Source organism: Marinobacter alexandrii (assembly GCF_005871205.1).
GTDB lineage: Bacteria > Pseudomonadota > Gammaproteobacteria > Pseudomonadales > Oleiphilaceae > Marinobacter > Marinobacter alexandrii.
The window spans coordinates 1-57,671 of sequence record NZ_SWKM01000012.1 but is presented as its reverse complement, the minus strand read 5'-3'; the positions used below and the strand labels follow the sequence as shown (position 1 = coordinate 57,671).

Below are 57,671 nucleotides of genomic sequence, written 5' to 3'. Positions count from 1 at the left end.
TGCCGGCTTGAGATAATCGGCCCGGTCCGGGGCCATAGTGACCAGTAACGAAAAGGGCGCCTTGAGGCGCCCTTTTCGATTTTCTGTATTAACGTTGAATTGCACTATTTGCCTTTCCAGGGCACCAAGGTCTTTTCTGCATAGCGCATCAACATATCAAAGAGGTAGGCGATGATGCCGATCATGATAATACCCATGATAACCACATCGGTTACCAGAAACTCGGCAGCATTCAGTACCATGAATCCCAGGCCCGCCTGGGCGGCCACCATCTCTGCAGCGACCAGGGTTGTCCACCCGAAACCGATCCCTATGCGCATGCCGGTCAGAATCTCCGGAAGAGCGTTTTTGAGAATGATATAGCGGATGACCTGCCACCTGGAGGCGCCCATGGAGTAGGCCGCATGAATCTGCTCAATAGCAACAGAACGTACTCCGGCACGGGCGCTCAGGGCCATGGGTGCAAAAATAGCCATATAGATCAGCACGATTTTCGAGGTCTCGCCGATGCCCAGCCAGATGATCACGAGCGGCAGATAAGCCAGCGGTGGCAGTGGCCGATAGAACTCGATGATCGGGTCGAACAGTCCGCGACCGACCCGGTTGACACCCATCAGAATGCCGATGGGAATGGCTGTTAGCATCGCAAGGGCGAAGGCACCGAACACCCTCAGCATACTCCAACCGGTGTGTTCCAAGAGTGACGCACCTGCGAAGCCTTCAGTCAGTATTTCCCAGAAACGGGCGACGACGGCCAGTGGCGAAGGCAGGAACAGTGGACCGATCCAGCCCGCGGCTGTAACTATGTACCAGAGCAGTAACAGGCTTGTTGCTGTTACCACGCTGATAGCAAGGCTTTTTCCATGACCGGGCGCACCATAGGATTCTCCCGGCATGACGGGGCCTGCCGAAAACAGTTTGCGGATTCGCTGAATCACGTTAGGGGAGGCCTGTTTATTGACGGGCTCGGCTTTGCTGGTAACGGGTTTGTTTCGTTCCGGCTGGGCAACAGCAGTTTTTGGGCTAAGTGCTTTCGTAGCCATCATCAGTGCAACCCTCCAACCACTTCGTCGCCGTGGATTATGCCCAGGACTTCCTCACGCATGGCGATGAAGTCTGGCATTGACTTTACCTTGCGCGCGTCACGGCATTCGAGAAAGCGTTCATTGAAGTCGAGCTTGAATTCATGAGTTATTCGGCCCGGACGCGGAGACATGATGATTAACCGGGAAGCCATGAACAGCGCTTCCTCGACACTATGGGTGATAAAAAACATCATTTTCTGAGTTTCTTTCCATACATCCAGCAACAGCTCCTGCAGCACTTCCCGGGTGAGGGCGTCCAGAGCCCCGAGGGGTTCATCCAGAAGGAGCATTTTGGGATCGTTGGTCAGAGCGCGGGCGATGCCCACTCGTTGCTGCATACCACCGGATAGCTGGTACACCGGGTGATTGTGGAATTCTTCGAGACCGACGAGTTTGAGAAAGTGCGTCGCCCGCTCACGTCGCTCTTTCTTGCCAATGCCCTGGAGCTTGAGACCGAACTCGGTATTTTCGATGACGTTAAGCCAGGGTAGAAGGGCGTGTTTCTGAAACACCACACCCCGTTCCTTGCCCGGACCGTCGATTTTGTCGCGCAGGTCAATGCCACAAGCCACTCGTGGCAGTCCGCTGATCTGACTCTGCCCGAGGGTCAGGTAGCCCTCGGTCGGCGAAATGAAACCGGCCATCAGGCTGAGCAGAGTGGTTTTGCCGCATCCGGAAGCACCCAAGGCGACCACGAATTCGCCCGGTTCGATGGTGAAATTGATATCCGATAGCGCGCGAACCTGCTCACCGCCGTTCAGGCCCGGGTAGACCACTGAGACATCATGAATCTGCAGTTTGCTCATGGAGATAGCTCCTGTATTCGATCGGTGCCCCAGCGGGGCACCCGGACAAAGTGTGTTCAGATTTCCAGTGCTTTTTGGGCATAGGAGGGGTTCACGAAAACACTGTAATCATCCTTCAGTGCCGGAATCTTGCCCTGGTCTTCCAGAAACTCGGATGTGAAACGTAATGCACGCGCCGCGCCACCTTCTTCTCCGCATTCCAGCCACGCGCAAGTCAGTTGCTCTTCCAGGGGCACAAACTCATACAGGGCCAGCACATCGAGGACGTTTTCGGCGTTGCCTCCGGTCATCTTGGCGATGCTTGCAACCATGGGGGAATCCGCGCTCAGGCTGTCTTTGTTGCTGCGGTAGGCTTCGTCGGCATCGCTCATCAGCTTGATTACCTGGGTAACAACTTCTGGATTTTCTTCTGCAAACTCCTTGCTTGCGACTACACCGTCGAATGTTGCTTTACCCCAGCGGCTGAGATCACCGGAACTGAGCAGTACTTTTCCATCCTGTTTAAGCTTGCTGAGGACCGGGTCCCAGATAAACGCGGCATCGATATCGCCCCGCGTCCAGGCAGCGGAGATGGCATTGGGCTGCATGTTCAGGACCTTCAGATCGGACTCATCCAGTCCAAACTGTTCAAGAGCAAAAAGGGTGTGGAAGTGGGTGGTGGAAACGAAAGGTACACCAAGGGTTTTTCCTTTCAGATCTTGTGGTGCCAGGATGCCGGTCTCGTCGCGCACGACCAGGGCTTCGGCGTTGTTGATGTTTTCCAGAATCCACACCAGCTCGATATCAACGCCCCGACTGATGGCAGCCGCGATCGGGCTGGAGCCAGCTGAGGCGATATCGATGTCGCCGGAGGCCATGGCGGTAATTACCTTGGCACCAGAATCGAAACGTCGCCATTCAACTTCAAGGCCAGTGGCCTTCTCCAGGGCGTCACTATCGATAACGGATTTCCAGGGATTCATCATGCCCTGATACCCGATGGTGACGGTGTCCGCCGTCGCAGTGGCGCTCAGAATGAAGCTTGTACCCAAACCTGCCAGCAGGTATTTGAAGCCTTTTTTAACTGTCACGTTATTCATAGTTTTCTCCCGAGAGGGTCATGTGCCGAGGTTGATCTTGTGTTCTGTGTCTACAGTAGATTTGGCATCGGTCCAGCATGTAGATCCAGTTCCGCGGTAATATGGGGCCAGTACAGGCTGTGGCATATCAATTGCATCATTCTGAAGCATTGACGTCTTTTTTAGGTGCAAACGCCCCATGAATGAGCACTACCTGAATATTCCTTTCGAAGAGGGTCGTCCCCTTCAGCAGCAGATCCAGGAGCGTCTGGTGGATGCAATTTTGGGTGGGCATCTGCCGGTTGCTGAGCCTTTGCCTTCTTCGAGAAAGCTGGCGGAGCAGTTGAAGGTTTCACGCAATACCATTGTTTTGGTGTATGAGCGCATGGTGGATGCAGGTTATCTCCAGTCCAGCAAACGCCGTGGCTACTTCATTTCGCCGGCCTTTCACGACCCTGACCAGATCAATGTGCAGGACAAATCTTCACGGGATGGTGATTCCCAGAAATGGAGCGACCGGTTCAAGCTCCAACCGAGCAAGTATCAGACCATCGTCAAGCCGAACCAATGGCAGCAGTATGAGTACCCGTTTATCTATGGCCAGATCCAGCAGGAGTATTTTCCGATAGAGCACTGGCGCGAATGCGCCCGTCGCACCCTGAGCACTACTGGGCTGACAGACTGGTTGCATGATCGCGTTGATATTGATGATCCCATGCTGGTGGAGCAGCTGCGCACACGAATATTGCCCAAACGGGGCATCTATGCAGGGCCGGGAGAAATATTGGTCACCATGGGGACCCAGAATTCCTTGTACCTGCTGGCCAATTTGCTTTTCGATCGCCATACCCGTGTGGCGTTGGAAAATCCCGGTTACCGCGAAGCCCACAGCATTTTCCGGAGCTTCAACGCGGACCTGGTGCTGCAACCGTTGGATCAGGAAGGGATCATGGTCGATGAAAAACTCAGAACTTGTGATTACATCTACATCACACCTAGCCACCAGGTACCCACCGGAGTGGAAATGAGTCGTCGTCGTCGTGCCGAATTGGTGGAACTGGCCCGGAGCAGCAATACGATTCTTATTGAGGATGACTATGATGCCGAGATCAGTATGCAGGAAAACCCAATACCGGCCATGAAAGCCGATGACCGGGACAATCGCATTGTTTATCTGGGCAGTTTATCCAAGTCCATGTCGCCGGGTCTCCGTATTGGCTTTATGGTGGCTGACGAACAGTTAATTGCTGAAGCCCGGGTTTTGAGACGTTTGATGTATCGACACCCGGCCAGCAACAATCAGCGACAGACGGCTCTGTTTTTGTCACTGGGGTATTACGATGCCTACCTGCGAAAGCTACGGACTCTGTACGTCAACAAACTGGTGAGGATGGAACGTGCCTTAAACCAACATCTACCAGATCTGATGACCCACGATGTTCATAGCGGTGCCTCTTCATTCTGGTTGAGAGTAGCGGACGGAATTGATACCGAACACTTGGCCTGGGTTGCGTCTCGCGAGGGGGTCCTGATAGAGCCTGGTGCCGTTCACTTTCTCCACCCGTCGCCACCTTGCAATTACCTCCGCCTGGGGTTCTCCACCATACCTGCCCACAAGATCGAACCTGGGATTTCGCAACTGAGGACCGTCCTCGAGCGGTTTAATGACTCCTAAAACCCCTCTGGCTCTATAAAGTCCTTCAACTGGATCTATAGGGTTATCCGCAAGGCCTCCTAACGTGTCACCCCAGTGGTGTTGCTTCTGACACCTCCGGACGGGGAAAAGGACTTGGCGGATAACCTGACACAATATATCAATGCAGATCTTGGCTGGGCGGTATTGCTGATCCTTGGCGCGGCACTGGTTCGGGGTTACACCGGCTTTGGGTTTGCAGCTATTGCCATTACGGGCCTGAACCTCGTTTGGCCGCCCCAGATCAGTGTTCCTGTCATAATTCTGCTGGATCTGATCGGTTCTGTTGGCCTGCTCCGTCCGTCCTGGCCGGAGGCTGATCGTGCCCTGATCGGGCGCTTGGCCTCTGGAGCCCTTCTCGGCATCCCACTGGGGCTGACCTTATTGATAGAGCTGCCGGAAAGCTTTCTAAAGCTTGCCATTAATGCCGGTGTCCTGATTCTGACCCTGATACTTTTTTTCCGGCCGAGAAGGGCAGAACGCGAATACCCCTGGCTTACCCGAATCGCTGGGGGTATATCCGGTGCCTTCACGGCTGCAGCCTCTATCGGCGGTCTCCCCATCGTTTGTTATTTGATGAGCACGCCGCTGAATGCCAGGAGCCAACGAGCGTCAATGGTTATCTTTCTGTCGGCCAGTGATCTGGTGGTTCTGATTCTGCTTGCCGTCAGTGGATTGCTGGGGCTGCACCTTCTGCTACCGACCCTGCTTCTACTTTTGCCAACACTCTTAGGGGTCCACTTTGGCAAGCTCGCCTTTTACCGTTTCAGGCCCACCTCCTTTCACCCGGTAGCTTTGCCGATTCTGGCAGTTCTGTCAGTTGGCGGGCTCTGGGCGGGCCTGAAAACCTTTTTCCTCACCACGGCTACAGGAGTCTGAACCATGCAGAAAACTGCGTTTATCACCGGCGCTACCTCCGGTTTCGGGCGCGCATGCGCACTTCGACTTGCCCAGGCAGGCTGGAACTTGATCCTTACAGGACGTCGTCAGGAACGACTTGATGATTTGCAGCAAGAGCTGGGAAGTCAGTGCCAGGTAGTGACATGGAAACTGGATGTGCGTGATGCAGAAGCTGTCCAGGCGTGTATCAACAATCTTGCCCCGCCGTTTGACGAGATTGATCTGCTGCTCAATAACGCCGGCCTGGCCCTGGGTACCGAACCCGCTCAAACCTGTGATCCGCAGGACTGGAAGCAGATGATCGATACCAACATTCTGGGCCTGACCAACGTAACCCATGCCTTGTTGCCAAAGCTTATCCACAAGGGGCCCGGGGCCAGCATTATCAACCTCGGTTCCATTGCCGGACGCTGGCCTTACCCCGGAGGCAACGTCTATTGCGGTACCAAGGCGTTTGTTGAGCAGTTCTCTTACGCGTTGCGTTGTGATCTGTCCGGCACCGGCGTGCGTGTCAGCAACCTGGCCCCCGGACTTTCGGAGAGCGAGTTCACACTGGTTCGCACGGGCGGGGATAAAGCGGCTTATGACCAACTCTACCAGGGCAGCGATCCGATTCAGCCAGAAGACATCGCTGAAACGGTGTTCTGGCTCGCCAGCCTGCCACCGCGCCTGAATGTAAACCAGCTGGAACTGATGCCGGTCTCGCAGGCCTGGTCACCTTTCTCTATTCATCGTAACTAATTGAAAAAGGATTAATTCTTATGAATAGCCATGTAAGTTACAACCATATCGCCGCCATGCTGGACCGTGATCATGTCTGGCACCATTTGACGCCGGGTGCTGCCGCTGCCAAGGGTGTGCCCATGTTTGTTCGCGGTGAGGGGCTCTCGATCTGGGACTCTGCGGGCAAAGAGTATCTTGATGCTTCAGCAGGCGGAGTGTGGGTTGTCAACGCCGGATACGGTCGTACCGAAATTGCCGACGCAATCCGCGAGCAGTTGGTCCGGCTCAATTTCATTGCCAGCTCGATGGGTAATGAGCCTGCAGCACTGTTTGCCGGAAAATTACTCGAAAAGATGCCAGGCATGAGCCGGGTCTTTTATTCCAGCTCGGGCTCCGAGGCCAACGAAAAGGCCTACAAAATGGTGCGCCAGATTGCCCATAAGCATTTCGGCGGGAAAAAGCACAAAATCCTCTATCGGGAGCGGGATTACCACGGCACCACGATTTCAGCATTGAGTTCCACTGGTCAGGCAGAGCGGCGTGCCCACTTCGGTCCCTTTACGCCGGGGTTTGTAGAAGTCCCTCATTGCTGCGAGTACCGCAACCAGTATGGTGATGTGGATAACTATGGCCTGCGCGCCGCTGACGCCATTGAAGAGGTGATCCTTCGGGAAGGCCCGGACACCGTTGGCGGCATCATTCTGGAACCCATCACCGCCGGTGGCGGTGTCATTCTTCCGCCGCCGGGTTATCTGCAAAAAGTCCGTGAAATCTGCGACCGTTACGACATCCTGCTGATCATTGACGAAGTGGTTTGTGGTCTGGGCAGGACCGGTAAGTGGTTCGGCTACCAGCATTTTGATATCCAGCCAGATATCGTCACTATGGCAAAGGGTATTGCCTCCGGCTATGCGGCGATTTCGTGCACCGTTACCTCCGAGCGGGTTTATCAGTTGTTGCAGGAAGATGAAGGTGACATCTTGGGGTTCTTCCGGGATATCTCCACCTATGCCGGTAACCTGGCTGGTCCGGCTGCCGCGCTGGCCAACATGGATATTCTTGAGCGGGAAGGGCTGGTGGATAACAGCGCCAAGCTGGGAGAGCGACTTTTAGAGGGCTTCCGAGCCTTGCAAGACAAACACCCGATGCTCGGTGATGTCCGTGGCAAGGGCCTTTTTGCGGGACTGGAACTGGTTCAGGACCGGGAAACCAAGGAACCAGTACATGAGACCGTGGCAATTGCCGTGGCCGCCAAGTGCAAGGAGCTTGGCGTGCTCATCGGTCGCACCAACCGCAGCCTGACTGGCCACAACAACATTATCAATTTCAGCCCGGCGTTGATTGTCACCGCCGAGCAGATTGACCGGATTGTTGATGTGGTTGATCAGGCGTTGGCTGAGTTTGGAGGCTGCCGACAGGGCTAGCCATTAAAAGCCATGTGCTCGTCCTCGAGCTGCATCAGGTTGCGGGTCGGGCTGAGCATGCTGGTGGCGTGGCTTTGGGCCCGGGGCAATAGGCGCTGGTAATAGAACTCCGCCGTGGCCAGCTTGGCCTGGTAGAAGGCGTCGGAGTCCTCGCCGCCGTTTGCCAACTTATCCACAGCCACCGCCGACTGCCGCAGCCACATGTAAGCCATGGTGACGTAGCCGCTGTACATCAGGAAATCGTACGCGGCGCCGCTGACCACATCGCGATCCTTGCGTGCGGCCAGCATCACCCGCACTGTCAGCAAATTCCACTGCGCGGTCAGTTTCAGTAACTCCACCGCGAACGGCCTTAGCCGCTTGTCGGTCAGTTGCTTGCGGGTGAAGTTGGCGACGGTCAGGGTAAAGTCTCGAACCGCGCCCCCCTGAGTCATCACCAGCACCTTACGACCGAGCAGATCCAGCGCCTGGATACCGGTGGTGCCCTCGTACAGGGTGGCAATCCGGGTATCGCGTACGATCTGTTCCATGCCGTGCTCACGGATATAGCCGTGGCCGCCGAACACCTGCATGCCCAGGTTGGCTGCCTCGCAGCCCATTTCGGTAAGAAAACCCTTCAGGATCGGAGTCAGGAAACCCAGTTTGTCGTCGTACTTCGCGGCTTTGTCCAGATCACCCTCGGTATGGCCTTCCACCATGTGGTCTGCCAGCCGGGCGGCGTAATAAAGCATGGCCCGGCCGCCTTCGGCAATGGCCTTCTGGGTCAGCAGCATGCGCCGGACATCACCGTGGTGGATCAGGGCATCGGCGACCTGGTCCGGCTCCTTCTTGCCAGACAGCGCGCGCATGGAGCGGCGTTCCCGGGCATAGTCCAGTGCCCATTGATAGGACAGTTCGGCCGGTCCAACTCCCTGGATGGCGGTACCGATGCGGGCGGTGTTCATGAAGGTGAACATGCACTCCAGACCCTGGTTTTCCGGGCCGATCAGGAAGCCGGTGGCGTCGTCGAAGTTCATCACGCAGGTAGCCGACGCCTTGATCCCCATCTTCTTTTCCAGAGTGCCGCAGCTCACCCCATTGCGCGCTCCTACCCCGCTGCCGCCTTTGCTCTCGGCGGGCAGGAACTTGGGCACGATGAACAGGCTGATGCCGCGGGTGCCTTTGGGCGCATCCGGCAGTCGCGCCAGCACGATGTGGACAATGTTTTCGGTCAGATCGTGATCACCGGAGGAGATGAAGATCTTGGTGCCGGTGAGCTTGTAGCTGCCGTCAGCCTGGGGCTCGGCCTTGGTTTTCACCTGGCCCAGGTCGGTGCCGCACTGGGGCTCGGTCAGGCACATGGTGCCGGCCCAGCGGCCCTCGGTCAGGGGCGTCAGGTAGGTGTGTTTCTGGTCGTCGCTGCCATGCAGAAAGATGGTATTCATGGCGCCCAGGGACAGTCCCGGGTACATGGAAAAGGACCAGTTGGCGGTGCCCATCATTTCCTGCTTGAGCAGGCCCATGGAGGCGGGTAGGCCTTGACCGCCAAATTCCTCGGGCGCGGACAGGCCCTGCCAACCGCCCTCGGCGTACTGCTGGTAGGCGGGTTTGTAGCCTGCCGGTGTGGTCACTTCACCGCCGGTCAGGGTGCAGCCCTGCTCATCGCCACTCTGATACAGCGGGCTCAGTACTTCCTCACAGAACCGGCCGCATTCAGTGAGAATGGCATCCACGATGTCGGGACTGGCGTTGGCACCGCTGGCGAGGCGCTGGTAATGCCCGGGATAGTCAAACACTTCATTGAGCAGGAATTTCATGTCGCGCAATGGCGCTTTATAAACCGGCATAACGGTTCCTCGTAATCCTTGGCTGTGGATAAGTCATAGTTGGGCTCGGCCCATTAACCAGTGTTGTACGGTATTCCCCCGGTGCTGCCATTGACGAAAACCACTTCCAGTCCTGTCAGAAAAGACAATTGGCCGAAATGACGGAGTTTTCCACAGGCGCCTGATTGTTGATCGGGCATTACCAACAGCGCGTATCTTGTACACCGTTCTCTCATCCACCCTTTTTCCTGCGAGTGTAAAGATCATGCAAAGCCCCTCTGTAAGCGCCGTTGTTGCTGGCCCCATTCGTCTACTCTGGTTATTGTTTGCGGTGTGGTTACTGGCAGGGTGCGCCGGAGCTTCCCTGGACGACTACGCCGATCGGGAGCCTGTACTGATACCGGCCCAGTTTTTTACCGGTGAACTCTCGGCCAGGGGTGTGGTCAAGGACTACACCGGTACGGTCATTCGCACCTTCGACGCGGACATCAGCGCGTCCTGGGACAACGACGGTACTGGCACCCTGGATGAGGTTTTCCGCTTCGACGATGGTGAAGTACAGACCCGAACCTGGACCCTGACCCCGGTGGATGACGGCTATCGCGCCACCGCCGGCGACGTGGTTGAGCCGGGCCTGATGCAATGGCGTGGCAATGCCATCCACATGAATTACGTGCTGCGGCTGGCGTACGGGGACGGTACCCTGGATGTGCGCATGGACGACTGGATGTACCTGGTGACCCCGGACACCCTGATCAACGAGACCACCCTGAGCAAATGGGGCATTGATGTTGGTGAGATTGTGCTGGTGATCCAGAAACGATAACCGAACCCGACGACGTTCACTGATTCTGGAAACTGTGTATGTGGAAGCAATGGCTGGTGGCACTGGGCCTTGTGGTTGTATCCGGCGGGGCTGCGGTGGGCTATCTGAGTCTGGCCGACAGCGAGCAGGCGGGCAGTGGTCGTGAGCGACCGCCTTCAGCCGTCAACACCCGGCTGCCCGAGCGGGACACCGTGCGGGATGTGGTCAAGTCAGTAGGTAACCTGGAGGCCTTGAACTCAGTGGAACTGACCAGCGAGGTCAGTGGCCGGGTGGTGTCGCTGCAGTTGCAAAGTGGCACCCGGGTGGATCAGGGCGCGGTCCTGCTGCAACTGGATGATCGCCAGGCCCGGGCCGACCTCGAAGTAATTGAATCCCAGCTTGCCGATGCCCGTCGTCAGTTTCAGCGTGCCCAGCAACTGCGCTCCAACAGCAGTGTGTCCCAGGCCGAAGTGGATGCCCTGCGTACGGCAGTCAGCGTGGCCCAAGCCCAGCGTGAGGCGGCCCGGGTCCGGCTGGAGAACCACCGGATTGAAGCACCGTTCGCGGGGGTGATTGGGCTCAGTGATCTCGACGTCGGTGCCTATGTAAGCGCCGGTACCCCCGTTGCTACCCTGGATGCCACCGAGCGGATGGAACTGAATTTTGCCATTCCGGAACGCTTCCTGGGCGACATCAGCCTGGGCCAGACCGTGGTCGGCCTGTCCCCGGCCTATCCGGGTAACCGCTTTACCGGCGAACTGGTGGAACTCGGTACCCGCATTAACCCGCTCAGCCGGACCCTGCCGGTCCGGGCAATGATCAACAACCCGGACGGCAAGCTGCTGCCCGGCCAGTTCATGTCCGCTACCCTGACTCTTCGGGAGCGCGTCGCTGTGGTGATTCCCGAACAGGCGGTGATGATCCGCGGCGATGAGCAGTATGTCTTTGTGGCCGAGGACGGCGTAGCCCGCCGGACTCCGGTGACCCTGGGATCACGGATGCCGGGCCGGGTCGAAGTGTCCGAAGGCCTGACCCTGGAGGATGCGGTGATCGTCACCGGTCAGGATCGGATCAGCAACGGTGACCGAATCCGGGTCCAGGATGCTGAAAACGCGATTCCGGAGAATCGTTTCGTTCAGTCCATGGAGTCCTGACCATGATCCTGTCCGACGTCTCCATCAAACGGCCGGTGTTTGCCACCGTCATCAGTCTGCTGATCGTGGTCTTTGGCCTGGCGGCACTATTGGGCTTGCCGGTACGGGAGTATCCGGACATTGATCCGCCGGTGGTTTCGATCTCCACCGATTACACTGGCGCAGCCGCCGAGGTTGTGGATACCCAGATCACCCAGGTCATTGAGGGCGCGATCAGCGGCATTGAAGGCATCCGTTCCATCGAATCCTCGACCGAACAGGGCGAGTCCCGCACCAGCATCGAGTTTTCCACAGACCGGGATGTGGATATCGCCGCCAACGACGTCCGCGACGCGGTATCCCGGGTTGCTAACCAGCTGCCAGAGGAAGCCGATCCGTCGGTGGTGCGCAAGGCCGATTCCGACGCCCGGCCGATGATGTGGGTAACTCTGCGCAGTGACGTTTGGGACAGCGCCGAACTCAGCGATTTTGCCGACCGCACCCTGGCCGACCGGTTGTCGGTGCTTGAAGGCGTGGCCGATGTCTTCATCGGTGGTGAACGCCGTTACGCCATCCGGGTCTGGCTCGACCGGGAACGGCTGGCGGCCCGGGATATCACCGTAGCGGAAGTGGAGGCGGCGCTGCGGGCCAACAACGTGGAACTGCCGGCTGGTTCGGTGGATTCTTCCACCCGCAACTTTACGGTCCGGGCCGAAGGCCGGGTATCGACGGTGGAGGATTTCCAGCGCCTGGTGATCCGGCGCAATGGCAATGACCTGCTGCGGCTGGGCGAGGTTGCCAATGTGCAGATGGGCGTGGAATCCGACGTCGGTCGCTTGCGGGCTAATGGCCAGACCGCCATTGGCATGGGCATCATCCGTCAGTCCAAGGCCAACACCGTGGCGGTGTCCGATGCGGTTCAGGCCGAACTTGAGAATATCCGCGAAACCCTGCCCCCGGAAGTCACCATCGCCGAGAGCTACGACGAATCGATTTTTATCCGCGCCTCCATCAAGGAGGTGGTAATCACCCTGGCCATTGCCGTCTCCCTGGTGATCCTGGTGATTTTCCTGTTCCTGCGCTCCTGGCGCGCCACCCTGATTCCGGCGGTGACTATTCCGGTGGCGGTGATTGGCGCCTTTATCGGCCTCGGTTTCCTGGGCTTCTCGATCAACGTGTTGACCCTGCTGGCCGTGATCCTCGCCATCGGCCTGGTGGTGGACGACGCCATCGTCATGCTGGAGAACATCCAGCGCCGTATCGACAATGGCGAGCCGCCGCTGCTGGCATCCTATCGGGGCGCCAAACAGGTGGCCTTTGCCGTGATCGCGACTACCCTCACGTTAGTCGCGGTGTTTGTACCCATCTCGTTCATGGGCGGCAACATTGGCCGGCTGTTCGCCGAATTCGGTTTCACCCTGGCGGCTGCGGTGGTGGTGTCCAGTTTGGTGGCGCTCACCCTGGCACCAATGCTGTGTTCCAAGTGGCTGCGCCACAGCCCGGAAACTGCGGAAGGTCATCGCCTGTGGGCGGCCAGCGAGAAAGTACTGGATGGCCTGACCCACGGTTATCAGCGCCTGTTGCGGTTTTCCCTGAACCAGCCGGGGCTGTTGCTGGGATTGGGGCTGGCCGGGATGATCCTGGCGGCCGTGGTGTTCCCGCAATTGCCTCAGGAACTGGCGCCGACCGAAGACCGGGGCATTATCATCATGCCGGCCAGTGCACCCCGGGGATCGACGGTGGAATTCACCGATCACTATGTGCGCCAGGCCGAAGCGGAGCTGTTGCCGTACCTGGAATCCGGGGTAGCGAACCGGTTGCTGTCGATCGTCGGCTTCCGGGACGAGGAAGATAACGCCTTCATGATAATGGGTCTGGTGCCCTGGGAAGAACGGAGCACCAAGCAACAGCAAATCACCAGTGAATTGCGGGGCAAACTTAGCCAGATCTCGGGTATCCGGATCGTGGCGGTGAACCCACCGGGATTGGGACAACGGGGCTTCAACCAGGCGGTGCAGTTTGTGGTCGCCGGCCCGGATTATGAATCGGTGCAGGCCTGGAGTGACGAGCTGGTGGAGCGGGCCAAGGACAACCCCAATCTGCTGAACCTGGAAACGGATTTCGAACTGACCCGTCCGGAACTGCGGGTGTCGATTGATCGCGAGCGGGCCGCCGACCTGGATATTACCGTCGAGGATGTAGGCCTGACCCTGCAAACCATGCTGGCGTCACGCCAAGTAACAACCTACCTGGATCGCGGCCGGGAGTACGATGTTATTGTGCAGGCGGCCGATGCCGAGCGCGCGACACCGGCAGACCTGGGTCAGATATACCTGCGTCCCCGGGAGGGCGGCACCCTGATTCCGATGCAGGCCCTGGTATCGGTTAAAGAAACCGGCGCCAACCCGGATCTTCGTCGCATCGACCGGCTACCTGCGGTGGTGATCAGTGCTTCTCTGGCAGACGGTTACGATCTGGGTTCGGCCCTGACCTATCTGAATAACCTGGCTGTGGATAACTTGCCTCCGGAGGCGCGGGTCAGTTATCAGGGCCTGTCCCGGGAATTTCAGGAGTCGTCCGCCGCCATCTACCTGACCTTCGGGCTGGCCTTTGTGATCGTGTTCCTGGTGCTGGCAGCTCAGTTTGAAAGCTGGATCCACCCTCTGATTATCATGCTGTCGGTGCCGCTGGCGGTAACCGGTGCCCTGTTGGCGCTCTGGTGGTCGGGCATCAGCCTGAACATCTACAGCCAGATTGGCATCATCATGTTGCTGGGACTCATGGCCAAGAATGGCATTCTGATTGTCGAGTTTGCCAATCAGCTACGGGATCGGGGCTACGCGGTCAAAGACGCTATTCTGGAAGGGGCGAGCCTGCGTTTCCGGCCGGTGCTGATGACCACCATTTCCACCGTGTTTGGTGCCGTGCCCCTGGTGATTGCGACCGGTGCCGGCGCCGAGAGCCGCGCAGCGATTGGTGTGGTGATCCTGGGTGGGCTGGTGTTTGCGACCACGCTGACCCTATTCATCATCCCGGTGCTGTACAACCTGCTGGCGGGCTTTGCCAAGTCGGCGAATGCGGTTGAGAAGGAGTTGGAGCGTCAGGCCGGTGGCCCCGCTGGGGGAGCTGTCATCTCGGGCGCGCCGCAAAAGCGGGCTGACGATTTCTGACACTCACCGAGAGTTAAGCGCTTGCGTTAGAACCAGGGCTTAGAGGGTCGATGGGAATGACATCTGGCCTGACAGCACTTCGTCGGGGTGGATGTCTACGCAGAATACCTGGGCACCCGCCTCGGTATACAGGCTTGTGGATAATGTAATGGTGCGCTTGGCGTCGGGCAGCCCGACATAAGGCCGTGAGCTGCTGATTTTCTGGGGCCGCTCCAGGGCATTGCGGAAATACTCCCGGTGCTCCCAGCGGGCGCCGGCCGAATGGTACAGGGGGTTGAACCGCCCCCGGTTCAGGTCGTGGCCGGCGCGAGCAAGGTTTCCCTGCTGAACACCGTTGCTGTCCAGCAGGAAGCAACGTTTCACCCCGGCCTGCTCCAGCAGGCGCTGGCAGGCGTCTCGAAAATCATTGCCACGAGCCAGTTCATGGCAGGCGTCCATGATCTCGAACCGCAACAGGCGCAGGTAACTCTCTTGATTCTGGAGATCCTGCAACGACCATTCGTCTGAGTCGAGCAGGACGTCATGGAGCCTGGCTTCGGACTTATCCACAACGCCAGGGGTAATGCTCTCAGGCTTGCCGAGCAGAAAGCCCTGTAACAGATCGACTTCCGCTGCCAGGGCAATTCTGGCCTGTTCCTGGGTCTCGATACCTTCCAGCAGCACCAGGCTGCCGCTTTCCCGTATCATCCGAACCAGACTTTCCAACAACAGCCGGGCGCGGTTGTTCTTCTCGGCATTGACCAGCAGGCTGCGATCCAGTTTTACGATCAAGGGATTGATTTGCCACAGGCGCTCGAAGTTTGAGTCCCCCATCCCGAAGTCATCAATGGCGATCTGGAAACCGAGGGTCTTGGCGTTGTGGATAAATACCATTAATGCTTCGGGGTCTTCCGAAGCCGTCTCCACCAGCTCCAGTACCACTCTGTCTGGCTGGATACCGTTGCGATGGCAGTGGTCGGAAAGTCGCTCGAGTGACGCCTCGGGATGCACGCAAGTGTCAGGATTGATGTTCAGGAAAAGCCAGACCGGACTATCACCGGCGGCGAAATTCGCCAGGTGCATATGCAGCAGGTGCCGATCGAGTTCCGGGGTCTGGCCCAGAGCGGCGGCCTGCTCGAACAGGCTGATCGGCGCAACGGGCTGGTCGTGCTGACTGACCCGGACCAGTGCTTCATAGCCAACCAGTTTCTGGTGGGTCGGACTCAGGATCGGTTGATACGCCGATCTGAAATCATGGCTGTGGATAATGTCCTGCCCGGGTTGAGCACGGGCATGGCTTCGGCGGGAAAGTCGGACTACGCTGCTCATTCAGCAACCTCGAATCTTGCTGGTGTTAGAGCCGTCCTGGCCGTGAATTGGAAGCACTAAAAGACATCTAACTAGCGGATTTCGTGCCAGAATTAACCAGTACCGCCAAGCCTGCGGCGACTGGCAGAAAACTGGATTCAATACAAATTGACTCGGCGGGTTTGCACGACCTCGGTGCGTCTTGGGCGTTTATGACCGCGTTGTGCACTAAAACAGGATGATTCATGGAGCCACACAGCCAGTTTCGATTGCTGGGACAGCGGCGGTTTTTGCCGTTCTACCTGACCCAGTTCTCCGGCGCCTTTAACGATAATCTGTACAAGAACGCCCTGTTGCTGCTGATCACCTTCAGCGCCGGTGGCCTGATGGGGTTGTCGGTCAATGTGGTGGTCAATCTGGCGGCGTTTCTGTTCATCTTGCCGTTCTTCCTGTTCTCCGGCATTGCCGGCCAGCTGGCGGACAACTACGAAAAGGCCCGGATCATACGCACCGTCAAACTGGCGGAAATTGTCATCATGGCGCTGGCCTCGGTTGGTCTGTGGTTTGGCTGGTATGAGCTGCTGCTGGTGTTGCTGTTCCTGATGGGTACCCAGTCCACCTTCTTCGGGCCGGTGAAATACGCGATCCTGCCCCAGGTGCTGGCCGATGACGAACTGGTTGGTGGCAATGGCCTGGTCAGTATGGGCACCTTCGTCGCCATCCTGCTGGGCACCATCGTCGCCGGGCTGCTGATGGGGTACGACCTGGCCGCGAAAATGACTGCTGTGGGGGTGCTGGTGATGGCGATATTGGGTTATGTTGCCGCTCGCCAGGTACCGCCAACCGGCGATCGGAGTGTGGCGGCTGCGGTCCGTTTGCGACCGGTACAGGAAACCTGGCAGTTGATGGTCATTGCCGCCGAGAGGCGCCGGGTGCTGCTGGCGGTGCTGGCCATTTCCTGGTTCTGGTTTCTCGGCGCCGCCTACCTGACCCAGTTCCCGAACTTTGCCCGTTCCAGTCTGCTTGGGGATGAGACTGTGGTCACCCTGTTGCTGTCGACGTTCATCGTCGGGATTTCAGTGGGTGCCATGCTCTGTGAACGGCTGACCCGTCATCGCATTTCCCTGGTACCGGTGCCCTGGGGCGCCCTTGGCCTGACCCTGTTGGGCGTTGATCTGTTCTTTGCAGTGCCCGAGTCGCCGATGCAATCGACCTGGCTGACCCTGCTGACCGATCCCGTGTACCTGCGAGTGCTGTTGGATCTGGTGGGCATCGGTGTCTGCGGCGGCTTGTTCATCGTCCCGTTGTACGCGTTCATCCAGCACGAGACGCCGGATCACAAGCGCGCCCGGATCATTGCCGCCCTCAATGTTATCAATGCCCTGTTCATGGTGGTCAGTGCCGTGGTGGGTATTCTGGTGCTGGGGGTACTGGAAGTATCCATTCCGGGATTTTTCCTGCTGTTGTCGTTGCTTAATGCCGCGGTCTGGCTGGTGGTCTGGCGTCTGCGCCGGCTGGAGCCGGTGAAATCTGTGGATAATTAATTGAATAAACGTCGGAAAACCTCTGGATGAATTTTTTTAATATAAATTAAAACAGTTAGTTAAGTGTTTTTTTCGGGCGGTTAACCCATGCTTGAATGTGTGGATAACTGTCTTAAAAACTTTTCTGAGAAGAGCTGTACAAGCATTTGAAAAGCCGATGTATTTCGGTTATCCACTAACGTCATCCACAGGAAAAGGGCGGGATTTTCCGGTGCCTGGGGTGTTGTTGGCTTTCAACACCGCCTGACTCTGGTTAAAATTTGCACATTCCAACTGCAATTCGGTGGCCGAGGCGTTATACTCGCCGCCCTGTTTTTATCCCCCGATTTCCGAGGTGAACTGTGGATTTTCCAACCCGTTTCGATGTCATTGTCATTGGTGGTGGCCATGCCGGTACTGAAGCCGCGCTGGCCGCGGCGCGCATGGGCTCGCAGACCCTGCTGCTGACCCATAACATCGAGACCCTGGGCCAGATGTCCTGCAACCCCGCCATCGGTGGCATCGGCAAGAGCCACCTGGTGAAGGAAATCGACGCCCTTGGCGGTGTCATGGCCACGGCGACCGACCGGGCCGGTATCCAGTTCCGGGTTCTGAACAGCCGGAAGGGACCGGCCGTGCGCGCCACTCGCGCTCAGGCTGACCGGGTGTTGTACAAGGCGGCGATCCGGGAAGTGCTGGAAAGCCAGCCCAATCTGACCCTGTTCCAGCAGGCGGCTGATGATCTGATTGTGGAAAACGACCAGGTCACCGGGGTGGTTACCCAGACCGGGATCCGCTTCAATGCCAAGACCGTGGTACTGACTACCGGCACTTTCCTGGGCGGAGTTATCCACATCGGCATGCAGCACCATTCCGGCGGTCGCGCCGGTGATGCCCCGGCCAACGCGCTGGCCCAGCGTTTGCGGGAATTGCCGTTCAACGTCGGTCGACTGAAGACCGGTACGCCGCCGCGAATTGATGCCCGCAGCGTGGACTTCTCGGTGATGGAACAACAATGGGGCGATAACCCGGCTCCGGTGATGTCATTTACCGGCAGCCGCGACCAGCACCCCGAGCAGATCTGCTGTTATGTCACTCGCACCACCGAGCATACCCACGACATCATCCGCAGCGGTTTTGATCGTTCGCCGATGTTCGCTGGTAGCATTGAGGGTGTTGGACCGCGCTATTGCCCGTCCATTGAGGACAAGGTCAACCGCTTTGCCGATAAGGATTCGCACCAGATTTTTGTTGAGCCCGAGGGCCTGACCACCAACGAGCTCTACCCCAACGGGATCTCCACCAGTCTGCCGTTCGACATCCAGTTGCAGGCGGTACGGTCGATTCCGGGCTTCGAGAATGCCCACATTACCCGTCCGGGTTACGCCATCGAGTACGATTACCTGAATCCCCAGGATCTGCGCCACACCCTGGAAACCAAGTTTATCCAGGGCCTGTACTTTGCTGGCCAGATCAACGGCACTACCGGATACGAGGAAGCGGGCGCACAGGGACTGCTGGCGGGCATCAACGCCGCGTTGCGGGCCCAGGACAAAGACTCCTGGTATCCGCGCCGGGACGAAGCCTACCTGGGTGTGCTGGTGGACGACCTGATCACGATGGGTACCAGTGAGCCCTACCGCATGTTCACCAGCCGTGCTGAATACCGCTTGATCCTGCGCGAGGATAATGCCGATCTGCGCCTGACCGAAACCGGCCGCAAGCTGGGCCTGGTGGATGATCATCGCTGGCAGGTGTTCAACGACAAGCGCGAGGGCATCACTCAGGAGCGCCGTCGGCTGGAAACCACCCGGATTCACCCGAATACCGACGCCGGGGAGCGGGCCAACGGTTTCCTCAAGCAGCCGATGACCCGGGACCAGTCCCTGGCCGAGCTGCTGCGTCGGCCGGAGATCGCCTACGGCCACATTGCCGAAATCGGTGCCGACAGCGCGGAAGATCCGAACGTCGCCGATCAGGTGGAGATCGAGATCAAGTACGAGGGCTACATCTCCCGTCAGGCGGATGAGATTGAACGTCTGCGCCGTAATGAGAACACCGAATTGCCGGTGGATCTGGATTACGACGTCATTGGTGGTCTGTCCAATGAAATCAAGCAGAAGCTCAAGGAAGTGCGCCCGGAAACCGTGGCCCAGGCGTCCCGGGTCCAGGGTGTAACCCCGGCGGCGATCAGCCAGATTTTGGTGCACCTGAAAAAGCGCGACCTGCTGCGCAAGCAGAGTGCCTGATCTGATCCCATGACTAATTCACTCTGGCAGCGCCAGCTCCGGGACGGGCTGGTGGCGATGGATGTGTCCCTGAGCGAGGCCCAGCAACAGCAGTTGCTGGCCTTCCTGAATCTGCTCAACAAATGGAACCGGGCCTACAACCTGACCGCAGTGCGCGATGAGCGCGAGATGGTGTCCCGGCAATTGCTGGACAGCCTCAGCATTTTGTCCCGGGTTCATACCGAGCATCTGCTGGATGTGGGTGCCGGCGGCGGGCTGCCTGGTATCCCCCTGGCCATTGCCCTGCCGGAGCGCCGGTTTACCTTGCTCGACAGCAATGGCAAGAAAACCCGCTTCCTGAATCAGTGCGTGCTGGAACTCGGGCTTGGCAACGTTGACGTTATCCACGGCCGGGCCGAAGCCTGCACGCCAGAGCAGCCGTTCACCCAGATCAGTAGTCGGGCTTTCACGGCACTCGAGAACCTGGTCACCTGGTGCGGCGATTTGCTGGCAAATGGCGGCGAGTTCCTTGCCATGAAAGGTCAGTTTCCGGATGATGAAGTGGCTGCGCTTCCGGCCGGTTGGCAGGTAAAATCCAGCCATTCCCTGGAAGTCCCCGGAGCCGATGGCGACCGTCACCTGCTGGTGGTCACCCGGGCAGATCATTCCCAGTAACCCGCGAACAGGAGGCGAGACATGGCGCGCGTGATTGCAGTGACCAATCAAAAAGGCGGTGTGGGGAAAACCACCACCTGCGTCAACCTTGCTGCTTCACTGGCCGCCACCAAGCGCCGGGTTCTGCTGGTGGACATGGATCCCCAGGGTAATGCCACCATGGGCAGTGGTGTGGATAAAAACGCATTGGAGCTATCGGGCTATGACCTGCTGACCAAGCGCGCCACTGCAGCCGAAGTCATCTTCCTGGCGGAAGCGTCCGGCTTTGATATCCTGCCCGCCAACGGCGACCTCACCGCGGCGGAGGTCGAACTGATGAATGAGATCGGCCGCGAGCATCGGTTGCGCCTTGCCCTGAACACGGTTCGGGACAACTACGATTACATCCTGATCGACTGCCCGCCGTCGCTCAGCCTGCTGACCGTCAACGCGCTGTCGTCGGCCGATTCCGTACTGATTCCCATGCAGTGTGAATATTACGCGCTGGAAGGTCTGGCGGCGTTGATGAACACGGTTGAACAGATCCAGGAAACGGTCAATCCGAATCTGCAGTTGGAAGGCATACTGCGCACCATGTACGACCCGCGCAACAGCCTGACCCTGGACGTATCCGGTCAGCTCAGCGAGTATTTTGGCGATAAGGTTTACCGGGCGGTGGTTCCCCGCAACGTTCGCCTAGCCGAGGCGCCCAGTTACGGCATGCCGGCGCTGAAATACGACCGCGCTTCCAAGGGTGCCGTGGCCTACCTGGCCCTGGCCGGTGAAATGGTCAGGCGCCACGGCTCAACAAAGACATCCGCGCCGGTGGCGGTGTAACATACCGCCCTGTCACTCCATAACGCACAACGAATTTCAACGGGAAGAATGACTGACACCATGGCGGCGAAGAAACGAGGATTGGGCGAGCGCGGACTGGGTGCCCTGCTAGCAGGCTCCAAGGTCAATCTCGACCAGGAACTGAAGGACCACGATGGGGAGCTGCGCGAGGTCCCCATTGACCTCATCCAGCGTGGCCGCTTCCAGCCACGCCGGGACATGGATCCGGCGGCGCTGCAGGAACTGGCAGATTCCATTCGTCAGCAAGGGGTGATGCAGCCGGTGGTGGTGCGTCCCATTGCCGAAGGCCGTTACGAGCTGATTGCCGGCGAGCGCCGCTGGCGCGCCACCCAGATGGCGGAGCTCGACAGCATTCCCGCCATCATTCGGGATGTGCCCGACGACGCCGCCATTGCCATGGCGCTCATCGAAAACATCCAGCGTGAAAATCTCAACCCGATCGAAGAAGCCTTTGCCCTGCAGCGCCTGCAGGACGAGTTCGGCCTGACCCAGGCTCAGGTCGCCGAGGCTGTGGGTAAGTCCCGCACCACCATCACCAACCTGTTGCGCCTAATCGGTCTGACCGAAGACGTTCGTCTGATGCTGGAACACGGCGATCTGGAAATGGGCCATGGCCGTGCCATGTTGACCCTGCCCCCGGAGCAGCAGATGCAGGTTGCCAAGCAGGTGGTCGCCAAATCCCTGTCCGTGCGCCAGACCGAGGCGTTAGTGCGCCGGGTCCAGCAGGAAAAGCCAGACCAGAAATCTGGCCGCGAGACCGCGGTCGATCCCAACATCCGCGCCTTGCAGGATGACTTGGCCGAGCGCCTTGGAGCTAGGGTCTCCATTGCCCATGGTCAACGTGGCAAGGGCAAGCTGGTGATCGAATACAGTTCACTGGACGAGCTCGACGGAATTCTCGGCCATATCAAGTAATTTGGCCCGTTTTTCTTGGTCTTTCGTAGAACTGCGAAAGTTCATACCCGGTGAATCACACAACATGTAGTGGTTAAAAGATAGGCTGCCGTCTATTTGTATGCAGATGTCGAGAGCCACTGTGGTTATGCCTTTTGTGACCGGGGCTTGCGGAATCCAGTTTTGTTGATTCGTGCACATTGAACACCTATAATCTGCGGCGCTCGTATCGGTGTATTTGCTCACTTTTCATGCAACATCGACAAAAAGCACCGTACTCTCGGGAAAAAAATGACGAAGACAACGCCGAGCGGGATACGACGCCCGCCCATCACACGATGGTTTGTTATAGAAAGTGTGGTACTCGTCTTGGTCAGCCTGGCATTTCTCGCGTTCCGCGGTCAGGTTTCCGGTTATTCAGCGCTGCTGGGCGGTCTCATTTTTCTGCTGCCCCACGGTTATTTTGCGCTTAAGGCATTCCGCTTCTCCGGCGCGCGGTCTGCCAAACAGATCATGACTTCTTTTTACCAGGGTGAGGCCGGAAAGCTCATCCTGTGCGCCATCTTTTTCACGATGGTGTTCAAATGGATTCAGCCGCTTGATATAGCGGCACTTTTTTTAACATTTGCGATCATGCTGGTCACCAACTGGTTGACACCGCTTCTTGCGGGCAGCAATACGCAGCAAAGCTAACTGGACCTGGGAAACCGTTATGGCAGGAAGTGCATCCGAGTATATTCAGCATCACCTCCAGAACCTCACCTACGGTAAGCTGCCGGCAGGCTATGAGCGTGCCGACGGAACCGTAGTCGAACAAGCAGGCTGGACCCTGGCGCAGAGTGCCACTGAGGCATCTGACATGGGTTTTATGGCCCTGCACATTGACTCCCTCGGGTGGTCAGTCGCGCTTGGCGTTCTGTTCCTCTTTTTCTTCCGCATGGCGGCAAAACGTGCCACCTCCGGCCAACCCGGTGGTCTGCAGAATTTCGTTGAAGTGATGGTCGAGTTCGTCGACCAGAGCGTCAAGGAAACCTTCCACGGCAAGAACAAGGTCATCGCCCCGCTGGCACTGACCATCTTCTGCTGGGTGTTTCTGATGAACCTGATGGACCTGGTGCCGGTGGACTTCCTGCCGCAAATATTCCACCTGATGGGTCTTGAGTACATGAAGGTGGTACCGACCACTGACGTCAATATTACTCTGGGCATGTCCCTGTCGGTCTTCTTCCTGATCATCTACTACAGCCTGAAGGTGAAAGGCGTGGGTGGCTTCCTGGGCGAACTGACCCTGCACCCGTTCTCCTCAGACAACCTGATTCTGAAGATCCTGCTGGTTCCAGTGAACCTGTTGCTCGAGGGCGTCAGCCTGATCGCCAAGCCGATCTCACTGGCTCTGCGTCTGTTCGGTAACCTGTACGCTGGCGAGCTGATCTTCATCCTGATTGCGCTGCTGCCCCTGTGGGCGCAGTGGACGCTGTCTGTACCCTGGGCGATCTTCCACATTCTGGTTATCACCCTGCAGGCATTCATCTTTATGATGTTGACGATCGTGTACCTGAGCATGGCTCACGAAGACAGTCACTGATCGGACTTCATTTAGTCGTAGTTTTTAAACCCTTAACGTTAACCTGAAAACCTAAACTGAAAACTGGGAGTTATCATGGAAACTGTAGTTGGAATGACCGCGATTGCCGTTGCACTGCTGATTGGTCTGGGTGCCCTGGGTACCGCGATTGGCTTTGGTATCCTCGGTGGCAAATTCCTGGAAGGCGCTGCGCGTCAGCCGGAAATGACTCCGATGCTGCAGGTTAAGATGTTCATCGTCGCTGGTCTGCTGGACGCCGTGACCATGATCGGTGTTGGTATCGCACTGTTCTTCACTTTCGCCAACCCGTTTGTCGGCCAGATCGCCGGTTAATCGAGTCGCCAACCGGGGGTTCACCCCGGTCAGATGATTCTTAACAAAACAGGCGAGAGGTGAAGACGTGAACATTAATTTGACGATGATTGGTCAAGCCATCGCGTTCTTTATCTTTGTCGTGTTCTGCATGAAATATGTGTGGCCGCCGATTATGGCCGCACTGCAGGAACGTCAAAAGAAGATCGCTGACGGACTGGCTGCCTCAGACCGCGCGGCGCGCGATCTGGAACTGGCTCAGGAAAAGTCAGCTCAGGAACTGCGCGAAGCCAAGCAGCAAGCCGCTGGTCTTATTGAACAGGCCAACAAGCGCGCAGCCGCCATTGTGGAAGCATCGAAAGATGACGCCCGCAAGGAAGGCGAAAAGCTGATTGAGCAGGCCAAGGCCGAAATTGAACAGGAACGTAATCAGGCCCGTGACGCGCTGCGTGCAGAAATTGCCGCCATCGCCGTTGCCGGAGCTGAGAAGATCCTGGAAACCTCTGTCGATGCCTCCAAGCACAACGAGATGTTGGAAAAACTGGCGGCAGAACTTTAAACGACGAGGTTCATCATGGCAGAACTGAGAACGCTGGCCCGTCCATACGCAAAAGCAGCATTCAAGGCCGCCCAGGAGCATGAGCAACTGGAACAGTGGTCACAGGTGCTGACGATTGCCGGACAGGTCACCGCGAACAAAAGCATTCGACAGCTTCTCGCGAATCCGGGTCTGGAAGAGCAGAAGAAAGCCGAGCTGATTCTCGAAGTCGCCGAAGACGGCGTCACCGAGCAGATTCGCAATTTCTTCGCGGTACTGGCGGAAAACCGTCGGCTGACTCTTCTTCCTGAGATTTCAGCGCTCTTCAACACGTACCGGGCTGATCTGGAGCGCACTGTTGATATCGAAGTGACCGCGGCTTACGAGCTGACGGACGAACAGCAACAGAAGCTCGCCCAGGCACTCTCGAGCAAACTCGAGCGGAAAGTGTCACTCGCAGCGTCATCGGACAAGTCGTTGATCGGCGGCGCAATCATTCGCACCGGCGATCTGGTTATCGACGCTTCTGTACGCGGAAAGCTGACCAAGCTGGCCGACGCTCTGGGCTCCTGATTTCAGCACAAGGTTTGAGGATATTGGCATGCAGCAACTGAATCCATCCGAGATCAGTGACATCATCAAGAAGAGAATCGAGAAACTCGACATCTCTTCCGAAGCAAAGAACGAAGGTACGATCCTGTCCGTCTCTGACGGTATCGTGCTGGTCCACGGTCTTGCCGACGTTATGTACGGCGAGATGATTGAATTTGCCAACGGCACCTTCGGCATGGCTCTGAACCTGGAGCGTGATTCTGTTGGTGCGGTTGTCCTGGGTGACTACGAAGGTCTGGCCGAAGGCCAGAAAGTTCGTTGCACCGGTCGCATCCTGGAAGTTCCGGTTGGTCCGGAACTGATGGGCCGCGTGGTTGACGGTCTGGGTAACCCGATCGACGGCAAGGGCGAGCTGGGTACTGACCTGACCTCACCGGTTGAGAAGGTTGCACCGGGCGTTATCGCACGTCAGTCCGTTGATGAGCCGGTTCAGACTGGTCTGAAAGCCATCGATACCATGGTTCCGGTTGGCCGCGGCCAGCGTGAGCTGATTATCGGTGACCGTCAGATTGGTAAGACCGCTGTCGCCATCGACGCGATCATCAACCAGAAAGACACAGGCATCAAGTGTATCTACGTGGCCGTTGGCCAGAAGCAGTCTTCCATCGCCGCCGTTGTGCGTAAGCTGGAAGAGCACGGTGCCATGGATCACACCATTGTTGTTGCCGCTGGCGCAGCCGATCCTGCAGCGATGCAGTTCCTGGCGCCGTACTCCGGCACCTCCATGGGTGAATACTTCCGTGACCGCGGTGAAGATGCCCTGATTGTTTACGATGACCTGTCCAAGCAGGCCGTTGCTTACCGTCAGATCTCCCTGCTGCTGCGTCGTCCGCCGGGCCGCGAAGCTTACCCGGGTGACGTTTTCTACCTGCACTCACGTCTGCTGGAGCGCGCTTCCCGCGTAAACGCTGACTACGTAGAGCAGCTGACGAACGGTGAAGTGAAAGGCCAGACTGGTTCTTTGACCGCGCTGCCGATCATCGAGACCCAGGCCGGCGACGTATCCGCGTTCGTACCGACCAACGTAATCTCCATTACCGACGGTCAGATCTTCCTGGAAACCAACCTGTTCAACTCCGGTATCCGTCCGGCCATGAACGCCGGTATCTCCGTATCCCGGGTAGGTGGTTCAGCCCAGACCAAGATCATGAAGAAGCTTGGCGGTAACATCCGTCTGGCTCTGGCCCAGTATCGTGAATTGGCCGCTTTCGCACAGTTTGCTTCCGATCTCGACGAAGCAACTCGTCAGCAGCTTGAGCACGGTCAGCGTGTAACGGAACTCATGAAGCAGAACCAGTACAGCCCGATGTCTGTGGCTGAAATGGGTACGGTTCTGTTTGCAGCCAACGAAGGCTTCCTGGACGACGTTGATGTCGACAAGGTTGTGAAGTTTGAAGCGCAGATGCTTGACTGGATGCGCTCCGAGCAGAAGGACCTCCTCGACAAGATCAACGTGAAAGGCGATTACAACGACGAAATCGCTGCCGGCCTGAAAGCTGCACTTGAGAAATTCAAGACCACTCAAAGCTGGTAACAAAAAGGGCCTGCAATTCGTTGCGGGCCGCTTTTCGTAGCAACGAGTGTTTAACTTGAGAAGGCAGTGAGTTATGGCCGTCGGCAAAGAAATACGTAACCAGATTTCAAGCATCAAGAGCACGCAGAAAATCACCAGCGCCATGGAAATGGTTGCGGCGAGTAAGATGCGTAAGGCTCAGGAGCGCATGCAGGCAACTCGCCCGTATGCCGAAAAGATGCGTCAGGTGATCGGGCACATTGCCAAGGCGAATGCTCAGTACAAGCACCCCTTCATGGTCGAGCGCGAGGTCAAGCGCGTGGGCTACATTGTGGTGTCAACTGATCGTGGCCTCTGCGGTGGTCTGAACATTAACCTGTTCAAAGCGCTTGTCCGTGATATGAAAGCGTGGAAGGAAAAGGGAGTGGAATCCGATCTGTGCGCCATCGGACAGAAAGGTGCTTCCTTTTTCCGGAGCTACGGCGGCAACGTCGTTGCGGCACTGACCCATCTGGGAGACAGTCCGAGCTCTGAAAAACTCATCGGCAACGTCAAGGTGATGCTGGATGCGTTCTCGGAAGGCAAGATTGACCGACTCTATGTGGTCAGCAACGAGTTCGTAAACACCATGACCCAGAGCCCGAAGGTAGAGCAGCTGCTGCCGCTGCCTGAAGGCGAAGACGAAGAAGAGATCAAGAACCAGTGGGATTATCTCTACGAGCCCGATGCCAGGCAGATCCTCGATGGCCTTCTGCCACGTTTTATTGAATCCCAGGTATACCAGGGTGTGGTAGAGAATCTGGCATGTGAACAGGCAGCCCGGATGATCGCCATGAAGAGCGCAACTGATAACGCCGGTGACATCATCGACGAGCTTCAGTTGGCTTATAACAAGGCGCGTCAGGCAGCCATCACCCAAGAGATTTCGGAGATTGTGAGCGGCGCGGCTTCGGTCTGATCCAGCCCACAATCCAACTGGCTTTTTTGACTACTTAAGATAACGAGGAACCGAGCATGAGTAGCGGACAAATCGTTCAGATCATTGGCGCGGTTATCGACGTGGAATTTCCACGTGACTCCGTACCCAACATTTATGATGCACTGTTGCTTGATGGTGGCGAAACGACTCTCGAAGTCCAGCAGCAGCTGGGTGACGGTATTGTACGTACCATCGCGATGGGCAGCACCGAAGGCCTGAAGCGTGGCCTGAATGCAGAAAACACCGGCAAGCCGATTTCGGTACCGGTAGGAACCCAGACCCTGGGCCGTATCATGGACGTTCTGGGTCGTCCCATCGACGAAGCCGGCGAGATCGGCGAAGAAGAGCGTTGGGCGATTCACCGCAAGGCACCGGGTTATGCAGATCAGTCTGCTTCTTCCGACCTGCTGGAAACCGGCATCAAGGTTATCGACCTGATCTGTCCGTTCGCCAAGGGTGGTAAGGTAGGCCTGTTCGGTGGTGCCGGTGTTGGTAAGACCGTAAACATGATGGAGCTGATCAACAACATCGCGAAAGAGCACTCCGGTCTCTCCGTATTCGCAGGTGTTGGTGAGCGGACTCGTGAAGGTAACGACTTCTACTACGAAATGAAGGACTCCAACGTCCTTGATAAGGTAGCGATGGTCTACGGCCAGATGAACGAGCCTCCCGGAAACCGCCTGCGTGTGGCCCTGACCGGTCTCACCATGGCTGAGAAATTCCGTGACGAAGGCCGTGACGTACTGTTGTTCGTTGACAACATCTACCGTTACACCCTGGCGGGTACCGAAGTATCAGCCTTGCTGGGTCGTATGCCGTCTGCGGTAGGTTACCAGCCGACCCTGGCCCAGGAGATGGGTGAGCTGCAGGAGCGGATCACGTCGACCAAGACCGGTTCCATCACGTCCATCCAGGCGGTATACGTACCGGCGGATGACTTGACTGACCCGTCTCCGGCGACCACCTTCTCGCACCTCGACGCGACCGTGGTACTGAGCCGTGACATCGCCTCCAAGGGTATCTACCCGGCGATCGATCCGCTTGACTCCACTTCCCGTCAGCTGGATCCGCTGGTCATCGGCGACGAGCATTACGAAGTGGCTCGTGGCGTGCAGACCAACCTGCAGCGCTACAAGGAACTGAAAGACATCATCGCCATCCTGGGTATGGATGAACTGTCAGAAGAAGATAAGCTGACCGTAGCACGTGCCCGCAAGATCGAGCGTTTTCTGTCGCAGCCGTTCCACGTTGCTGAAGTATTCACCGGCTCCCCTGGTAAGTACGTGTCCCTGAAGGAGACCATCAGCAGCTTTAAGGGCATCCTCAACGGTGACTATGACGAAATGCCTGAGCAGGCTTTCTACATGGTTGGTACCATTGAGGAAGCGGTCGAGAAAGCGAAGGAAATGAAGAGCAAGGCGAAGAAGTAATTTGAGCCATTGCACTTGTTTCCGGATCGATCAAAGAGGCAACTGACATGGGTATTACCGTGCATTGTGATGTGGTAAGTGCCGAAACAAAGATCTATTCCGGATTGATTGAGATGCTGATTGCAGCGGGCTCTGAAGGTGACCTGGGCGTTGCCCCAGGTCACACTCCGCTGCTGACTCAGCTGAAGCCGGGACCGATTCGGATCATCAAGCAGGGCGGTGAAGAAGAAATTCTTTATGTGTCCGGCGGATATCTGGAGGTCCAGCCCAATCTGGTGACTTTGTTGGCTGATACCGCGGTTCGCGCCAAGGATGTGGACGAAGCCGCTGCTCTTGAGGCACAGAAAGAAGCCGAGAAAGCGCTTGCCAATAAGACCGGTGAATTCGAGTATTCCCGTGCCGCTGCAGAACTGGCCGAAGCTGTTGCTCAGCTTCGTACCATCCAGCAGCTGCGCAACAAAATGCGTTAAGCATTTCGTTTCGGGTTTGCCGAACACCGAAGCCGCATCCTGCGCGGCTGGAAATCCAACGCTCTGCGTTGGGCTCCGGCCTATCGGGTTGCGGCTTTTTTTGTTTACCGATACACCAAACTAGACACTCCGGGGGTCTGATTTGTCGATGAACCCGCTCCACGTTGTAATCCTGGCCGCGGGTCAGGGTTCAAGAATGAAATCCGCTCTGCCCAAGGTTTTGCATGGGGTGGCTGGTCGGCCGATGCTGCATCATGTCATCGGAACGGCCAAGCAGCTTGGCGCGGAAACGATTCATACGGTAATTGGTCATGGCGCAGATCAGGTAAAGGCCGTTACTCCGGAAACCTCGGTGAACTGGGTGGTACAGAGCGAACAGCTTGGCACCGGCCATGCCGTGGCCCAGGTGCTGCCAGATCTGCCGGACGACGCCCGGGTGCTGGTGCTTTATGGCGATGTGCCACTGACTCGGGTGGAAACCCTTGAGGCCATGGTGGCGGAACTGGATGAACGGACTCTGGCACTACTGACGGTGACGCTGGACGATCCCGGCGGCTATGGCCGTATTGTTCGCAACGGCGCCGATCAGGTTACCTCCATCGTGGAGCAGAAAGACGCGACCGAATCCCAACGCGCCATCAGGGAGGTCAACACCGGCATTCTGGCGGTATCGGCCAAACACCTGAAGAATTGGCTGCCAACGCTGTCCAACGCCAATGCCCAGGGCGAATACTACCTGACCGATATCATTGCCATGGCGGTGGATCATGGTCTGTCGATTTCCGTGGCCCAGCCTGGTGATGCGTACGAGGTTCAGGGCGTGAATAACCGGTTGCAGCTGGCCGAGCTTGAGCGTTGGTACCAGCGCCGGGAAGCCGACCGGCTGATGACCGAAGGCGCCACCCTGGCCGACCCGGCCCGAATCGATGTCCGGGGCGACCTGACCATCGGCAACGACATCCTGATTGACGTCAACGTGGTGTTCGAAGGCAAGGTATCGATTGGCAGCGGCGTTTCCATCGGCCCGGGCTGCGTCATCAAAGACGCGCGGATTGCCGACGGTGCCCAGATCAAGGCCCACAGTGTCATCGAGGGTGCCACTATCGGTGCCAATGCCCAGATCGGGCCTTTTGCGCGCCTGCGCCCAGGCACCGAGCTGGCCGCCGACACCAAAGTTGGCAACTTTGTGGAAACCAAGAAGACGGTGGTCGGCGAGGGCAGCAAGATCAACCACCTCAGTTACGTGGGCGACGCCTCACTGGGCCGTAATGTGAATGTGGGTGCAGGCACCATCACCTGCAATTATGATGGGGTGAACAAATTCAGGACCGAGATCGGCGACGGGGTCTTTGTTGGCTCCAATACGTCTCTGGTTGCGCCCGTCAGTATCTCTGCGGACGCCACCATCGGTGCCGGGTCGACCATTACCCGGGATGTCGCGGACAGTGAACTGGCCGTGGCTCGCGGGCGCCAACGCAACATCTCCGGCTGGGAACGGCCGAAGAAATCAGATTGATCGTTTTACAGGACAGGTGATAGCAGCATGTGTGGCATTGTAGGCGCGGTTTCGGAGCGGGACGTTCAGGGAATTCTTCTTGAGGGCCTGCGCCGTCTGGAATACCGGGGGTACGATTCGGCCGGTATGGCGGTGATCGATGGTGGCAGAGTGACGCAACGAGCTCGAGAGGTAGGCAAGGTGGCGTCGTTGGCCGAGGCCATCGAGACCAATCCTCTGTCGGGTCACCTGGGCATTGCCCACACCCGCTGGGCCACCCACGGCGAGCCGTCGCAGGTCAATGCTCATCCCCACATGTCCGGCGACCGTCTGGCCATTGTTCACAACGGCATCATCGAGAATTATCAGGACCTGCGGGACGAACTGAAAGCCGATGGCTTCGAGTTCACCTCCCAGACCGACACCGAAGTGGTCGCCCACCTGATCGAGCAGTATTACCGCAAGCACAGCAATCTGTACGATGCCGTGAAAGCGGCCATCGCCCGTCTGCGCGGCGCCTACGCACTGGCCGTGCTGCATGCGGACGAGCCGGATCATCTGCTGGTATGCCGGGAAGGCAGCCCACTGGTCATCGGTGTGGGCATCGGCGAGAACTTCATCGCCTCGGACCAGTTGGCGCTGCTGCCGGTAACCGACCGTTTCATGTTTCTGGAAGAAGGCGACATTGCCGACATCCGTCGGGACGCCGTCAGCATTCACGACCGCGAAGGCACGCCGGTCGAGCGCAAGATCATCCGCTTTGAACATGGTTCCGATTCAGCGGAGAAGGGCGAGTACCGCCACTTCATGCTCAAGGAGATCTACGAGCAGCCCGCCGTGATCAAGGCGACCATGGAAGGTCGGACTACCGACACCCGGGTATTGGAGCAGGCGCTGGGCACCGACGCCGCCAATCTGCTGCAGGACGTCAACCACGTCCAGATCATCGCCTGCGGCACCAGTTACCATGCCGGCATGGTTGCCCGTTACTGGATTGAGGAGTTGGCCGGTGTTCCGTGTTCGGTCGAGGTGGCTTCCGAATTCCGTTACCGCAAACATGTGATTCAGCGCGATACCCTGTTTTTGTGCATCTCTCAGTCCGGTGAAACCGCGGATACCCTGGCAGCGTTGCGCCAGGCCAAGCAGGCCGGTTTCCGGGCCGCTCTGGCGATCTGCAACGTACCCGGCAGTTCCCTGGTGCGCGAATCCGACCTGGTAATCATGACCCAGGCCGGCCCCGAGATTGGCGTAGCCTCCACCAAGGCCTTCACCACACAGCTGACGGCGCTGCTGATCTTCACCCTGGCACTGGCCCGTCACAATGGCCTCACTGAGGAGCGGGAAGCGGAGATCGTCAAAGCTATCCACCAGCTCCCCGGACAGGTCGACCAAGTGCTGGCACTGGATGCTGAGATCGCCGAGATGTCCAAGGCCTTCATGGATAAAAACCACAGCCTGTTCCTGGGCCGGGGTTCACAGTTTCCGGTGGCGCTGGAAGGCGCCCTCAAGCTCAAGGAAATTTCCTACATCCACGCCGAGGCCTACCCGGCTGGTGAGCTGAAGCATGGGCCGCTGGCATTGGTCGACAGTGAGATGCCAGTGGTAACCGTGGCGCCCAATAACGCCCTGGTGGAAAAGCTAAAATCCAACCTGGAGGAGGTTCGGGCCCGGGGCGGTGAGCTCTTTGTCTTCGCCGACAGCGCAGCCGATGTGAAAGCGGAAGAAGGCATCCATGTCATGCAGCTGCCGTCGGTGCATGAGATAACCGCACCCATCGTGTACACGGTGCCACTGCAATTGCTGTCTTATCATGTAGCCGTGCTCAAGGGCACGGACGTGGACCAGCCGCGCAACCTGGCCAAGAGCGTTACTGTCGAGTAATTGGGTTCCCCTATCTCCGTCCGCGTTTTTGGAAATGCGTTACGCCCAAGGGTTATAAAGCAGGAACAGAACCGCCAACATTCTGCATCATGGGAGATAACTATGTCTTACACAATCAATCGTCTAATTGAGAATGTGGAATTTGAAGAGGTGGACCTGAGAGTGCGAAAAGCGTTGGGTGACCACGGCTTTGGCGTACTGACGGAAATCGACGTTAAAGCAACCATGAAGACAAAGCTGGACAAGGATATGTTCCCATACCGGATTCTCGGAGCCTGTAATCCGGGCATGGCCTGGGAAGCTATCGGGCTGGAACCTCGCGTGGGCGCCATGCTGCCTTGCAATGTCATTCTTCGTGAGGTGTCTGGGGGCATTGAGGTAAGTGCGGTGGATCCAGTGGCTTCCATGGCCGCCATTGATAATGATGAGCTCAAACGGGTTGCTGGCAATGTTAGGGATATGCTTTCTAAGGTAGTGAAGGAAATCTGATTATTAAGCCTTCCGGATTTCCCGCCGGGAGGTGTTCTACTTTTAGCAAAACTCTCCTAACATCAGAAAGGTCGATAGCATCCGTGATACCGGGCGGCCATCCGACTGGTGATGACCATTACGCCTGAAACTAGACCCGTCAGTCGTCGCTTATTTGGACACGACCGTCAGAGATTTAATTGGCAAATTACCAACCGCTAAGGTACCAGGTTTATAGCGGTGCCTATGTGTCTGATATTGACCCGCATCAACTAGATGCATACTCAGAGATGGTTTTCAGTTCTGTTTCAGCTTGGCATGATCCATTCAGTTTATAGTCTTTCTTTCTCGCAAACGTGCAATCACAGCTTTTCTGCCGATAAAGAGTCATTCCGTTGTTTGAGGGTAAAGAAGGCGAGTATGGACGACTGGAACCGTTAGTGCTGATGGAGCTGCAATGGTTTTTCTGAATGATTCCGACCGCCAGCGAGCTGCGATTGTGCTTGCTCTGATGATCTGGGGTGTCAGTTTTTTCCTGCACTTTTTCTGGGAAATGATGCAGGTGCCTTTCTTCATTGGCATGACCGGGGCTCGTCATTGGGATGTGGTCTGGCTCTGCACCCGCGCCACCGTCGGGGATGCCAACATAACCATTGGGGCGTATACGACTGCCGCATGGATATCCAGAGACTGGTTTTGGGCCGGTAGCAGCTGGAGCCGGAGCAATCTGTTGGTTTACGTTGCCGTCGGACTGCTGGTAACGATCCTTTTCGAGTACTGGGCGACAGTTGAGGGTGACAGATGGAATTACAGTGAGCTGATGCCCGTGATCTCATGGACGGGCACCGGGGTACTACCTCTCGCTCAATGGATTTTCTTGCCAATATTAACAATGTTGGTAGGCAAATGGATGTTTCTTGGATGGCTCGCTCTGAGATCCAAATGAAAGAGTGAAGGTGGTTTTGAATTAAAGAAATTCATACATTGCTCTGTTATGCCTGATTGCTCTGGTCGCCGGGCTGCTTCGGATCATCGGGGCTGAGCAATATGGGCGGGCGATGAATGGTACTGTTTGCCCTCCCCGAAGCCACTGGAAATATTGGATTTACGAGCGCTGCAGTTGTCGCTGGAGCAGGGTATTTTCCTGGTCGCGGGTCAGGGTCTCCATTGGGGACCGTGGATTCATGTTTTCTGGGCGCAATTCTTGATAACATTCAGTTATTACCTAATAACCAGATGACTTCCCGGAGGTGATTGATGGGGCGAGTGGCTGCCGCAGGACTGATAGTAACTCTGGGGCTGTTGGCCCTAGCAGCCCATGGGCAGCAGGTGAGCAATGCTGGCGCCGTGACGACGGTGGTTGTCGAACGTGGCGAATTTCACGAAATCGTCCTTCTGGATGGCGTGATCGAAGCCGTTCAGCAAAGCACCGTCTCCGCCCAGACCAGCGGTACCGTCCAGAGCCTACCCTACGATGTCGATGACTCAGTTGCCGCCGGTGAGTTGATTGTTCAACTGGAGGACAGTGAACAGCGCTCCCGATTACGCCAGGCCGAGGCCGGGCTTGAAGAGGCTGAAGCGGCGCTGACAGATGCACGTCAACGATTTGAGCGAATTGAATCTGTTCATGAGCGAGGGCTGGTTTCCCGACAGGAATTCGACCAGGCCCGCAACAATCTCGCCGCTGCCCGCGCCCGGGTGGAGCGTGCCACTGCTGCAGTTTCCGAGGCACAGGAGCAGCTGTCATACACCCGGGTGCTAGCGCCCTATGGTGGCATCCTCACTGAGCGCCATGTGGAGATAGGGGAGTCGGTAAGTCCCGGCCAGCCTCTTCTTAGCGGACTATCTCTGGAGCAGCTTCGGGTTGTGGTTGACCTGCCACAAAGGTATGCCGAACTGGCGCGTTCAGAGCGCCAGGCAAAGGTCACCCTTGCCGATGGCCGGGTACTTGAAACCGGCGAGATGACGTTCTATCCCTACGCCAACCCGCAAACCCACACCTTCCGATTGCGAATGCGCCTGAGTGACCCCAACGGCACCTTGTTTCCCGGAATGCTCGTAAAAGTAAGTGTGCCGGTTGCACGTCGGGAGGCTCTTTGGATACCCACCAGCGGTTTGATTCAGCGCAGCGAAATGAGGGCCGTATTTGTACTGGACGAGCAGGACCGGCCCCGCCTGCGTCAGGTACGTACCGGGACCAGGGACAATGGCCGACTCGAGATCCTCGCCGGTCTCAGTGAAGGCGAACGGGTGGTTACCAATCCTTCGGAGCTGGTTGGCAGTGATCGCCTGAATCTGGTGAATAAATCGGGCGAGGAACCAAACCCGTGAGTAGGGAATTGCCGCCTGTAGGGCCATCCGGGGCCATTGCCCGGGTTTTTCAGAACAATCACCTCACGCCCTTGCTTGCCATTCTAGCCATCATTCTTGGCGTGCTGGCCGTGGTGGTGACTCCAAAAGAGGAAGAGCCCCAGATTGATGTCACCATGGCCGACATCATGGTGGCGTTTCCGGGTGCCAGCACTCGAGAGGTGGAAAGTGCCATCGCCACACCTGCTGAACAGGTGATGAGCGAAATCCAGGGTGTGGAGCACGTCTACTCGGTATCTCGTCAGGGCCAGGCCGTGATTACGGTGCAGTTCGAAGTAGGCGTGCCCCGTCAGGACGCATTGGTCCGGCTGTACAACCAGGTGTATTCGAATCAGGACTGGTTGCCTGCCAACCTTGGCGCGACCCAGCCAGTGATCAAGCCTAAGGGTATTGATGATGTTCCGGTGATGACCTTGACGCTCTACGATCCGGTAAATGGACAGACGGGCGAGGAACTGACTCGTCTGGCGCATATGCTGGAAGTGGCACTGAAGCGGGTTCCCGGCACCCGGGACGTTTATACCACGGGCGGTATTCCTGACCGGGTGGATATCCATTTTGATCCTGCATTACTAGCGGGTTTCAACCTGACCATCGACGATATAAAAAAGTCGCTGGCAGCCGCAAACTCCAGCAGTCAGGAGACCCGAATCACCCGCGACAATGTGTCAATTCCGGTCCAGGCGGGAACGCTTCTGGAATCGGTCGATGACGTCCGACGCCTGGTGGTCGGCATGCACAATGGCTCCGCAGTGTATCTGGAAGATGTGGCCGAGGTCCGTCGGGGTAGTACTGTGGCCGATCACAGTGTGATGACCGGCTTTGGTCCGGCACATACGGAAGGTATGGCTGGCCAGCCCGGTGACATCTACCCGGCCGTCACTCTGGCTATCGCCAAAAAGCCGAGTGAAAACGCCATCAATATCACCACCGCCATTCAAGAGCGTCTGGAACAGTTGCGAAATCGGGCGTTACCTGAGTCTGTTGAAGTTCTGGTCACTCGGGATTACGGCGTAACGGCTTCCCAGAAAGCTCGCAAACTGATTACCGATTTGATTTCCGCCACGCTTTGCGTGGTTCTCCTGGTGCTGGCGGCTATGGGCTGGCGCCAGGCACTGATCGTGGGTATTGCGGTATTAATCACGCTACTGCTGACCCTGGTATTTTCCTGGGCCTGGGGCTTTACCCTGAACCGGGTCTCCCTGTTCGCACTGATTTTTTCCATCGGCATATTGGTGGATGACGGCATCGTGATTACCGAAAACATCAATCGCCGGATCCAGAACTCCAGGCACGCGGTGAGGGACATTATCCCGGTCGCCGTGGACGAGGTGGGCACGCCCACCATTATGGCCAGCCTCACCATCATGGCCGCATTGATTCCGATGGCGTTTGTCAGTGGTCTGATGGGTCCCTATATGAGTCCTATTCCGATCAACGCTTCTGCAGGCATGGTACTGTCCCAGATCGTCGCCTTTGTCGTAGCGCCTTGGCTGGCGTTCCGATTGCTGAGACAGAAAAAAGGGGAAAAGGCGGTTGAAGCCGATGACGCTTCCAACTCTGCTGACGGTGTCAGCCCCCTGTCCCTGCGAATTTTCCGGATGGTGTTGGGGCCGTTTCTCGGGGATCATCCCTGGCGTCGTCGTCTGCTTACTCTCGGGGTGGTTGGCCTGACTGTCGCGGCAACCTCGTTGCCGGTGTTTCAGGCCGTGATTCTGAAAATGCTGCCTTTCGACAACAAATCCGAGTTGCAGGTGGTGGTGGATATGCCGGAAACCACCCCGATGGAACAGACCCAGCGGGTGTTGATGGAAATGGCTGGCTACCTGGAAACGGTGGACGAAGTGGCCAACTGGCAGACCTACGCCGGAACCTCCTCGCCAATCAACTTCAACGGACTGGTGCGGCAGTACTACCTGCGAGGTGATCCCTACCATGGTGATATTCAGGTCAACCTCACTCACGAAGAAAACAGGGATCGGCAGTCCCACGATATCGCCCAGTCTTTGCGGGCTCCCCTTACGGCAATTGCTGAAAAGTACGATGCCAGTGTGAAAATTGTGGAAGTACCCCCGGGCCCGCCGGTGCTGTCTCCCGTGGTGGCTGAGATATACGCCGTGGATGAAACCCGCCGTGCGGCAATGGCCCGGCAGATCGCGGACGGCATGACCGCAGTGGATGGACTGGTGGACATCGATACCACCCTGGAGGCGCCGACACGGGAGTGGGAAGTGGTGGTGGACCGGGATCGGGCGGCGCGACTTGGTGTGTCCCAGGCCCAGGTCGTCAGCGCCCTGCAGACGGCCCTTGGCGGAACCAGTGTGAGCTTCCTGCACGATGATCATGCCAAATACCCGGTTCCTCTTCGGGTAATTCTGGGTGAAGGCGACAAGGCCCAGCCATCGGTGCTGTTATCGCTTAATGTGCGAAGTCGTAGCGGTAACCTGGTTTCGTTGGCGAGCATTGCCGAAGTTCGGGAAGCGAACTGGATGGGGGCGATCTACCACAAGGATCTGTTGCCGGTGACCTACGTGACGGCGGATATGGCTGGTGACATCGATTCACCGCTGTACGGTATGTTTACTATGGTGGAACGCCTGAACCAGCAGGAAGGTGCGCCGGACCAGTATTTCATTGATCAGCCAGTCTTGCCGGAAAAAGGCACCCTGAAATGGGACGGCGAATGGCAGATTACCTACGAAACCTTCCGGGACATGGGGGCCGCCTACAGCGTCGGTGTGTTCATGATTTTCGTACTGCTGGTGGCCCAGTTCCGTTCCTACATCCTGCCTCTGGTGATCATGGCGCCAATCCCTCTGACACTGATTGGAATAATGCCGGGCCATGCTTTGCTGGGGCGGGAATTCACGGCCACCAGCATGATCGGCATGATTGCCCTGGCTGGCATTATCGTGCGCAATTCGATTTTGCTGGTGGTGTTTATCCGGCAACTGATTGAGGAAAGTGTGGACCTCGATGAAGCCGTTGTTCTGGCAGGCGCGGTGCGCATCAAGCCGATCGCTTTAACGGCTATCTCGGCGATGGTGGGCGCTTACTTCATCCTAAACGATCCGATCTTTAACGGGCTGGCGATATCGCTGATCTTTGGGCTGGCTATGTCGACATTGCTGACCGTACTGGTGGTGCCTCTGCTGTACTACACCCTCGCTCGCTGCAAGTGGGTGTGAGCCCGAGATTGTTGGACCTGTATTCCCATAAAGCCTTCAGAGCAATCGCTCCTCGCTCCGTTACATGCTGTGTGTGGTCTCCAGGCTTTTCCTTGAAGTTTTTACAAATGATAACTATTATCATTTCGAAACCGCCAAGGAGAACGGAATGGAATTTCTATGCCCCACTCATCGTCAGCAGTTTGCAAACCTATCGCTGGAAGAACGGAAGGATCTCTGGCTCTTTTGGATGGAAAATGCCCACGCCTGCATTGAGCGGGGCGATTGGCGGGACGTGATCTCCCTGTCGGGAAGCGCTATGGATCTCGCCTGCCTTGATGGCGCGACTGATGAGAGCTGCATGCACGTTGAATTGACGCTCGCTGCTATTCTGGTGTCTCAGGCTCTGTCTATCTGTGGTGATATCACCGGCAAGGAGCAGGTGCTTTCCAGGGCACTGAAAGTGCTGCGTACCGATGATTCCCTGGCAATTTCACCGGAATGCTGTGGTATGGATGAGTGTGTGTTGGTGTTGTCGGATCGCACTCGCCATGCCGAGTTTTTCTCGGATCACCTGAATTGGTCCGCACCGCACTTCCCGTTCCGGCAGCCGGTAGTAAGCAGGGTGCGAGTGCTGCACTGAAGGAGGCGGTAATTAAGGTTGGCTAACCAAATCATTCGCCTCCCAGTAAGGTAATGGTTTTGCAAAACCCAGATTTTTGCTATTTTGCAAACCGGATCGAGACAAATCGCCGATCTGACATGCTAGCGGGAGAGACCGCGCCGCACTCCCGTGTGGCCGGCGCCGAAGGAGCAACTGCCCCGGAAACTCTCAGGCAAACGGACCGCTAGCATGAATACTTTCCGAAGAGCTGCCGACGACTGCGTCCGTTGGCACACCGAAGGAGCAAGCCGCTGATTTCAAGGAATTGGCGAGTGAATCTCTCAGGTACCGTGACGGAAGGGGTGCTTTCTACCATGCTGTACACAGAATGATGTGTTAACAGGCTATGGGGAAAGGGAACCCTGGACGCCTCTTGGAGAGCTCTATGAAGCGAATTGCAGTTATCGGCGGTGGTATCACCGGCATTACCACGGCTTACACCCTGGCCAAGCGCGGCCTGGATGTCACCGTCTACGAAAAGCACCGCTATGCGGCGATGGAAACCTCCTTCGCCAACGGTGGTCAGTTGTCGGCTTCCAATGCCGAGGTCTGGAACAACTGGCAGACCATCATCAAGGGCATGAAGTGGATGATGCACAGCGATGCCCCGTTGCTGGTCAATCCCAAGCCGTCCTGGCACAAATTAAGCTGGTTTGCCGAGTTCATCGCGGCAATTCCCCAGTACGAAAAGAACACCACGGAAACCGCCCGCCTGGCCATTGCCGCCCGTGAACACCTGTTCCAGTGGGCGCAGGACGAAGGCATCGACTTTGACCTGAAGAAGCAGGGTATCCTGCACATTTACCGGGACAAGGCTGGTTTTGATCACGCCTCGAACGTCTCCAAGCTGCTGGCAGCGGGCGGCCTTGAGCGTCGGCCGGTCACTCCCGAGGAAATGAAGTCCATTGAGCCCACGCTTGCGGGCACTTACTACGGTGGTTTTTACACCGAGAGCGATTCCACCGGAGATATCCACAAGTTCACCAACGGCCTGGCCGATGCGATCCAGCGCCGTGGCGTTAAGACCAACTACGGCCACACCGTAACCGAATTGAGCGCGGATGCCTCCAGCGCCTGGGTTACCTCCTTCGACGGCAAAGAACAGACCCGTGAAACCTACGACGGCGTGGTGATCTGTGCCGGTGTTGGCAGTCGCGCCCTGGCGGCCAAGCTGGGTGACCGGGTTAATATCTATCCGGTTAAAGGCTATTCCATCACCGTGGAGCTGGACGACGAAGCTTCTCAGCAAGCCGCGCCGACCGTCAGCCTGCTGGATGATGCCACCAAGCTGGTCACCAGTCGTCTGGGTGATGACCGTTTCCGGGTTGCCGGTACCGCCGAGTTCAACGGCTACAACCGCAACATCCGTGACGACCGCATCAAGCCGCTGACACGCTGGGTTGAGGAATGCTTTCCCGGAGTCAGCACCCGTCGCGTGGTGCCTTGGGCTGGCCTGCGTCCCATGTTGCCGAACATGATGCCGCGAGTTGGTCCTGGCCGCCTGCCTACGGTGTTCTACAACACCGGTCACGGCCACCTGGGCTGGACGCTTTCGGCCATCACCGCCGAGCTGCTGGCGGATGCGGTTGATACGGCGTCCTCAGGCGCAACCGTGAGTACGGCCCGCTAAGTTCACTCAGTCCCTCACTGCGCCAGTGACTCGACAAGGAAGTCGAGCAGCATCCGAACCTTGGGCGACAGGTGGCGGTTATGGGGATAAACCGCCCAGATACCGTCATCGTCCTCCCGGTAATGGGTCAGTAGCGGCAGCAACTGGCCCGTATCCAGTGCCGTTTGAACGTAATAATCCGGTAACTGGACGATACCAATCCCCTTCAATGCTGCATCCAGCAAAGCCCTGCCACTGTCGCACCGGATGTTTCCGCTGATTCGGACATTGCGAGGTTGGCCCTGTTCCTGGAAGCGCCAGTAATCCAGGTTGCCCTGCAGACAGTTGTGCTGCGCCAGTTCCGATAGCTCATAAGGTGTGCCGTGGGCCGAGAGGTACTGGGGCGATGCGCACACATACAGGGTCCGGGATGACAGGCGCCGGGCCATCATGCTGGAGTCCTCCAGTTTGCCGAGCCGCACAGCCAGATCATAACCCTCACCCACCAGATCCAGTTTCTGGTTGGTCAGGTTCATTTCAATGTCCAGTTCCGGATACCGCACCACAAACTCGTTCACCAGAGGCGCGATCCTCTTCTCACCGTAAGTAATGGGTGCTGTCAGCCTGAGCTTGCCTCTTGGGGATAACTGCAGATTGGTGATGGAGCGCTCGGCATCGTCCAGGGCATCCAGGACCTGTCGGCAATGTTGGTAGTAAATCCGGCCTGCTTCCGTGACCGATACCCGCCGGGTTGTCCGGTAGAAGAGCCGGGTGGCCAGCCGGGTTTCCAGTGCACTGACCTGTCGGCTCACCTGAGCGGTCGAGACCTCGAGTCTCCGGGCAGCCTGGGTAAAGCTTTCGGTTTCGGCGACGGCAACAAACTCGTTTACGCCTTCCCAGCGATACATGTCCGTTCTCTCCAAGTATGCCAAGTGTGCCAGTTCTGATGATTGTTACAGCACAGTAAAAGTCATTTGATGAACTGGGTCATTATCAATTGATTGTGGATAAATACAATGATTGCACAAATCAGATGGCGCTAATCGCCGTCCACAAGCTACCAGCGGAGAGCGTTATGGCTGAAATCATCAAATCAAAAGCAGCAATTGCCTGGGGACCGGGCCAACCTCTGTCCGTGGAAGAGGTGGATGTCATGCCCCCAAAGGCCGGAGAAGTCAGAGTGCGTGTTGTCGCCACCGGGGTTTGCCATACCGATGCGTTTACCCTTTCTGGTGATGACCCGGAGGGCAACTTTCCGGCCATTCTCGGCCACGAAGGCGGCGGCATCGTTGAGTCGATAGGCGAGGGTGTCACCAGTGTGCAGGTGGGTGACCATGTTATTCCGCTCTACACCCCGGAATGTGGCGAGTGTAAGTTCTGCCTGTCGGGCAAGACTAATCTATGCCAGAAAATCCGCGACACCCAGGGCAAGGGGCTGATGCCCGATGGCACCTCGCGCTTTTATAAGGATGGCGAGCCCATCTTCCATTACATGGGCTGCTCGACCTTTTCCGAGTACACCGTGTTGCCGGAAATTGCCCTGGCCAAGGTCAGCAAGGACGCGCCGCTGGAGGAAGTCTGTCTGTTGGGCTGCGGCGTGACCACTGGCATGGGCGCGGTGATGAACACCGCCAAGGTAGAAGAGGGCGCCACCGTCGCCATTTTTGGTCTGGGTGGCATTGGTCTGTCTGCCATCATTGGTGCTGTCATGGCGAAAGCCAGCCGCATCATTGCTATCGACATCAACGAGAGCAAGTTCGACCTTGCCCGCCAGTTGGGCGCAACCGACTGCGTCAACCCAAAGGATCATGACAAGCTGATCCAGGAAGTTATTGTCGAGCTGACCGACGGCGGCGTGGACTATTCCTTCGAATGCATCGGCAACGTCGACGTTATGCGGTCGGCCCTGGAATGCTGTCATAAAGGCTGGGGCGAGTCGGTGGTCATCGGTGTGGCCGGGGCTGGCCAGGAAATCTCAACCCGTCCGTTCCAGCTGGTTACCGGCCGGGTCTGGAAAGGCTCAGCGTTTGGGGGGGTCAAAGGCCGCTCTGAGCTACCGGGGATGGTGGAGCGCTACCTGCAGGGTGAATTCAAGCTGAACGATTTCATTACCCACACCATGGGGCTGGATGGCATCAACGACGCCTTTGAGCTGATGCATGAAGGTAAAAGCATTCGGACTGTTATCCACTTCGATCAGTGAATAGAGTGGCCGCCTGTCCTGATGGTCAGGCGGCCTATTCGTTCTCTGAGGTCAGCGAGACCTGAACAAGTTCGTGCTGCAGTTTCTTGAGAAGGTGCAGCAGGCTGACCCCGTCATCAAAACTCAGACCCTGCAGCGCCTGCTGGTAGAACTCGGTGATGGTGTCCTGCAGCTGATTCCAGAACTTCTGCCCACTGTCAGTCAGTTTCACCAGCCGGGCGCGACGGTCCTGCGGGTCCGTTATCCGAACCACATGGCCATCCCGCTCCATTCGTTTCAGAACCCCATCAAGATTCTGTCGGCTCACGTACAGGTATTCTTTCAGCTGGTTGAACGAGGTGCCATCCTCAAAACCTTCCCGTGACAACGCACCCAGCACTGCCCACTGCACCGCACTGATCCCCATTTCGTTCTGAACCTGCCGCTGCAGGATGTTGCCAGTCTGGAACAGGCGGAAAAACAGCCGGTTCGGAATGCCGCCGGATTCGTTGACGATCATCTGAGCTCCTGTGTGTCCCCGGGGCTGGGATGCCTTACGTGGGTAGGTATTCGCGGGCAATAATATTTTTCATGATCTGCGCGGTGCCGTCACCTATTTGCAGACCCAGCACGTCCCGCAGACGCTGGGCAAAGGGCAGATCCTCGCCCCAACCGGTATGACCATGGGCCAGCAGACACTGTTTCACCACGTCGAACGCCAGCTTTGGCCCCCACCACTTATTCATGGCGGCCTCGGCGTTGTGGGGCAGATGGCTGTCCTTCAACCAGAGCGCATGGTAGCACTGCAGGCGCGCGGCATGAACGTAAGTCTGGTATTCGGCCAGTGGGTGGGTCAGGCCCTGAAACGCCGACAGGTTCTGGCCGAAGGCGGTGCGTTCGGTCAGCCACTGCCAGGTTTCGTCCAGAGATTGCTGGGCTACCGCCAGGCACTGCAGGCCGATCAGTGCACGGCTGTAGTCGAAGCCCTGCATCACCTGTTTGAAGCCCTTTCCCTCGTCACCCATCCTGTGGCTGGCAGGTACCTCCACGTTGTCGAAAAAGATGGAGCCGCGGCCTATGGCGCGTTGGCCGTTGTCCTCGAATCGCGTGGTGGTGATGCCCGGTGTGTCCATGGGCACCAGAAATGCGCTGATCCCGGAGGCTTTTTGTTCCACGGTGCCGGTGCGGGCAAACACTACGGCCACATCGGCTTGATCCGCCATGGAGATGGAGGTTTTTTCGCCGTTGAGCACATAGACGTCGCCCTTCTTCTCCGCTTTCAGGCGCAGGTTGGCGGCGTCGGAACCGCCGTGGGGTTCTGTCAGGGCAATGCAGGCGACGTTTTGGCCAGAAGTGATGCCGTGCAGCCACTTCTTCGCCAGGTCGGGTTCGGCGTGACTGGCGATAATCTGGCCATTGAGGGAAGCCAGTAGCGGAATGTAGCCGACGTTGAAATCCCCTTTGGCGATCTCTTCTATGATCAGGCCACTGGTGACACAGTCCATCCCGCTGCCCCCGAACTCCTCCGGCAGCTCGCCACCCAGCAGACCCATCTCGCCGAGCTGGCGGATGACATCCTTTTCGATCACCCCTTCCTTGTCCCGCTTGCGGTAGCCCGGAGCCAGCACCTCGGCGCTGAAGCGGGCCACAACCTCGCGGATTGCGTTCTGTTCTTCGTTAAATCCGAAATTCATGGTGTTCTCCGGGCGGTCGGGTGGTTATTTGTAGTACTTGCGGAATTCCGGTTTGCGCTTTTCCTTGAAGGCCTGCACGCCTTCTTTGGATTCGTCGGTGTTGTAGTACAGGCTCAGGGCCTGCATGCCGAGCGCGCCAATGCCGGCAATGTTGTCGCTGTCCGCGTTAAAGGAGCGTTTGGCGATTGAGAGGGCGGTCGGGCTCTTTTCCAGGATCTCGTCGCACCATTTGCCCACCTCTTCGTCCAGCTGATCTGCGGGTACCACCGCGTTCACCAGACCCCACTCCAGGGCCTGCTCAGCCGAATACTTGCGGCACAGGTACCAGATTTCACGAGCCCGCTTTTCACCGACCACCCGGGCCAGATAGGCGGTGCCGAAGCCCGGGTCGACGGAGCCGACTTTCGGGCCAACCTGGCCGAATATGGCGGTTTCCGAGGCAATGCTCAGATCGCAGATCACATGGAGGACATGGCCACCGCCGATGGCAAAGCCGTTAACCCGGGCGATGACTGGCTTGGGTACCTCCCGGATCAGGCGCTGCAATTCCTCCACGGGGAGACCGATCAGGCCACGGCCGTCGTACTGGCCTTCGTGGGCGCCCTGGTCGCCGCCGGTACAAAAGGCCTTTTCACCGGCACCGGTAAAGACAATCACCCCGATGTCCTTGTTCCAGCCGGCCCGGTTGAACGCATCGATCAATTCCATGCAGGTCTGGCCGCGGAAGGCGTTGTAGCGTTCCGGTCGGTTGATGGTGATGGTGGCAACGCCGTCGGTTTCGTCGTACAGGATGTCTTCGTAAGTCATGATGGGGTCTCCGTGTTTTGGGAAGGCTGGGTTTTAGCCGGCCATGGTCAGGCCGCCGGACACGCTGATGACCTGGCCGGTAATGAAATTGGCGTCATCGCTGGCGAGCAGGGCGATCACCCCGGGGTAATCCTCGGGCTGGGCCAGGCGCTTCATGGGCACGGCGTTGCGGAAGGCTTCCAGCAGTTTCTCGGGGTTGGGGGCACTGTCGGCCACGCCTTTGAGCAGAGCAGTGTCGGTGGGGCCCGGACAAACCACATTCAGGCACACATTCTTGGTGGCCAATTCCCGGGCAACGGTCTTGCTGAAGCCCACCAGGCCAGCCTTGCACGCGGCATAGACGGATTCCCCGGACGAGCCGACTCGGGCAGCATCGGAAGCGACGTTGATGACCTTGCCGCCGCCGGCGGCCACCATTTTCGGCAATACCACATGGTGCATGTTGAGGGCGCCGGTGAGGTTCACCGCAATCAGTTGTTCCCAGAGTTTTGGCTCGGTTTTCAGGAACGGCATGAAGCGGTCAAAACCGGCGTTGTTCACCAGCACGGTCGGTACGCCCAGATCGTTTTCGATGGCGGCTACGGTGTCAGTAATTGCGGCGTAATCGGTGATGTCGGCGGCGTAGGCGCGGGCCTTGCCACCCGTCTCGGTGATCATATCTACCGTGGCCTGGGCCGCGTTCTCATCACGGTCGAGCACGGCCACCAGGCTGCCTTCCTGGGCAAAGCGCTGGCATACGGCGCGGCCGATGCCACCACCGCCACCGGTGACGATGACTGTTTTTCCGTTCAGGCCTCTCATGATGGTTTTCTCCTGTTGTTTTCGATGAACGAATCAGCTGCGTTTGGCTGGGTCCAGGCGTACTTCCTTCGCCTGTTCACGTAATTTGAATTTCTGGATTTTGCCGGAGGCGGTGCGGGGCATGGCCTCAATCACCTCGAGATACTCCGGTAGGTAGCTTTTGGAGAGTTTTTCTTCGATGAGGTAATTCTTGACGTCGTCCAGAGAAAGATCGGTGGTCTTCTCGTCAATGGTGACGTAGGCGCAGACCCGCTCGCCCAATCGCTCATCCGGGCAGCCCACCAGGGCAACATCGACGATCCCCGGGTATTTGTAGAGCAGGTTCTCCACCTCAACGACGGGAATGTTTTCACCGCCACGGATCACCACGTCCTTGGTGCGACCGGTGATGCGGATGTAGCCATCTTTGTCCATGCGGGCCAGGTCGCCGGTGCTGAACCAACCCTCCTGATCCACACCGTAGAGTTCCGGGCGCTTGAGGTAGCCAACAAACAGGCTCGCGCCGCGAACCAGAAGGTTGCCCTCTTCACCGACCGGCACTGCGTTGCCCTTGAAGTCGGTGACTTTGATTTCCATCCAGGGCAGCACTTTGCCGTCAGACTGGCTGGCGCGTTCGGCCGGGTCTTCCGGGCAGGTCATGGTCACTGCGCCGTTTTCAGTCATGCCCCAGGCAGAGAGGATTTTGGCTTGCAGGGTGTTGCTGGCCTGTTCGACCACGGCGGTTGGAATGGGGGCGCCGGCTGAGACAAAAATACGCAATGAGTCGAGCTCGCCCTCATGCTTGGGCGCGGTTTTCACCAGGTCTGCGAGGAAGGGCGTGGATGCCATGGTGAAGGCCGGCTTTTCAGCGGCAATCACCTTGCAGACATAGTCGGCATCCCAGATATCCTGAAGGATGGCTGTGGTGCCCAGGTAAACCGGCATCATCACGCCATAAAGAAAGCCGGTCTGGTGGGCCAGGGGTGAGGCCATCAGGATCTTGTCGTCGGATGTCAGGTGCAGCCGTTCGGCATAGGGACGCACGTTGGAGAACAGGGTGTTGGAGGTGTGCATAACGCCCTTGGGTTCGCCGGTGGTGCCGGAGGTATAGAGAATCTGGACCACCTCATCGGCGCCGGGTTTACGCACGGCAAACAGCGCCGCAGTGTCCGTTTTTTCTTCCCATGGCGTGTCCAGCAGACGCTGTTCAAAGCTGCGGTCACCCTCGCCGCCAATCACCAGCAGGGTTTCCAGTTTTGGCAGGTCGGAGCGGATGCCATCAACCATGGCTTCGTAATCAAAGTTGCGGAAGATCTTGGGAATGACCAACAGTCTCGCTTCGCCGTGGCCGAGCATGAAACGCAGTTCCCGCTCCCGGAAGATTGGCATCAGTGGGTTGAGAATGGCGCCGATGCGCATGCAGGCCAGGTGCAGCGCGGTGGTCTGCCACCAGTTCGGGAGCTGGCATGCCACGACATCGCCCTTATCGATGCCCATTGCGACCAGGCCCGCGGCCATCCGGGCGACGGCATCGTTGAGTTCCTGGTAGGTAAGCGCGGTGCGGGTATCACCGGTGACCTGGTAGCCGACGATGGCTTTGCGGTCCGGGGTGCGGGCCACTGCTTCGTCCAGGTAATCGGTAATGAGCTTGTCGTTCCATGCGCCATTTTGAATCATGGCGGAGCGACGTTCCGATTGTGGGGTGATGCCAGTTTCCATGTGATTCACCTTTAGCGTCGGGATTTGTTGTTGTTGGCAATTCCGGCAGCGCCAATCGCTGATGTTGTTTAAAAATACGCCTACTCAAAATAATATGTCAACATGTTGCCCTATATTTTGTTGGGGCATGCGTTTCGAGGTATCTTTCTAAGCGGTTTAAAGGACCCATACCCTGAAAAATCTTTGGAGGCGGTTATGACTTACAACAATATCTTGCTAGAGCGCCATGACCCGGTCGCATTGATCCGGCTCAATCGTCCACGCGTTCTCAATGCCCTGAACAGCGCCTTGATGTCGGAGCTTTCGGACCTGTTGAAGGATCTGGAACAGGACGACGAGGTCAGGGCAATCGTCATCACCGGTAACGACAAGGCGTTTGCCGCCGGCGCAGACATCTCTGAAATGCAGGCGATGGATTTTTCCCGGGCCTACCGGGAGCAATTCATTTCCTCGAACTGGGAGCAGGTCACGCGGTGCCGGAAACCGGTCATCGCCGCGGTCGCCGGTGTTGCGCTGGGTGGCGGATGTGAGCTGGCGATGATGTGCGATGTGATCATTGCCGCCGACTCGGCACGCTTTGGTCAGCCGGAAGTGAAATTGGGCATCCTGCCCGGGGCCGGAGGAACCCAGCGCCTGACCCGGGCCATCGGCAAGGCCAAGGCGATGGATCTGTGCCTGACTGGGCGCATGATGGATGCTGAGGAGGCCGAGCGTAGCGGCTTGGTCTGTCGCATTGTTCCGGCGGCGACATTGGTGGATGACGCCATGGCCATGGCCGGAGAGATCGCCCAAAACTCCCTGATGGCCACCATGCTTAACAAGGAAGCCGTCAACCAGGCATTTGAGACCTCGCTGGGGACGGGCGTGGATTACGAGCGCCGTCTGTTTTGGGCGAGTTTGGACACCGAAGATCGTCGGGAAGGGATGGCGGCCTTCCTGGAGAAGCGAAGCCCCGACTGGACGCATAAATAAGATGATTTTGTAATATTTTTTCACGAAAAGGCCGCATTGCCCGAGAAATCGGGTAAAATACCGGCGCTTTATCTCTACAATTTTAGTAATAATACGAAAAAATTGTAGTCTGGCTGACGCAACGACCAGTATCGATTGCGATCAGCCTGAATAACTACGAAAAATTTCAATAACCCGTGCTTTCAGAAGACTTTCGCCATGCCCACTACCGTTATTTCCGGCTTTACCCACAACTTTCTTGGTAAGGCTCCGGTCTGGTACAAGCAGGTTATCCTGCTGTTCCTGTTTGTTAATCCCATTGTCATGTACCTGTTGGGGCCCGGAACGGCGGGCTGGCTGTTGATTGCCGAATTCATCTTTACCCTGGCCATGGCCCTGAAGTGCTACCCGCTGCTGCCCGGCGGGCTGCTGGCGGTGGAAGCCCTGTTGATTGGCCTGACCACGCCGGATGCGGTGTACCTGGAGGTGCTGACCAACTTCCCGGTGATCCTGCTGCTGATGTTCATGGTGGCCGGGATCTACTTCATGAAGGAGCTGTTGCTGGTTACCTTCACCCAGATCTTAGTAGGCGTGCGTTCCAAGTCCGCACTGTCCCTGCTGTTTTGTGGCGCCGCCGCCGTGTTGTCAGCGTTTCTGGATGCCCTGACGGTAACGGCGGTAATTATCAGTGTCGCGGTCGGTTTCTACTCGGTGTATCACAAGGTTGCTTCGGGCAAGGGCTACCATCACAGCGATCACAACGCGGGCAGTGATGACGAGGTGGTGGAGCTGCACCGGGAAGATCTGGAGAATTTCCGCGCCTTCCTGCGCAGCCTGCTGATGCACGGTGCCATCGGTACTGCTCTTGGTGGGGTTGCCACCATGGTGGGTGAGCCGCAAAACCTGTTGATTGCCAAGGTAGTGGGTTGGGATTTCGCCGAGTTCTTCCTGACCATGGCGCCGGTCAGCATACCGGTACTGTTTGCCGGCCTGTTTACCTGCTGGGCACTGGAGAAGTTGCGTTGGTTCGGTTACGGCGGGCGCCTGCCCAAGCCGGTCCGCCGGGTGCTGGAAGAATTTGCCGATAACGAACGTTCCAAACGCACCAAGGCCGACCAGGCTGCGCTCTGGATCCAGGCCATGGCCGCCGCCATTCTGGTGATTGGCCTGGCGTTCCATTTGGCGGAAGTGGGCTTGATCGGTCTGCTGGTGATTATCCTGATCACCTCATTCACCGGTATCACCGATGAGCACCAGATTGGCAAGGCGTTCCAGGAATCGCTGCCATTCACCTCATTGCTGGTGGTGTTTTTCGCGGTGGTAGCGGTGATACACGAACAGCATCTGTTCAAGCCCATTATCGATTACGTGTTGTCGCTGCCGGAAGGCCAGCAGCCAGGCATGTTCTTTATTGCCAACGGCGTGCTGTCGATGATCAGTGACAACGTATTCGTGGCGACGGTGTACATCAGTGAGGTCAAGCAGGCGCTGGACGCCGGTAGCATCAGTTACCCCCACTTCCAGGCCCTTGCTGTCGCCATTAACACCGGTACCAACCTGCCCAGCGTGGCCACTCCCAACGGCCAGGCCGCGTTCCTGTTCCTGCTCACCTCGGCCATAGCGCCGTTGGTTCGGCTGTCCTACGGGCGCATGGTGATTATGGCCTTCCCCTATACTCTGGTTATGGGTGGGGTTGGCCTGTATATGGTAATTAACCACATTTGACGAACGGTTCGAGAAATTTCCAAACCAGTCAGTGCAGTTTGCTGCGGGTCTGTTAAGCTCTAGCAAAAACTGGTCATAAAAAACTCGATGAACCATCGCAGGAACCCGCAACCCCGCACTGACTGGTCTCGCACCGTGGTCCAAGGTGTCTGGCTATTGTTTTTTGCCTTGCTGGCGCCAGCCTTTGCCCTGAGCGAAGAAACTGCCGCCAAGACATTGCGTATTGCCTATGTGGAGTTCCCGCCGATTACCTTTCACAACGAGGCCGGCGAGGCCGACGGCGAGTTGATCAACATTACCCGTAAGGTGGTTCGAGAGGCAGGTTACGTCCCCGATTTCATTCATCTCCCGATCAGTCGGGTTTATCTGTACCTGAAAAGTGGCCGGATTGATGTCTGGCCCGGACTGACCAATATCCCGAGTCTGCACGGTGATGTGCTGGAAAGCTGGGTCAGCCCCATGCCGATTCAACTGAGTGTCTGGTATTGCAAGGACAAGGGCCGTCCACTTGAGCATTTCGACCAGCTCAGTGGTAAAACCGTTATCGTGATTGCCGGTTACACCTATGGTGGCCTGATTAACTGGCTGAACCGCGCCGAGGACATCCGCATTACCGAGGCCCCCAATCACCGTGCGGCCATCAATATGCTCAAGCGAAATCGCGGCGATTATCTGCTCGACTACCGTCAGCCGGTCGAGCAGACCCTTATCAAACCGTCAGACGACCATATACTCCAATCGGAAGTACGCACCCGCAACGCCGCCTGGCTGTTCTCCCTGACTCATCCACGGGCGGCAATTCTGAGAGAAGAATTTGACGATGCCTACCTTCGGCTAGTCGAGGCCGGCGAGGTGCCGCCGCTGCGCGACCAGTCTCACGGCTTTCTCATCCCCGGGTTCCCCGAGCCTTACCGCTAACGCTTGATCGGTTCAGCGCGACAGGCTGATATCGCCGTACCAGGCGGTGGCGGATTCGCCGGTGTTGTCGGAATCCGACATGATGGCAATTCCCACCAGCGGCGGGGGCGCCTCACCAAAGGCCTGGCGGTAATCCGCGACAATATCCCGCTCCACCGTGACCCATTCGCCCGCCTGCGCGTTGCCGGAATTAACCGCCACCATCATGGTGCTGTCGGTATAGGGGTTGGGCACAATGTCACCCTCGGGCACCTGGTTGGCCCAGATGTAATTCAAGGCATTGCCGGGCAGAGTCTCACCAAACACCACTTCAACCGCCTTGCGCTTGGCCCGCTCGAAGAACCCGGCCTTATCGGGCTGGAACTTGAACGCCACGTAGATCCGTGCCGGGTAGTCGTCCCCGGACTTCTCCCGGGCATTACCCTTCTCAAACACGTTCGACACCTTCCAGCGCCAGCGCAGTATCAGTGACTCGGTTGGTTTCAATTCCAATCGGGCAATCAGGCCCGAAGCACCGCCATTGGTCTGGGCCTTCACCACCTGGGTGCCGTTGTCGGTCACCAATTCATACTGGGAATGCTGATCAATTTTCGGGAATTCCAGGGGTTCCCAACCCTCGGTCAGCGCTGATATCTGGGAGAACGGCTGCAGTAGCGGTTCGGCGGCATAAAGCTTGCCTGATGTCAGGGCCAGGGCCAGAGCCATCAATATCAATGGCAGGGTAATTCGGGGAACGTGCTGCATGAGGTACCTCGCAAAGTTTGGGAAGTAGTACTGACCGGAAAAATCCACGGAAGTGCCTTGTTCCTCTGAAATTCTCTGTATATAGTGTTCGAATCCTTGGTCAAATACCATATGTTGATTTTTTGAGCATCGTGGTATCGGGAATCCGGTGAAAATCCGGAACTGACGCGCAGCGGTAATGGAGAACGAGCGTGGCATTAAGACACTGGCAAGGAGCCCCTGGTTACCTCCTGAATCACCTCTGCGTGCGCTGAAAGCTGCAGATGCAAGGCGCGGCTCGCCGCCAATGGCCTAAGCCCTTGGCAAGAGTCGCAACACAGCAGATGCAGCTTTCAGAGCACGCCCTTCGGGGTTTTCAGAGCGCTTCATAATCGGCGTTGCGACTTTTTGAAAGGCCCCGGCCTTCCTGCAAAGTCGCGCCTTGATTGTGAAGCGCTCTGAAAGCCAGAGGCGATTCAGGAGGTAACCAGGGGCTCCAAACCGGGAAGTCGCCACGCGAGGCCGAATCGAACGATTCCTGCTCCTGAGTCCGAAGACCTGCCAGGGAGGTGCTGTTATCCATCACATCGGATAACAGCGCGACTGCACCTTCGCGACTCAGGCGCCTGCATTCGGCCAGATTAAGGTGAGCAGCAAACGGATAGGGAAATTCCGCCAGGTTCTGGCGCCCCCGCTCCGTCCTGCGTACGCGAAGGTTATGGAATTCAACGCGTATTCAGGAGAACACAGCATGTCCGCCTCTGCTCTAGCCGACCCCCAGTCCTCGGCCCCGGCCAACACCGAATCCCTTCAGGTTATTAAACGCAACGGCACCCTCGTTGGATTCAATCCGTCCAAGATCAGTGTCGCAGTGACCAAGGCCTTCCTCGCCGTGGAAGGCGACCAAGCCGCTGGCTCTGCGCGTATTAACGACGCCGTGCACCGGGTCACCGAACAGGTCATTCACGCCATTGGTCGGCGCCTGAAAGCCGGTGGCAAGGTGCACATCGAAGATATCCAGGACCAGGTGGAACTTGCGCTGATGCGCGCCGAAGAGCAGCGGGTGGCCCGGGCCTATGTCCTGTACCGGGAAGAACACGCCCGCGAACGCGCCCTTCATGCGCCGGTGGAAGCCCATCCCCACCTGACCGTGAAGAAAATCAGTGGCGAGACTGCACCGCTGGACCTGGGCCTGATGAAACTGCAGGTGGAGCAGGCCGCCGCCGGCCTGGAAGGCATCGATGGCGACACCCTGGTGGAAGATGCCCTGACCAACCTGTACGACGGCATCGCCCAGGAAGACGTGCTCTCGGCCCTGGTGATGACCGCCCGTAGCCGCATTGAACGGGAGCCGGACTACAGCGCCGTCACCGCTCGCCTGCTGCTCGAACAACTGCGCCTGGAAACCGTTTCGGCGCTGGATTTATCCACAGAAGTGCCGCTGGCGGAGATTTATCCACAGGCTCTGAGTGCCTTCATCCACGCCGGTATTCGTTACGAACTGCTGGACGAAGCCCTGGCCGCGTTTGATCTGGAACGCCTGGGCGCGGCCCTGAAGCCGGAGCGCGACCGCCAGTTCGGCTTCCTCGGCCTGCAGACCCTGTACGACCGCTACTTCCTGCACTGGAACAAAGCCCGCCTGGAACTGCCCCAGGTATTCTTCATGCGCGTGGCCATGGGCCTGGCCCTGCGCGAGGACGACCCCAACGCCCGCGCCATCGAATTCTATGAGCTGCTGTCCAGCTTCGACTACATGGCCTCCACGCCAACCCTGTTCAACAGCGGTACCCGCCATTCCCAGCTGTCGTCCTGCTACCTGACCACCGTCGGCGATGATCTGGAAGACATTTACGGTGCCATCCGCGACAACGCCATGCTCTCGAAATGGGCCGGCGGCCTGGGTAACGACTGGACCCCGGTCCGTTCGCTGGGAGCGCACATCAAAGGCACCAACGGCCAGAGTCAAGGCGTGGTGCCGTTCCTAAAAGTGGTGAACGACACCGCGGTGGCGGTAAACCAGGGCGGCAAGCGCAAGGGCGCGGTGTGTGCCTATCTGGAAAGCTGGCACCTGGACATCGAAGAGTTCCTGGAACTGCGCAAGAACACCGGCGACGAGCGCCGCCGCACCCACGACATGAACACCGCCAACTGGGTGCCGGATCTGCTGATCGAGCGTATGCGCGAAGACCGGGACTGGACCCTGTTCTCGCCCAGCGATGCGCCGGACCTGCACGATCTGTACGGCAACGAATTCCGCACCCGCTACGAGCACTACGAGGCGCTGGCGGAGCAGGGCAAGATTGCCTTGTTCAAGAAGATTCCCGCCAAGCAGCTGTGGCGCAAGATGCTGACCGTGCTGTTCGAGACCGGCCACCCCTGGATCACCTTCAAGGACCCGTGCAACCTGCGCTCGCCCCAGCAACATCGCGGCGTAGTGCACAGCTCGAACCTGTGCACGGAAATCACCCTGAACACCAACGCCGACGAGATTGCCGTGTGCAACCTGGGCTCGGTGAACCTGGCCGCCCACATTGCCGATGGTGAGCTGGACGTGCAGCGCCTGGAACGCACCGTTAACACCGCCGTGCGCATGCTCGACAACGTTATCGACATCAACTTCTATGCCGTGCCCCAGGCCCGTAACTCCAACCTGCAGCATCGCCCAGTCGGCTTGGGCCTGATGGGCTTCCAGGATGCCCTGTACCAACTCGGCTTGCCCTACGCCAGCGCCGAGGCGGTGGAGTTCGCGGACCTGGCCATGGAACAGCTCAGTTACTTCGCCATTCGCGCTTCCGCCACCCTGGCTGGTGAACGCGGTGCCTACGACAGCTACGACGGCTCCCTGTGGCAGCAAGGCATCCTGCCCATCGATTCCATTAACTTGTTGGAACAGGCGCGCCGGGAAGGGGACTTCTCCGTGAACACCGAAGTCCGCCTGGACTGGTCCCCAATCCGCGAGTTGATTGCCCAGCACGGCATGCGCAACAGCAACGTGATGGCGATCGCGCCCACGGCCACCATCTCCAACATCGTGGGCGTGTCCCAGTCCATCGAGCCGGCGTACCAGAACCTGTTCGTGAAATCGAACCTGTCCGGCGAGTTCACGGTGGTGAATCCCTCACTGGTGCGGGACCTGAAGGCCGAGGGCCTGTGGGACAACGTGATGGTCAACGACCTGAAATACTTCGACGGCTCGGTGCAGCAGATCGACCGCATTCCCACCGAACTCAAGGCCCGCTACGCCACCGCCTTCGAGATTGACGCCCGCTGGCTGGTGGAAGCCGCCGCGCGCCGGCAGAAGTGGCTGGACCAGGCCCAGAGCCTGAACCTGTACATGGCCGAGCCCAGCGGCAAGAAGCTGGATGCTCTGTATCAGCTGGCCTGGGAACGGGGCCTGAAGACCACCTATTACCTGCGCTCACTCGGCGCTACCGGGGCGGAAAAGACCGCATCGGCCGCCGCGCCGGCGCCAGAGATGGCGCCGCAGCCTCAGGTATGCAGCATCGACGACCCAGACTGCGAAGCCTGTCAGTAACCACTTACTTATTCTTCAGGAGGCATCACCATGCTCGACTGGGACGACGAACCCAAAACCCAGACCAACGCCAGTGCCGGTGACAACACCACCGGCCCGACTCCGGTTAACGTGGACGACAAGCGCGTAGTCAACGGCGACACCGACATCAACCAACTGGCGCCGTTCAAGTATCCCTGGGCCTGGGAGTACTTCATGAACGCCAACAAGAACCATTGGACCCCGCTGGACGTGAACATGGCCCAGGACGTTCACGACTATCACCACCGGCTGACGACCCCGGAAAAGCACGTGTACGAAAACGTGCTGGCCTACCTCACCACCTCCGACATCCTGGCCATGCGCAATATCGGCCTGGCGGTGATGGAGAAGATGAGTGCGCCGGAGCTGCAGATCTACCAGGCCCGGCAGGTGTACGAGGAAGCCATGCACACCTGGGCCTACCAGCACTGCATCGAAACCCTGAACCTGGACCAGAGCGAGATCTACAACCGCTACCGGGTAGTGCCGGCGATCAACGGCAAGATCCAGATCGCCAACCGCCGGCTGGACGCCGCCATGCGCCCGGGCATGAACCTGCGCAACCGCGACGACCTGCAGGAATTCATCATGTCCTACCTGTTCTTCGCGGCGGTGTTCGAGGGCACCTGGTTCTATAACGGCTTCAGCCCCATCTTCGCCCTGCAGCGCCGCGGCCTGATGCGCGGCACCGGCGAACAGCTGCAGTACATACTGCGGGACGAAGCCATGCACTTCTCGTTCGGCCTGAAGGTGGTGAACCAGATCGTGGAGGAGGAAAACATAACCTTCGACCCGAAAGCCGTGCGCGACATGTGGGACGAATCGGAAGCGGCGGAAAGTGCCTACGCCAAGTACATCCTGCGCGACCCCATCCTCGGCTACTCCGCGGAGTACCACAGCGAGCAGTTCCGCTTCGTGGCCAACCGCCGCGCCCGCACCGTAGGCCTGGACGAACCCTTCCCGGGCGCCAAGAACGTGTCGCCCTGGCTGGATGAGCAGGCCACCATGCGCAAGGAGAAGAACTTCTTCGAGACCCGGGTGATTGAGTATCAGACTGGGGCGCAGTTGGAGTGGTAACACCCTTGAGCCCGGAGTTCAGCGACAAATGACGCAAAACTCCGGGCCTAATTTCATAGCTTATTGAAATATAAGCAGTAAGTGATCGGTTCCTGCGAAATATACGTCAACTCCATCTTGGAGATAGGCGACAAATGACGCTTATTTCCCCTTCCCTGTTCTGTGGGCTATGCTGCAATTCAATGATTTTTCGATAATTAAACAGGGAATTGACGAGTTCCTGCTCGGAAATAGGCGCGGTAGGGATATACGTCATTTGTCGTTGAATTAGCTGTTATGGCCTATATGAAAGCTAATCACGTTGTCATGTTGCTAGGATTCCTTGCGCCGAGTTTGGCATCGGCTCGGCCTTGGACCGGAGATTTCGATTTTCCGGTTGGAGCCTTTTTGTTTTTTGCAG

Annotated in this window: 47 protein-coding genes and 1 riboswitch; of the genes, 35 read left to right on the top strand and 12 right to left on the bottom strand. The window is 57.8% G+C overall.

Annotated features, from left to right (window positions below; all coding sequences use genetic code 11):
• Positions 1–104: 104 nt before the first annotated feature.
• From FCS96_RS07305 to tauA, 3 genes are read right to left on the bottom strand one after another with little or no spacing between them, the layout of a single operon-like run.
• On the bottom strand, positions 105–1,046 hold the full coding sequence (locus FCS96_RS07305; RefSeq protein ID WP_212747056.1) for an ABC transporter permease subunit: 942 nt from the start codon (positions 1,044–1,046) through the stop codon (positions 105–107).
• Positions 1,046–1,891 (bottom strand): taurine ABC transporter ATP-binding protein, encoded by an 846-nt coding sequence (locus FCS96_RS07300; protein WP_138439711.1) that lies wholly within the window; start codon positions 1,889–1,891, stop codon positions 1,046–1,048. The genes FCS96_RS07305 and FCS96_RS07300 overlap by 1 nt, the downstream gene beginning before the upstream one ends.
• Positions 1,892–1,947: 56 nt before the next feature.
• Positions 1,948–2,970 (bottom strand): taurine ABC transporter substrate-binding protein, encoded by a 1,023-nt coding sequence (tauA, locus tag FCS96_RS07295; protein ID WP_138439710.1) that lies wholly within the window; start codon positions 2,968–2,970, stop codon positions 1,948–1,950.
• Between the two features lie 178 nt (positions 2,971–3,148).
• On the opposite strand from tauA, the gene pdxR reads away from it, so the two are divergent.
• From pdxR to FCS96_RS07275, 4 genes are all read left to right on the top strand, one after another.
• On the top strand, positions 3,149–4,624 hold the full coding sequence (gene pdxR, locus FCS96_RS07290; RefSeq protein WP_138439709.1) for a MocR-like pyridoxine biosynthesis transcription factor PdxR: 1,476 nt from the start codon (positions 3,149–3,151) through the stop codon (positions 4,622–4,624).
• Positions 4,625–4,738: 114 nt separating this feature from the next.
• On the top strand, positions 4,739–5,521 hold the full coding sequence (locus FCS96_RS07285) for a sulfite exporter TauE/SafE family protein (RefSeq protein ID WP_138439708.1): 783 nt from the start codon (positions 4,739–4,741) through the stop codon (positions 5,519–5,521).
• A 3-nt stretch (positions 5,522–5,524) separates the two neighbouring features.
• Positions 5,525–6,283 carry an SDR family NAD(P)-dependent oxidoreductase gene (locus FCS96_RS07280; RefSeq protein ID WP_138439707.1) on the top strand — a complete coding sequence of 253 codons (759 nt, stop codon included), beginning with the start codon at positions 5,525–5,527 and terminating at the stop codon, positions 6,281–6,283.
• 20 nt (positions 6,284–6,303) lie between these two features.
• Positions 6,304–7,689: an aminotransferase family protein gene (locus tag FCS96_RS07275; protein WP_138439706.1), complete on the top strand. Its 1,386-nt coding sequence runs from the start codon at positions 6,304–6,306 to the stop codon at positions 7,687–7,689.
• Here the strand turns inward: FCS96_RS07275 and FCS96_RS07270 are convergent.
• Positions 7,686–9,515 carry an acyl-CoA dehydrogenase C-terminal domain-containing protein gene (locus FCS96_RS07270; protein ID WP_138439705.1) on the bottom strand — a complete coding sequence of 610 codons (1,830 nt, stop codon included), beginning with the start codon at positions 9,513–9,515 and terminating at the stop codon, positions 7,686–7,688. The genes FCS96_RS07275 and FCS96_RS07270 overlap by 4 nt on opposite strands.
• A gap of 244 nt (positions 9,516–9,759) precedes the next feature.
• Here FCS96_RS07270 and FCS96_RS07265 point away from each other — a divergent pair, with 244 nt between their 5' ends.
• From FCS96_RS07265 to FCS96_RS07255, 3 genes are read left to right on the top strand one after another with little or no spacing between them, the layout of a single operon-like run.
• The gene (locus FCS96_RS07265) at positions 9,760–10,320 is read left to right on the top strand and encodes a DUF3833 domain-containing protein (protein WP_138439704.1); all 561 of its coding nucleotides are present in this window, start codon (positions 9,760–9,762) and stop codon (positions 10,318–10,320) included.
• A gap of 38 nt (positions 10,321–10,358) precedes the next feature.
• On the top strand, positions 10,359–11,453 hold the full coding sequence (locus FCS96_RS07260; RefSeq protein ID WP_138439703.1) for an efflux RND transporter periplasmic adaptor subunit: 1,095 nt from the start codon (positions 10,359–10,361) through the stop codon (positions 11,451–11,453).
• 2 nt (positions 11,454–11,455) lie between these two features.
• Positions 11,456–14,602 (top strand): efflux RND transporter permease subunit, encoded by a 3,147-nt coding sequence (locus FCS96_RS07255; RefSeq protein ID WP_138439702.1) that lies wholly within the window; start codon positions 11,456–11,458, stop codon positions 14,600–14,602.
• Between the two features lie 39 nt (positions 14,603–14,641).
• On the opposite strand, the gene FCS96_RS07250 is transcribed toward FCS96_RS07255, so the two are convergent.
• Complete coding sequence (locus FCS96_RS07250; protein ID WP_138439701.1) at positions 14,642–15,910, bottom strand: sensor domain-containing phosphodiesterase; 1,269 nt, start codon at positions 15,908–15,910, stop codon at positions 14,642–14,644.
• 224 nt (positions 15,911–16,134) lie between these two features.
• Here FCS96_RS07250 and FCS96_RS07245 point away from each other — a divergent pair, with 224 nt between their 5' ends.
• The 22 genes from FCS96_RS07245 (at position 16,135) to FCS96_RS07140 (ending at position 41,160) form a co-directional block, all read left to right on the top strand.
• Positions 16,135–17,433 carry an MFS transporter gene (locus FCS96_RS07245; protein ID WP_138439700.1) on the top strand — a complete coding sequence of 433 codons (1,299 nt, stop codon included), beginning with the start codon at positions 16,135–16,137 and terminating at the stop codon, positions 17,431–17,433.
• A gap of 341 nt (positions 17,434–17,774) precedes the next feature.
• A complete protein-coding gene (gene mnmG, locus FCS96_RS07240; protein ID WP_138439699.1) occupies positions 17,775–19,661 on the top strand; it encodes a tRNA uridine-5-carboxymethylaminomethyl(34) synthesis enzyme MnmG in 1,887 nt (628 codons plus the stop codon).
• A 9-nt stretch (positions 19,662–19,670) separates the two neighbouring features.
• Complete coding sequence (gene rsmG, locus FCS96_RS07235) at positions 19,671–20,315, top strand: 16S rRNA (guanine(527)-N(7))-methyltransferase RsmG (protein WP_138439698.1); 645 nt, start codon at positions 19,671–19,673, stop codon at positions 20,313–20,315.
• A 21-nt stretch (positions 20,316–20,336) separates the two neighbouring features.
• Complete coding sequence (locus FCS96_RS07230; protein ID WP_138439697.1) at positions 20,337–21,131, top strand: ParA family protein; 795 nt, start codon at positions 20,337–20,339, stop codon at positions 21,129–21,131.
• A gap of 60 nt (positions 21,132–21,191) precedes the next feature.
• The gene (locus FCS96_RS07225) at positions 21,192–22,067 is read left to right on the top strand and encodes a ParB/RepB/Spo0J family partition protein (protein WP_138440381.1); all 876 of its coding nucleotides are present in this window, start codon (positions 21,192–21,194) and stop codon (positions 22,065–22,067) included.
• 270 nt (positions 22,068–22,337) lie between these two features.
• Positions 22,338–22,739 carry a F0F1 ATP synthase subunit I gene (locus FCS96_RS07220; protein WP_138439696.1) on the top strand — a complete coding sequence of 134 codons (402 nt, stop codon included), beginning with the start codon at positions 22,338–22,340 and terminating at the stop codon, positions 22,737–22,739.
• A 19-nt stretch (positions 22,740–22,758) separates the two neighbouring features.
• A complete protein-coding gene (gene atpB, locus FCS96_RS07215; protein ID WP_138439695.1) occupies positions 22,759–23,631 on the top strand; it encodes a F0F1 ATP synthase subunit A in 873 nt (290 codons plus the stop codon).
• Positions 23,632–23,706: 75 nt separating this feature from the next.
• Complete coding sequence (atpE, locus tag FCS96_RS07210; protein ID WP_012138088.1) at positions 23,707–23,964, top strand: F0F1 ATP synthase subunit C; 258 nt, start codon at positions 23,707–23,709, stop codon at positions 23,962–23,964.
• Positions 23,965–24,031: 67 nt separating this feature from the next.
• A complete protein-coding gene (locus tag FCS96_RS07205) occupies positions 24,032–24,502 on the top strand; it encodes a F0F1 ATP synthase subunit B (RefSeq protein ID WP_171040697.1) in 471 nt (156 codons plus the stop codon).
• Positions 24,503–24,517: 15 nt separating this feature from the next.
• Positions 24,518–25,054 (top strand): F0F1 ATP synthase subunit delta, encoded by a 537-nt coding sequence (locus FCS96_RS07200; RefSeq protein ID WP_138439694.1) that lies wholly within the window; start codon positions 24,518–24,520, stop codon positions 25,052–25,054.
• Between the two features lie 28 nt (positions 25,055–25,082).
• A complete protein-coding gene (gene atpA, locus FCS96_RS07195) occupies positions 25,083–26,627 on the top strand; it encodes a F0F1 ATP synthase subunit alpha (protein WP_138439693.1) in 1,545 nt (514 codons plus the stop codon).
• A 73-nt stretch (positions 26,628–26,700) separates the two neighbouring features.
• Complete coding sequence (gene atpG, locus FCS96_RS07190; protein WP_138439692.1) at positions 26,701–27,564, top strand: F0F1 ATP synthase subunit gamma; 864 nt, start codon at positions 26,701–26,703, stop codon at positions 27,562–27,564.
• Between the two features lie 56 nt (positions 27,565–27,620).
• On the top strand, positions 27,621–29,015 hold the full coding sequence (atpD, locus tag FCS96_RS07185) for a F0F1 ATP synthase subunit beta (protein WP_138439691.1): 1,395 nt from the start codon (positions 27,621–27,623) through the stop codon (positions 29,013–29,015).
• A gap of 47 nt (positions 29,016–29,062) precedes the next feature.
• Positions 29,063–29,485, top strand: a complete 423-nt coding sequence (locus tag FCS96_RS07180; RefSeq protein ID WP_138439690.1) for a F0F1 ATP synthase subunit epsilon — start codon at positions 29,063–29,065, stop codon at positions 29,483–29,485.
• A gap of 148 nt (positions 29,486–29,633) precedes the next feature.
• Positions 29,634–31,001: a bifunctional UDP-N-acetylglucosamine diphosphorylase/glucosamine-1-phosphate N-acetyltransferase GlmU gene (gene glmU / locus FCS96_RS07175; protein WP_138439689.1), complete on the top strand. Its 1,368-nt coding sequence runs from the start codon at positions 29,634–29,636 to the stop codon at positions 30,999–31,001.
• A 27-nt stretch (positions 31,002–31,028) separates the two neighbouring features.
• On the top strand, positions 31,029–32,861 hold the full coding sequence (glmS, locus tag FCS96_RS07170) for a glutamine--fructose-6-phosphate transaminase (isomerizing) (protein ID WP_138439688.1): 1,833 nt from the start codon (positions 31,029–31,031) through the stop codon (positions 32,859–32,861).
• A gap of 102 nt (positions 32,862–32,963) precedes the next feature.
• Complete coding sequence (locus tag FCS96_RS07165; protein ID WP_138439687.1) at positions 32,964–33,350, top strand: DUF302 domain-containing protein; 387 nt, start codon at positions 32,964–32,966, stop codon at positions 33,348–33,350.
• 436 nt (positions 33,351–33,786) lie between these two features.
• Complete coding sequence (locus FCS96_RS07160; protein ID WP_138439686.1) at positions 33,787–34,275, top strand: hypothetical protein; 489 nt, start codon at positions 33,787–33,789, stop codon at positions 34,273–34,275.
• A gap of 311 nt (positions 34,276–34,586) precedes the next feature.
• Positions 34,587–35,660, top strand: coding sequence for an efflux RND transporter periplasmic adaptor subunit (locus FCS96_RS07155; RefSeq protein ID WP_138439685.1), 1,074 nt, complete (start codon positions 34,587–34,589; stop codon positions 35,658–35,660).
• A complete protein-coding gene (locus FCS96_RS07150; RefSeq protein WP_138439684.1) occupies positions 35,657–38,887 on the top strand; it encodes an efflux RND transporter permease subunit in 3,231 nt (1,076 codons plus the stop codon). Before FCS96_RS07155 ends, FCS96_RS07150 begins: the two co-directional genes overlap by 4 nt.
• 148 nt (positions 38,888–39,035) lie before the next feature.
• Complete coding sequence (locus FCS96_RS07145) at positions 39,036–39,509, top strand: hypothetical protein (protein WP_138439683.1); 474 nt, start codon at positions 39,036–39,038, stop codon at positions 39,507–39,509.
• Positions 39,510–39,625: 116 nt separating this feature from the next.
• Positions 39,626–39,724, top strand: a riboswitch (glycine riboswitch).
• 191 nt (positions 39,725–39,915) lie between these two features.
• Positions 39,916–41,160 (top strand): D-amino acid dehydrogenase, encoded by a 1,245-nt coding sequence (locus FCS96_RS07140; RefSeq protein ID WP_138439682.1) that lies wholly within the window; start codon positions 39,916–39,918, stop codon positions 41,158–41,160.
• 14 nt (positions 41,161–41,174) lie between these two features.
• Here FCS96_RS07140 and FCS96_RS07135 read toward each other — a convergent pair whose 3' ends face one another.
• A complete protein-coding gene (locus FCS96_RS07135; protein WP_138439681.1) occupies positions 41,175–42,047 on the bottom strand; it encodes a LysR substrate-binding domain-containing protein in 873 nt (290 codons plus the stop codon).
• Between the two features lie 176 nt (positions 42,048–42,223).
• On the opposite strand from FCS96_RS07135, the gene FCS96_RS07130 reads away from it, so the two are divergent.
• Positions 42,224–43,342, top strand: a complete 1,119-nt coding sequence (locus FCS96_RS07130) for an S-(hydroxymethyl)glutathione dehydrogenase/class III alcohol dehydrogenase (RefSeq protein WP_228264074.1) — start codon at positions 42,224–42,226, stop codon at positions 43,340–43,342.
• A 34-nt stretch (positions 43,343–43,376) separates the two neighbouring features.
• On the opposite strand, the gene FCS96_RS07125 is transcribed toward FCS96_RS07130, so the two are convergent.
• From FCS96_RS07125 to FCS96_RS07105, 5 genes are read right to left on the bottom strand one after another with little or no spacing between them, the layout of a single operon-like run.
• Complete coding sequence (locus tag FCS96_RS07125; RefSeq protein WP_041342013.1) at positions 43,377–43,841, bottom strand: MarR family winged helix-turn-helix transcriptional regulator; 465 nt, start codon at positions 43,839–43,841, stop codon at positions 43,377–43,379.
• A 34-nt stretch (positions 43,842–43,875) separates the two neighbouring features.
• Complete coding sequence (aliB, locus tag FCS96_RS07120; RefSeq protein WP_138439679.1) at positions 43,876–45,015, bottom strand: cyclohexanecarboxyl-CoA dehydrogenase; 1,140 nt, start codon at positions 45,013–45,015, stop codon at positions 43,876–43,878.
• 24 nt (positions 45,016–45,039) lie between these two features.
• Positions 45,040–45,822: an enoyl-CoA hydratase-related protein gene (locus FCS96_RS07115; protein ID WP_138439678.1), complete on the bottom strand. Its 783-nt coding sequence runs from the start codon at positions 45,820–45,822 to the stop codon at positions 45,040–45,042.
• 33 nt (positions 45,823–45,855) lie between these two features.
• Entirely contained in the window at positions 45,856–46,623 is a 768-nt protein-coding gene (locus tag FCS96_RS07110) for an SDR family NAD(P)-dependent oxidoreductase (protein WP_138439677.1), read from the bottom strand.
• 33 nt (positions 46,624–46,656) lie between these two features.
• Positions 46,657–48,321 carry an AMP-binding protein gene (locus FCS96_RS07105; RefSeq protein ID WP_138439676.1) on the bottom strand — a complete coding sequence of 555 codons (1,665 nt, stop codon included), beginning with the start codon at positions 48,319–48,321 and terminating at the stop codon, positions 46,657–46,659.
• A gap of 195 nt (positions 48,322–48,516) precedes the next feature.
• Here FCS96_RS07105 and FCS96_RS07100 point away from each other — a divergent pair, with 195 nt between their 5' ends.
• The 3 genes from FCS96_RS07100 (at position 48,517) to FCS96_RS07090 (ending at position 51,915) form a co-directional block, all read left to right on the top strand.
• Complete coding sequence (locus FCS96_RS07100) at positions 48,517–49,293, top strand: enoyl-CoA hydratase (RefSeq protein ID WP_138439675.1); 777 nt, start codon at positions 48,517–48,519, stop codon at positions 49,291–49,293.
• 198 nt (positions 49,294–49,491) lie between these two features.
• On the top strand, positions 49,492–50,997 hold the full coding sequence (gene nhaB / locus FCS96_RS07095) for a sodium/proton antiporter NhaB (protein ID WP_138439674.1): 1,506 nt from the start codon (positions 49,492–49,494) through the stop codon (positions 50,995–50,997).
• An 87-nt stretch (positions 50,998–51,084) separates the two neighbouring features.
• Complete coding sequence (locus tag FCS96_RS07090; RefSeq protein WP_138439673.1) at positions 51,085–51,915, top strand: substrate-binding periplasmic protein; 831 nt, start codon at positions 51,085–51,087, stop codon at positions 51,913–51,915.
• Positions 51,916–51,927: 12 nt separating this feature from the next.
• On the opposite strand, the gene FCS96_RS07085 is transcribed toward FCS96_RS07090, so the two are convergent.
• A complete protein-coding gene (locus FCS96_RS07085) occupies positions 51,928–52,659 on the bottom strand; it encodes a DUF3047 domain-containing protein (RefSeq protein WP_138439672.1) in 732 nt (243 codons plus the stop codon).
• A 730-nt stretch (positions 52,660–53,389) separates the two neighbouring features.
• On the opposite strand from FCS96_RS07085, the gene FCS96_RS07080 reads away from it, so the two are divergent.
• Positions 53,390–56,173: a ribonucleoside-diphosphate reductase subunit alpha gene (locus tag FCS96_RS07080; RefSeq protein ID WP_138439671.1), complete on the top strand. Its 2,784-nt coding sequence runs from the start codon at positions 53,390–53,392 to the stop codon at positions 56,171–56,173.
• A gap of 30 nt (positions 56,174–56,203) precedes the next feature.
• A complete protein-coding gene (locus tag FCS96_RS07075) occupies positions 56,204–57,271 on the top strand; it encodes a ribonucleotide-diphosphate reductase subunit beta (protein ID WP_138439670.1) in 1,068 nt (355 codons plus the stop codon).
• Positions 57,272–57,671: the final 400 nt, after the last annotated feature.

What these genes read in the sequence shown, in the direction of transcription:
- FCS96_RS07305 (WP_212747056.1), bottom strand. Translation starts at nt 1,046, where the DNA reads ATGATGGCTACGAAAGCACTTAGCCCAAAAACTGCTGTTGCCCAGCCG.
- FCS96_RS07300 (WP_138439711.1), bottom strand. Translation starts at nt 1,891, where the DNA reads ATGAGCAAACTGCAGATTCATGATGTCTCAGTGGTCTACCCGGGCCTG.
- tauA (WP_138439710.1), bottom strand. Translation starts at nt 2,970, where the DNA reads ATGAATAACGTGACAGTTAAAAAAGGCTTCAAATACCTGCTGGCAGGT.
- pdxR (WP_138439709.1), top strand. Translation starts at nt 3,149, where the DNA reads ATGAATGAGCACTACCTGAATATTCCTTTCGAAGAGGGTCGTCCCCTT.
- FCS96_RS07280 (WP_138439707.1), top strand. Translation starts at nt 5,525, where the DNA reads ATGCAGAAAACTGCGTTTATCACCGGCGCTACCTCCGGTTTCGGGCGC.
- FCS96_RS07275 (WP_138439706.1), top strand. Translation starts at nt 6,304, where the DNA reads ATGAATAGCCATGTAAGTTACAACCATATCGCCGCCATGCTGGACCGT.
- FCS96_RS07270 (WP_138439705.1), bottom strand. Translation starts at nt 9,515, where the DNA reads ATGCCGGTTTATAAAGCGCCATTGCGCGACATGAAATTCCTGCTCAAT.
- FCS96_RS07265 (WP_138439704.1), top strand. Translation starts at nt 9,760, where the DNA reads ATGCAAAGCCCCTCTGTAAGCGCCGTTGTTGCTGGCCCCATTCGTCTA.
- FCS96_RS07260 (WP_138439703.1), top strand. Translation starts at nt 10,359, where the DNA reads ATGTGGAAGCAATGGCTGGTGGCACTGGGCCTTGTGGTTGTATCCGGC.
- FCS96_RS07255 (WP_138439702.1), top strand. Translation starts at nt 11,456, where the DNA reads ATGATCCTGTCCGACGTCTCCATCAAACGGCCGGTGTTTGCCACCGTC.
- FCS96_RS07250 (WP_138439701.1), bottom strand. Translation starts at nt 15,910, where the DNA reads ATGAGCAGCGTAGTCCGACTTTCCCGCCGAAGCCATGCCCGTGCTCAA.
- FCS96_RS07245 (WP_138439700.1), top strand. Translation starts at nt 16,135, where the DNA reads ATGGAGCCACACAGCCAGTTTCGATTGCTGGGACAGCGGCGGTTTTTG.
- rsmG (WP_138439698.1), top strand. Translation starts at nt 19,671, where the DNA reads ATGACTAATTCACTCTGGCAGCGCCAGCTCCGGGACGGGCTGGTGGCG.
- FCS96_RS07230 (WP_138439697.1), top strand. Translation starts at nt 20,337, where the DNA reads ATGGCGCGCGTGATTGCAGTGACCAATCAAAAAGGCGGTGTGGGGAAA.
- FCS96_RS07225 (WP_138440381.1), top strand. Translation starts at nt 21,192, where the DNA reads ATGGCGGCGAAGAAACGAGGATTGGGCGAGCGCGGACTGGGTGCCCTG.
- FCS96_RS07220 (WP_138439696.1), top strand. Translation starts at nt 22,338, where the DNA reads ATGACGAAGACAACGCCGAGCGGGATACGACGCCCGCCCATCACACGA.
- atpB (WP_138439695.1), top strand. Translation starts at nt 22,759, where the DNA reads ATGGCAGGAAGTGCATCCGAGTATATTCAGCATCACCTCCAGAACCTC.
- atpE (WP_012138088.1), top strand. Translation starts at nt 23,707, where the DNA reads ATGGAAACTGTAGTTGGAATGACCGCGATTGCCGTTGCACTGCTGATT.
- FCS96_RS07200 (WP_138439694.1), top strand. Translation starts at nt 24,518, where the DNA reads ATGGCAGAACTGAGAACGCTGGCCCGTCCATACGCAAAAGCAGCATTC.
- atpA (WP_138439693.1), top strand. Translation starts at nt 25,083, where the DNA reads ATGCAGCAACTGAATCCATCCGAGATCAGTGACATCATCAAGAAGAGA.
- atpG (WP_138439692.1), top strand. Translation starts at nt 26,701, where the DNA reads ATGGCCGTCGGCAAAGAAATACGTAACCAGATTTCAAGCATCAAGAGC.
- atpD (WP_138439691.1), top strand. Translation starts at nt 27,621, where the DNA reads ATGAGTAGCGGACAAATCGTTCAGATCATTGGCGCGGTTATCGACGTG.
- FCS96_RS07180 (WP_138439690.1), top strand. Translation starts at nt 29,063, where the DNA reads ATGGGTATTACCGTGCATTGTGATGTGGTAAGTGCCGAAACAAAGATC.
- glmU (WP_138439689.1), top strand. Translation starts at nt 29,634, where the DNA reads ATGAACCCGCTCCACGTTGTAATCCTGGCCGCGGGTCAGGGTTCAAGA.
- glmS (WP_138439688.1), top strand. Translation starts at nt 31,029, where the DNA reads ATGTGTGGCATTGTAGGCGCGGTTTCGGAGCGGGACGTTCAGGGAATT.
- FCS96_RS07165 (WP_138439687.1), top strand. Translation starts at nt 32,964, where the DNA reads ATGTCTTACACAATCAATCGTCTAATTGAGAATGTGGAATTTGAAGAG.
- FCS96_RS07160 (WP_138439686.1), top strand. Translation starts at nt 33,787, where the DNA reads ATGGTTTTTCTGAATGATTCCGACCGCCAGCGAGCTGCGATTGTGCTT.
- FCS96_RS07155 (WP_138439685.1), top strand. Translation starts at nt 34,587, where the DNA reads ATGGGGCGAGTGGCTGCCGCAGGACTGATAGTAACTCTGGGGCTGTTG.
- FCS96_RS07145 (WP_138439683.1), top strand. Translation starts at nt 39,036, where the DNA reads ATGGAATTTCTATGCCCCACTCATCGTCAGCAGTTTGCAAACCTATCG.
- FCS96_RS07140 (WP_138439682.1), top strand. Translation starts at nt 39,916, where the DNA reads ATGAAGCGAATTGCAGTTATCGGCGGTGGTATCACCGGCATTACCACG.
- FCS96_RS07135 (WP_138439681.1), bottom strand. Translation starts at nt 42,047, where the DNA reads ATGTATCGCTGGGAAGGCGTAAACGAGTTTGTTGCCGTCGCCGAAACC.
- FCS96_RS07125 (WP_041342013.1), bottom strand. Translation starts at nt 43,841, where the DNA reads ATGATCGTCAACGAATCCGGCGGCATTCCGAACCGGCTGTTTTTCCGC.
- aliB (WP_138439679.1), bottom strand. Translation starts at nt 45,015, where the DNA reads ATGAATTTCGGATTTAACGAAGAACAGAACGCAATCCGCGAGGTTGTG.
- FCS96_RS07115 (WP_138439678.1), bottom strand. Translation starts at nt 45,822, where the DNA reads ATGACTTACGAAGACATCCTGTACGACGAAACCGACGGCGTTGCCACC.
- FCS96_RS07110 (WP_138439677.1), bottom strand. Translation starts at nt 46,623, where the DNA reads ATGAGAGGCCTGAACGGAAAAACAGTCATCGTCACCGGTGGCGGTGGT.
- FCS96_RS07105 (WP_138439676.1), bottom strand. Translation starts at nt 48,321, where the DNA reads ATGGAAACTGGCATCACCCCACAATCGGAACGTCGCTCCGCCATGATT.
- FCS96_RS07100 (WP_138439675.1), top strand. Translation starts at nt 48,517, where the DNA reads ATGACTTACAACAATATCTTGCTAGAGCGCCATGACCCGGTCGCATTG.
- nhaB (WP_138439674.1), top strand. Translation starts at nt 49,492, where the DNA reads ATGCCCACTACCGTTATTTCCGGCTTTACCCACAACTTTCTTGGTAAG.
- FCS96_RS07090 (WP_138439673.1), top strand. Translation starts at nt 51,085, where the DNA reads ATGAACCATCGCAGGAACCCGCAACCCCGCACTGACTGGTCTCGCACC.
- FCS96_RS07085 (WP_138439672.1), bottom strand. Translation starts at nt 52,659, where the DNA reads ATGCAGCACGTTCCCCGAATTACCCTGCCATTGATATTGATGGCTCTG.
- FCS96_RS07080 (WP_138439671.1), top strand. Translation starts at nt 53,390, where the DNA reads ATGTCCGCCTCTGCTCTAGCCGACCCCCAGTCCTCGGCCCCGGCCAAC.
- FCS96_RS07075 (WP_138439670.1), top strand. Translation starts at nt 56,204, where the DNA reads ATGCTCGACTGGGACGACGAACCCAAAACCCAGACCAACGCCAGTGCC.